The organism is Streptomyces sp. NPDC007875, assembly GCF_042868035.1.
GTDB lineage: Bacteria > Actinomycetota > Actinomycetes > Streptomycetales > Streptomycetaceae > Streptomyces > Streptomyces antimycoticus.
Window position 1 is genome coordinate 55,730 of record NZ_JBIADZ010000002.1, and the last position, 57,671, is coordinate 113,400.

Below are 57,671 nucleotides of genomic sequence, written 5' to 3' on the forward strand. Positions count from 1 at the left end.
GAACGCCAACCGGGCTGACAAGCGCCTCGGGGGCGGGGAGACCGGCCGCCGTGCCGGGCACGGCTCCAGCGCGGGCCATGCCGGTACTGGCCGAGCCGGAGGCGGCCCCCGAGGCCGAGGCAACGGCACCTATACGGCTCCGAGTGGAGCGGGCCGGAGTGGGGCCCGGTCGCTGCGCGCGTCAGGTCAGGCGGCCAAGCTCCGTGCGGCGGAAGCTGGCCGCACCTCCGGGGGCGTCAAGGGCGCGTTCGGCGCGGTCAAGGCGGCCCGTGCGGACCGTCAGGCGGCTGTCCCCACACGTGGGGAGCGGCGCCGTCAGGACACCGCTGACCGGCGGAACCTGAGCGACGCCCGGCGCGCGGCCAAGGCCGCCCGGAAAGCCGATCAGCGGGCCGCCAAAGGCAAGGGTCCCTCCTCCAGCGGCCGTATGAGGCCGGGAGGCAAGGGGCTGAAGTTGTCCAAGTCCCCGAAGTCCGGGACGGGTGGCGGTCGCGACCGGCGCGCCCGGGGCAGGGGCATCAGGGGCCTGTTGGGTTCGGCTCGGGAGCGGATGCGGCAGGCCATGCGCCGGATGCGCTCCAGGGCCCGCGCGGCCAAGGACGAGCGCACCGCGCGGCGGCTGGCCGGGATGCGGGAGCTGCGGAAACGGGCGTGGGCCCGGTGGCGGTTGTGGCGGCGGCTGACCGCCTCGGCACTGCGCTGCTACGGCCGCAAGATCGTGGCCGCCGCGATCAGCGTGCCGTTCTTCGCCATCGGGATGATCACCCACCCCATCGGGGTCCGGCTGCGCTGGCGCTGGCTGATGTGGCCCGGCCAGCGCGTCTACGCCCGGCTGGCCGCAGCAGCGAGGCGGGCCAGGGAAGACCGCGACATCACCATCCGCGCCGAGCACAAGACCACGCTCGAAAACGCCGTCGCCGACGAGGACGAGGAGCCGATCGGCTCCAGGGTCCGGCGCGCTCCCCGCAGCCATCACGCCTACGCAGGCACCAGCACAGGAGGTTCCACCACCATGTCCACCACGGCCGGGCCCGGCTTCCTGTTCAACGAGTCGGCATCCGAGATGGAAGCCGCGGCGAAGAACTACGACCCGGACGGGATGATGCACGTCCACGACACCATCAAGGGCTTCCCCGAAGCGCTGGCGAGCGTGGCCAACACCTTCGCGATCCTCGCCCAGAAGTCGGACGAGGAATTCCCGCTGGAGCCAGAAGTCGGCGCGTCCCTGGACGCGATCTACGAGGCGCTGCAACTGGCCATCGATGAGGCCGAGGACGCGTTCAGCACCTTCCGAACGGTCCACGAGCAGGACATCCGGCGCCACGAGGAGCCCCGCAACAACGCCGAAGAGGGCTGGGACACCACCAACAACCAGTAGCCCCCGCCACTCCCGTCCGGGCCCGCACACCAACCGGTGTGCGGGCCCGGCCCCTTTTCCCCGTCTGGAGTCCCCAGGTGACAGAGAAGACGATGCGCCGAGAACGCCGTACCCCCAAGGAACTCAACCTCAACAGCACCAAGAAGACCAAAACCCCGGGCGCCAGCAGCACGTTGCCGCCGCTGGACTGGGCCCGCGCCCACGGGCCCATCACCGGCGCCCTGTCCGCGACCACGGGCGCGGCGGCGGCCGCGCTGCTGGGCACCGCTACCGGCATGCCCGAGGGCTGGCCGCTGCTGATCGGCGCCGCCGGAGCCGTGGGGCACGGCATCGGCCACAGCGTCCGCCGCAAACTCACCCTCCGCACCGCCGTCGCCCGCGCCGCATCCTGGCTGGTGGCCGGAGGCTGGATCACCTGGGCCATGACCCACGGACCGCTGTCATGGGCGGCAGCCGGAACGCTAACCGCCCTCGGGGTCGGCATCGGGGCAGCCGCCTCCCACACCGCCGCCTGGGAAGAAGCCGCCGAGGAAGAGCGGTTCACCGCCGAAGCGCGGGCTGCTGCCGCTGAGATGGACGGCCGCCGCCGCACGATCGCCACCGAGTGGCAGGACCGCACCAAGCGAGTCTGTGGCGTGGACGTCAAGGTCGTGGCGGTGGAGTTCTGGGAGACCGGCGCCGGATACTCCGTCGAGGCCGAGCTGCCCGGCGGCGGGGCGACTTGGGACCGCATCAGCTCCCGCTCCCGCGCCCTGGCCGCCGACGCCCGCCTGCCGCTGGGCTGCACCGTCCACGTCGAGGAAGGCGCCGCACAAGGGCTGGTCGTCTTCGACGTGATGACGAAGAACATCATGCGGGAGGAGAAGCTCTACCCCGACGACTACAGCCCTCTGTCGATCCTCACCGGCATTCCCTGGTGCCTGCGCCCGAACGGGGAGGAGATCCGGGTCTTCCTGCGGGAGGCGTGCGCGCTGCTGCTCGGCCCGCCCGGGTCGGGCAAGTCGACGTTCATGGACGTCATCCTCGCCGGATTCGCCCGCTGCACCGACGTCCTGACCTGGGTCATCGACCTCAAGCAGGGCGCCATCGGCATCCCCTGGGTGACACCGTGGCTGGAGGCTCAGGGGCTCATCGAGCCGGACGACCCGGGCAACCCGGCCCCGGCCGGTACCCGGCCGGGGGTGGACTGGCTCGCGGCCACGCCCAAGGAAGCGATCCGGATGCTCAAGGCCGCACTGCGCATCAACAAAGCGCGCCAACTGCGGTACCAGAAGCTGATGCGGCAGCAGGACACCACCCTGCTGCCCATCTCGCCCGACCTTCCGCAGATCGAGATCGTCATCGATGAGGGTGCCGAGGCTCTGGCGCACGCCAACAACCGGCGCGAGCCGGAAAAGCGGGAGCTGGCCGAACTCATCAAGGAAGTCATGCGCACCACCCGCGCGATGGGCATCCGGAAGGTCCTCACCGCTGTGGACGGCAACCTCAACACGATCGGAGACACTGTGGTCAAGCGGTTCTCCCCGCTGTCCCTCGCGCTGACCTCCGGCGAGAACTCCGGCCACAACGTGGGCAAGCTCTTCCCCAAGGTCCGCATCGACAGCAACCAGCTCAATGAGAAGGGCGCCGGCATCATCGGCGACAGCGGCGCCAACGGCTTCGCCCCCACCGAGTTCAAAGGCTGGAAATCTCTCCCGTCCATGGTGCGCCGCGTGGTGCTCGCCACCAACGACCGCCGCCCCACCCTGGATCAGGTCTCGGTGGAAGCGGCCGGGGCGGACTACCGCGAGCGGTGGAGCCCGGCGCGGGCAGGCTGGCTCGCCACAGCGGCCGAGGCCGTCAGGACCGGCGAGACCGACGACGGCCAGGCGCCCGGCGCGGCCGGAACAGCGACCGCTGTCCTGGACAAGCCCGAACCCCCGGCGGCCGGTGACGACAGCGGGCGTCGGCACAGGTCGCTGAACCTGTCCTACCAGCGCCAGGGACAGGGGGAAGACCCGGATGAACTCGCTGCCCGGTTCCTCGCCCAGATCGATCAGACCTACGGCACCACCGAGGAACCCGACCGCACCCGCCCCTCCGACCGCACGGACCGGGAACGGCCGCGGGGCCTCAACCTCTCCTACAGCCGCACCGAACCCCCCGAGACCAGCGACACCACCGATGGTGACAAGTCCGAGCGCGTACCGCCGCTGCTTCAGCGCGCGTATGACGCGGTGACGGCCGCGGGTGGGCGGATGCACACCGCCGACCTCGCCGAGCAACTCGGCCTCGGCTCCACCGAACTGGGCACCGAGCTGGGCCGCATCCTGCGCGCGGTCGGCGTCGAACGGCCCGGCAAAGGCACCGTCCGCGTCGGCAAGAGCGAACCGCGCACCGGCTACCTCGCCGAAACCCTCGCCGAAGCCATCCACCGCTACCGCAACGCACGGTAACCGGCACCCCTCCCACACGCAGACTCCCACACCCCCCACAACGACCCCCACAGACCCTGTGGGGGTCCCACACCCTGTGGGGGCCTGTGACCTGCATGTGGGGGCTGTGGGAGTCCCACACGGCCACCCACAAATCCGCCCCTCAGACGGATTCAGGCGGTCTCAATTCGCTTCCTCGAATCCCGTGGGACCCCCACACCCGCACAGCCTCACTCGTCACGTTCAGTAAGGAGCTGCCGTGATCGTCTCCCTGTCCACCGTGCTCATGCTCGGAGCCCTCCTGGCCCTCATGCTCCGCAACCGCCACCTCGGCCCCGGCGGCGCCACCATCGCGGCCCTCTTCGGCTTCTGCCTCGCCTCCACCGGCGCCGCCCCCACGATCAACGACGCCTTGCAGTCCCTCGCGGACTCCCTCAGCCGCATCGGCTGACACGCCCCGACCACCCGCGCATCAACCGGCCCCGGAGGTAGCTATGCAACCGCCTGACCCGCACCACACCATCCCCGGGCACATCGCCCCGCACATACCCGCCGACGTCTACCAGCGCGCACAGGCCACCGGACAGCCGGTCGTCATCGTCGTCAACGACACCACCCCGACCGGCTTCCCATGGCAGCGCGTCCTGATCCCGTTCGCCATTGCCGGAGCCGTCGTCGCCGGGGGCTGGGGACTGGCCGCCGCCCTGTGCTGGCTGATGGACGTCGCCGCCCACACCGCAACGGCCATCGCCGGGGCCGTCGCCGGACCCATCGGAGTCGGCGGCATCACCCTCAAGCTCTTCCAGACCAAGAACAAGTGAGAGGAGTGCCATGTGACTGGCAAACGCCACACTCGGGCCGTCTACCGCCAGGTCTACGTCTCCGTCGACGTCGACCGACCCATCGTCATTCAGGGATGCGACGAACGGGACCCTGAGCGCTTCGTGGCCGTGCACATGACCCGTCAAGAGATGGTCGCCGCCCGCGACAGTCTCACCGAGCTCATCGACAACCCACCCGACTGGCTCACCAGTTAAATCCGCCCGGGGCGACCGCCCCATCTCGCCAAAGACACGCGGTCGCCCCGGCCCAACCAGCCCATCAACAGACCTGTTGGAGGTATCCAGCATGACCCATGAAGCACGTTCCGCGCTGCTCCGCGCGGCCTTGGACGCTGCCGAGCGCGGCTGGGCGGTCTTCCCGCTCCGCCCCGGCACCAAGCGCCCGGTCCTGCACGGTGAGGCGGCCTGCGCCCGCACTGGTGAGTGCGCCGCCGGTCACCGCAAGTGGGAACAGCGCGCCACCACCGACCCCGGCCGCATCCGCGCCGCATGGTCGCGCGCCCCATTCAACGTCGGCATCGCCACCGGTCCCTCTGGGCTGGTCGTGGTCGACCTCGACGTGCCCAAGGACAAGAGCAGTTCGGACGCGCCTTGCGGCGCGACGACCTTTGCGGCGCTCTGCGAGCGCGCCGGACAGCCCGTGCCCACCACCTACCGCACCCGGACCGCGAGCGGTGGAACGCACCTGTACTTCACCACCCCGCCCGACGTTCGGCTGACCAACACTGCGGGCACCGTCGCGCCCCTGGTCGACACCCGCGCGTGGGGCGGGTATGTAGTCGCCGCAGGCAGCGTCATCCCCGGCGGACCGTATGAGGCCACAGACGGCTCTGTGACGGCTCCGCTGCCCGCGTGGCTGCTGCGGCTGCTCCAACCGGCTCCCGCCCGTCCTGTCGGGCCGCTCAAGCTCCCGGTGGTCAACGGGAGCCGTGCAGCACGCGCCGCGCTGGAGCAGGAGTGCGCGGTCGTCGCCGCAGCGCCGGACAAGCAGCGCAACATCACCCTGAACCGGTGCGCCTTCAAGGTGGGGCGCTTCGTCGCGTGGGGCGACATCCCCCGGCATGTGGTGGAGGACGCCTTCCAAGGGGAGGGAGAGGGGCGCGGACTCACCGCTGCCGAGTGCCGCGCCACGATCCGCAGCGCTCTGGACAGCTCTATCCGCAAAGCCCGGGCCCGGGATGCGGCATGAGCCCCCGATCCCATCCCCCCTTGGAAGGCCAGCCCGACAGCCCGACGGGCCCGCGCACCGCCGAACCGGCCCCGGCCACATCCGGCAATAGTGCGCCGAAAGTCGTCGGCCGTAAGGCCGTCCCTTCTGCTCTTCGCTCTGACGAGCAGAAGGGAGATGGCCGGTACCCGGTCGCGTGGCTCCACATCACCGCGCCGCCGGACTGGCGAGCGACGCCCACCGCCACCTCGAAATGCGCGTGCGGCCGCGACCGCAGCGCGGTCGGCCGACGCCGGGTGCTCGCCCTGATCGCCGACCACGAAGCCCACAAGACCGCTTGCCCGCTCCGCACTCCCCAGGAAGGGAGGACTGCCGCATGACCCCCACCACGCCCGCGCCGTCCATCGACGGGGCCGCCCTGCTCGATGAGGTCGAGCGGCACCACCGGCGCTTCAACGTCTTCCCCAGCGAGCACGCGTACGTGGCCGTCACGCTGTGGGACGCCCACGCGCACCTCATCAGCGCCTTCGACACCACCGCCAGGATCGCGTTCCTGTCCCCTGAGCCCGGGTCGGGGAAGTCCCGGGCTCTGGAGATCGTGGAGACGCTGGTGCCCAACCGGCTCGTGGCCGCGCACGCCACGGCCAACGCCATGTACCGAGCCGTCGGCGACACCGACAACCTGCCCACGGTCCTCTTCGATGAGGTAGACACCATCTTCGGCCCCAAGGCCGGAGACAACGAGTCCCTGCGGGGCTTCATCAACGCAGGACACCGCCGGGGCGTCGGCGTCCTGCGCTGCGTCGGCGAAGGGTCCAACCAGGAAGCGCACGAGTTCCAGACCTTCTGCGCCGTGGCCATGGCCGGACTCGGCTCGCTCCCGGACACAATCCTGACCCGCTCGGTCATCATCCGCATGCGCAAGCGCGCCCCCAACGAAAAGATCCAGTCCTACCGGCAGCGCATCCACGAGAAGCAGGGCCACGCCCTGCGGGACCGGCTCGCCAAGTGGGCCGACCAGGTGCGCGACCAGGTGGAGAACGCTTGGCCGGAGCTGCCCGAGGGCATCAGCGACCGGCCCGCGGACGTATGGGAGCCCCTGCTCGCCGTCGCCGACGCAGCAGGCAGCAACTGGCCCGAACGGGCCCGCGCCGCATGCCTCGAACTGGTCGCCGCGGCCAAGGAAGGCGACAAGGCGTCCGTAGGCGTGCAACTGCTCACCGACCTGCGGGACAAGGTGTTCTGCGGCGCGGACCGCATGCCCACCGCCGCGATCCTGGAATGCCTCCACGCGATCGAGGACGCCCCGTGGGGCGACATGGACGGCAACGGCAAGGAACTCACCCCCCGCGTGCTGTCCAAGATGCTTGGCGAGTACGTCACCGCGGCCAACAAGCCCATCCGGCCCCGCTCCATCCGCACCGCCGGTGGCGTGCCCAAGGGCTACTACGCCGAAGACCTCGCCGACGCCTGGCTTCGCTACTGCCCCCCGCCCCCGGAAAACTCCGCTACAGCCGCTACAGCCGCTACACCCCAGGTCAACGGTGGTGCAGATGCAGCGGAAGAGCTGCCAGGCATCCGCTACATCCCCGCTGGAACCGCTACGACGCCCACCGCTGCCCGCAGCGCATAGCGGCAGCAATCCGCTACATCCCGCGCATCCGCTACACAAAACAGGCCCCTGACCTGCTGCGTAGCGGATGTAGCGGATGTAGCGGATCCCCAGGAAGGGGGCGGGTGACTCTGCCCCCGACGTTGCAGAGGAGAGAACACCGGTGACCACCGCTACCCGGCCCGTCGCACCCCTCCTGTACACCCCTGAGGAAGCCGCCGTGGCGCTCCGTATGGGGCGCTCCACGGTCTACGAGCTGATGGCCGACGGGACGTTGAAGTACGTCAAGCGCGGTGGGTCACGCCGTATTCGCGTGGCCGACCTCGAAACCTTTGTGGCGAGCCTCGCCACCGCCAACTGAACACTGCTCAAACCGAGGTGGGCCGGTGAATCCGGCCCACCTCTCGTTTTGGAGGACTACGTGAGCCCCCGCAAGCTGAACATGGAATCGTCCATCTACGAGGGGAGCGACGGCTGGTGGCACGGCCGCGTCACCATGGGCGTCAAGAACGACGGGAGCCCGGACCGCCGCCACCGCCGCGCCAGGACCGAGGCGGCCGTACGCCGGAAGGTCAAGGAGCTGGAGAAGCTGCGGGACGAGGGGCGCGCGCCCGTCGCCGGGCGGAAGCCGACCGTCGCGGAGTGGATGACGACCTACCTGACCACGATCGCGAGCCTGAAGCTCAAGCCCCGCTCCCTGGACGACTACTGGTCGAAGACCCGCAACGACATCATCCCGGGACTCGGACAGCACCGTCTGGACAAGCTGGCTCCGGAGCACCTGGAGACGCTGTACGCGGCCATGCTCGAAGAGGGGCACGCACCCTCCCACGTGCTCAAGGTGCACCGCATCCTGTCGCGTGCGCTGAAGATCGCGCACCGGCGCCGGATCATCGTGGAGAACGTCGCGACGCTCGTGGACCCGCCGAGCGTCGATGAGACAGAGGCGAACCCGTTCACGACCGAAGAGGCCAAGGGGTTCCTGGAGGCCGCGGCCAAGCGGCCGAACTTCATGCGGTGGGCGGTCGGTGTCGGGATGGGGTTCCGGCAAGGGGAGACGCTGGGTCTCCGGTGGCGGTACGTCGACCTGGAGAACGAGCTGTTCCACCCCAAATGGCAGCTCCAGCGCCTCACCTGGCGTCACGGCTGTAAGGACCCGCACGCCTGTGGCGCCCGGCTGCACCGCTTCGAGCCGTGCCCGCCGGACTGCACGACGCACAAGACCTACAAGCGCGGTTGCCCCGAGCCATGCACGAAGACGTGCAACGCGCACGCGAGTGCCTGCCCCGAGCGGAAGGGCGGCGGGCTGGTCTTCACCAGGCCCAAGACGAAGAAGAGCCAAAACCCCGTGCCCATCCCGCCGCCGTTCATCCCCTACCTGCTCGCGCACAAGGCGCAGCAGGAGGAGATGCGGGCCGTCGCGGGCGACGAATGGGAGGAGCACGACGCCGTGTTCACGCGGCCGGACGGACGGCCGCTCGATCCCCGGGCCGACTGGGAGGAGTTCAAGGAGCTGCTGGAGGAAGCGGGCATCAGTGACCGGCGCCTGTACGACGGGAGCCGCCACACCGCGGGCACGATCCTGAACGAGCTGGGTGTGGACATGCCCACCATCATGGAGATCTTGCGGCACACCCAGATCAGCCAGACCCGGCGGTACGTGAAGGGTCGTTCCACTCTCTCGAAGGACGCCATGCGCCGCATGGGAGATGCCTTCATGCCCCAGCAGAAAGCCGCAACTGAGACCAGAACTGAGACCACCGACAGCCGCGCGACTCGCGCACGGCGTCGCCGACGTATCCGCTGATACGAAGAACCCCAGCTCAGACTCTGTCTGAGCTGGGGTTCCAGTGGAGCCGCCTAAGGGAATCGAACCCTTGACCTACGCATTACGAGTGCGTCGCTCTGGCCGACTGAGCTAAGGCGGCATGCTGCGGAGCCAGATTGGCAGCAGCAGCGTCGCCAAGTCTACACAGTTTCGAGGGGTGCTCCGTACGGGGCCGGGTGGGGCCCAGGCGGGCCGGGGCTGGTCAGCGGCAGCGGGTGTGGGGGGCGGGTGGGCGGCCGGTGAGGAGGTAGGTGTTGATCGCGTTGTCGATGCAGCTGCTGCCGCGGCCGTAGGCCGTATGGCCGTCACCGTCGTAGGTCAGGAGGGTGGCGGAGGAGAGCTGGGCGGCCAGGGCGCGGGCCCAGGGGTAGGGAGTGGCGGGGTCGCGGGTGGTGCCGACGACGACGATGGGGGCGGCGCCCTTGGCGTGCAGGGCGTGGGGAGTGCCGGTCGGGCGGACGGGCCAGTAGGCGCAGTTCAGGGCCGCCCAGGCGAGGGCACCGCCGAAGACGGGGGATGCCTTCTCGAAGGCGGGGAGGGACTTCTTGACCTCGGCGGGAGTGCGGAAGGCAGGGGGGAGGTCGAGGCAGTTGACGGCGGGGTTGGCGTACATGAGGTTGGCGTACGAGCCGTCGGTGTCGCGCTCGTAGTAGAGGTCGGCCAGGTTGAGCAGACCGCCGCCGTGGCCGCGCATCGCGGAGCGGAGGGCGGTGCGCAGCTGGGGCCAGGCGGTCTCGTCGTACATGGCGGAGATCACGCCCATGGTGGCGAGGGGCTCGCCCAGGGCGCGGGACTCGCCGGTGGGGACCGGGTGGGAGTCGAGGCGGGTGAAGAAGGCGCTGAGCCGGTCGCGGGCGGCGGCCACGGAGCCGGTGCCGAGGGGGCAGCCGGTGCGGCGTACGCAGTCCTCGGCGAAGGCGGTGAAGGCGGTTTCGAAACCGGCGGTCTGGTCGCGGTTGATGCGCCGGGAGGACAGCGTCGGGTCGAGGGCACCGTCGAGGACGAGACGGCCGACCCGGTGGGGGTAGAGGTCGGCGTAGGTCGCGCCGAGGAAGGTGCCGTAGGAGGCGCCGACGTAATGGAGCTTCCGGTCGCCCAGCGCGGCGCGCAGCACATCCATGTCGCGGGCCGCCTCCACCGTCGAGACATGGCGGAGGATCCGGCCGGAGCGGGCCGCGCAGCCGTGGGCGAACTTCTTGTAGGCGGCGACGAGACGATCGGTCTCCCCGCGGCCGTCGGGCGTCTGGTCGGTCTGGGTGAAGGTGTCCATCTGCTTGTTGCTCAGACAGGTGACCGGCTCGCTGTCGGCCACGCCCCGCGGGTCCATCGCCACCATGTCGTAGCGGGCGCGCACCCGGGTCGGGTAGCCCACGGCCGCGAAGCTCTGCAGATAGCCGACCGCGGAGCCGCCGGGGCCGCCGGGGTTCACCAGAAGCGAACCGAGGGAGCGGCCGGGGCCGGTCGCCTTCTTACGGGAGACGGCGAGCCTCAGATCCTGGCCGGTGCCGGGTCTCGCGTAGTCGAGCGGGGCCTTGAGCATGGCGCATTCGAAGTCCGCGCCGCCGCAGGGGCGCCAGCTCAGCGACTGCTCGTAGTACGGCCTCAGGGCGGCGGGGACGGCCTTCTTCGACATCGACGCGGCGGGCGGCGCGGAGGCGTCCGCGGAGCACCCGGAGGACAGCAGGGCGGCGGAGGCGAGGGCGGCGCCGAGGGTCCGGAGCGGGCGGCTGCTGTGCGGGCTGTTCATGGGCTGATCCCTCGGTTCGCGCGGTCGAGTCGCGGGATCGCACCGGTCGGATCATCCGGATCACGTCGAGCAAGGTGATCCGGGTGGCCAGGGTCGTCAGGGTGATCACCCTGATCGCTCGGATCCTGGAGATCGGGTCCTGGACATCAAACCCTGGAGATACGGCCGGTTTGCCCCCTTACGGAGGGTATCCGCCCGGACACGCTTCATGCGCCCGGGAGCGAACCCATACGGGTGACTCAGCCCGCCCGCAGCGCCATGGTCATCGCCTCGACCGCCAGCAGCGGCGCCACATTGCTGTCCAGCGCCTGACGGCATGCCGTGATCGCCTCGATCCGGCGCAGCGTCCGCTCGGGCTTCGAGCCCGAGGCGATCCGCTCCAGCGCGTCCCGTACATCGGTGTTGGCGAGCGCCACCTGGGAGCCGAGCTGGAGGGCCAGCACATCGCGGTAGAAGGCGATCAGATCGGTGAGCGCGAGGTCGAGGGTGTCACGCTGGGTGCGGGTGGCACGGCGCTTCTGGCGGTCCTGGAGATCCTTCATGGCCCCGGCCGTGCCGCGCGGCAGCCGCCCGCCCGTACCGGCGGCGGCGCCCAGGGCGGCGCGCAGCTCCTCGGTCTCCTTGACGTCGACCTCCTCCGCCACCTGCTTGGCGTCCTCGGCCGCCGCGTCGATCAGCTCCTGGGCCGCCTTGAGGCAGCCGCCCACGTCGTCGACGCGCAGTGGGAGCTTCAGGACGGCGGCGCGGCGGGCACGGGCCCGCTCGTCGGTGGCCAGTCGGCGGGCGCGGTCGATATGGCCCTGGGTGGCGCGGGCGGCGGAGGCGGCGAGCTCGGGGTCGATGCCGTCGCGCCGGACGAGGATGTCCGCGACGGCGTCCACCGGAGGCGTGCGGAGGGTGAGGAGGCGGCAGCGGGAGCGGATCGTGGGCAGCACGTCCTCCAGCGAGGGCGTGCACAGCAGCCATACGGTGCGCGGCGCGGGCTCCTCGACGGCCTTGAGGAGAACATTGCCCGCACCCTCGGTAAGGCGGTCGGCGTCCTCCATGACGATCACCTGCCACCGGCCACCGGCGGGCGACAGCTGGGCACGGCGGACGAGTTCCCGGGTCTCCTTGACGCCGATGGTGAGCATGTCCGTACGGACCACCTCCACATCGGCATGGGTGCCGACGAGGGCGGTGTGACAACCGTCGCAGAAGCCGCAGCCGGGGGCGCCGCCGAGCGCCCGGTCCGGGCTGACGCACTGCAGCGCGGCGGCGAAGGCGCGGGCCGCGGTGGCCCGGCCGGAGCCGGGCGGGCCGGTGAACAGCCAGGCGTGGGTCATCTTGGACGACGCCATGGGCTCCTCGGCGGGGGTCGCCTCGCCCGCCGCCGCGACCAGGGCGTCCGCGTCCCGCGCGGCAGCCGTCAGCTGGGCCGCTACTCGGTCCTGCCCGACCAGGTCGTCCCACACCGCCATGGCTGCCTCCGCCGTTCGTGCTTACGGCATCCCATTGTGGGCCACCCCACCGACAGCCGGGCACGCCGTCGACGACGGCGGCCGGCTGGGCGGACCGTCAGCGGGCCCCGTCGCCCCGTCGGCGGAGCCTCCGTCAGCGGGCCTCGTCGACGCCTGCCGTCAGCGGCTGCCCGCTACCGCCCTGCCGCCGGCGTCGCAACGTGTCACCCTGCCGTCGGCGGGCTTGTCCGTGACGTCCTCGCCGAGATACGCCTCGGCGTCGCGCTCGAGCTTCCACAGCACCCGCGCGAAGATCTCCTGCGCGGTGCAGCGCTTGCCGTCGACATCGCCGGTGACGGGGTCCCGCCACCAGTCCTCGCCCACGCGGCCGTCGGCGGGCTGCCGTCAGCAGAACCGGTCAAGCGCTCCCACGTCGCCGACCTGCCGTCAGCGACCACCCCGCCGCCGGCGCCCTGCCGTCACCGGTCTGCCGTCAGCGGCGTCGGCCGTCCTCGTCGTCGCGCGGGCCGAGCAGCTCGTCGGCCAGCGACGGGAGGTCGTCCAACGGAGTCTCCTCCGCCCACTCGGGACGGCGGCGGCGCGGACGCGGCGACTCCGCACCGCCCTGCGCCTGGCCCTGGTCATACCCCTGGCCCTGGCCGTGGCCGTACTGCGGCATCTCGCGCGTGCGCTCGTTCCCCTCGCCCTGGCCCCGCTCCTGCTCCTGCCGGAACAGCCACGGCGGGACCCGGTCCGCCGGGTCGGCGGACCGCTCGTCCCGTACGGGCGGCAGCACGGCCGTCTCTTCGGCCGTGTTCGTGGGCGGCTCGGCGGGCGGCTGGGGCAGGACGGCCGTCTCCTCGGCGTCCGGGCCGCCCCGGTGCTCCGGGCCGTCCTGGGGCCGTACGGGCGGCAGCACGGCGGTGTCGCCGGCGTCCGGGCGGTTCTGGGGAGGCACGGGCGGCAGCACCGTGGTCTCGTCAGCGTCCGGCCCAGCGGCGGGACGGTCGGGGGTGGGGTAGCCAGTGGCGGGACGGCCGGAGCCGCCCTCGCCGACGTACTCGGCCCACGGGTCGAACCGCGGCGTCTGGACCGTCTTCGTCGAGTCCGGGTCGCCGGAGGCGGGGCCCGCCGCGTCCCGGGCACCGCCCGTGTCCTGGGAGCCGTCCGCGCCCCGGGGCCCGTCCGCGTCGTGGGGCGGCGGGGCCGGGGTCTCGGTCTCCACGGTCGGCGCCTCGGCTCCGGAGGAGGCCGCCGCATCCGCCGCGTCCGCCGCCAGCCGCGCCTGCTCCGCCCGCAGCAGCGCCTCCTCGGCCTTGCGCTGCTCCTCCTGGCGGCGGGCCTCGGCCTCGGCCCGCCGCAGTGCCTCCGCCTCCGCCTCCAGGCGGCGCCGCTCTTCGTCGGCGGCGCGGGCGCGGTCCTCGGCCTCGATGCGCCTACGGTCCTCCTCGGCCCTGCGGCGCGCGTCCTCGGCCCGCTGACGGGCCGCCTCCGCCTGCCGCTCGGCCTCGCGCTGGCGGGCCTCCTCCAGCTCGCGGCGCTTGCGCTCCTCCTCCTCGGCGCGTGCCTTGGCGAGCGCCTCCTGGCGCTCGCGCTCCAGCCGCTCCTCCTCGGCCTTGCGTGCGGCCTCTTCCTCGGCGCGGCGGCGGGCCTCCTCCTCGGCGGCCTTACGGGCCTCCTCCTGGGCCTTCACCTCCGCGTCGGACAGCGGCAGCATCTGGTCCAGGCGGTGGCGCACCACCGAGGTGACCGCCTCCGGCAGCTGCCCGGCGTCGACGACGAGGTAGCGGGCCGGGTCGGCGGCGGCGAGGGCCAGGAATCCGGCCCGTACCCGCTGGTGGAACTCGGCGGGCTCGGACTCGAGCCGGTCCGGGGCCTCGGTGAAGCGCTCACGGGCGGTCTCCGGCGAGACGTCCAGCAGCACCGTCAGATGCGGCACCAGGCCGTTTGTCGCCCAACGCGAGATACGGGCGATCTCGGTCGCGGCGAGGTCGCGCCCAGCGCCCTGGTAGGCCACGGACGAGTCGATGTAGCGGTCGGAGATGACGACCGCGCCGCGCTCCAGCGCCGGGCGGACCACGGTGTCGACGTGCTCGGCGCGGTCCGCCGCGTACAACAGCGCCTCGGCGCGGTGCGAGATCCCGGCGGACGAGACGTCGAGCAGGATCGAGCGGAGCCGCTTGCCGATCGCGGTCGCGCCCGGCTCACGGGTCACCACGACCTCGTGGCCCTTGGCCCTTATCCACTCGGCCAGCGCCTCCACCTGCGTGGACTTGCCCGAGCCGTCGCCGCCCTCGATGGCGATGAAGAAACCGGTGGCGGTCGGGGCCTCGTCCGCGCCCCTGCCGCCGAGCAGCGCCTCGCGCAGATCGCGCCGCAGCGGCACTCCCTGCCGGTCGTCGGTCCGGCCGAGGACCAGCGCGGCGACGGGCAGCAGCAGCGCGCCCACCAGCATCAGGGTGAAGGCCGCGCCGCCGTGGGCGAAGACGAAATCGCCGCTGCCGAGCCGGTGCGGTCCGATGACGGCGGCGAGCAGCGGCGCGACGACCGCGCCGAATCCGACGCTGACACGGACGACGGCCTGCAGATGCGCGGTCATCCGGGGCCGGCGGGTCTCCTCGGACTCCTGGTCCAGGAGGGCGTGGCCGGTGTGGGCGGCGATCCCGGCCAGCACGCCCGCGACCAGGGCGATCAGCACGACGGTGGTCGTGTCGTGCACCAGGCCCACCGTGAGCAGCGCGAGCCCGGTCAGCGCGACCGACAGCGCCAGCAGCCTGCGCCGCGACAGACCCGGGAGGAACTTCGGGGCCCAGCGGATGCCCAGGGCCGGACCACCGGCCAGCACGAGGGCGAGCAGCGCGAAGGCGACCGGCCCGCCACCGAGGTCCATGGCCTGCAACGGGGCGACGCCCACCGCCGCGGCGATCGCGCCTGCCACCCCGGCGCAGGCGAGCACCAGCAGCGGAACGGCACCGGTGCGGCCCTTGTCGGCGCCGGTACCGGAGGTGGCACGGGGCCGGCGCAGCCCCTCCAGGGGGGAGCGGGTGCGGCTGGTCTGCGCGCCGGGCAGTTCGAGGAAGATAAGGATCGAGATCGACGCGGCGAAGAGTCCGGCGCCGACGTACGAGCCGAGGGCGGCCTGGTGGGTGTGGAACCACTCCACGCCGGTGCCCAGCAGCCTGCCGATGAGGGTGACGACGAGCAGCCCGGCGGCGGCGATCGGCAGCGTCAGGAAGTTCGTACGGAGCGAGAGCCGGCGCAGCGCGTCCAGGTGGTCGGGCAGCGGGCGCACGGCCGCGCCCTCGGCGGGCGGTGCCGGGAGCAGCGAGGGCGCCGCGCCGTCCTTGGCGACGGTCCAGAAGCGTTCCGCGACGCCGACGACGAAGGTCGTGATGAGCAGCCAGGCGACGGCGTCGGCCGGGGCCCAGTCGATCCACAGCGGCGCGATGAGGAGCAACACCAGCCGCAGACCGTCCGCACCGACCATGGTCCAGCGGCGGTCCAGCGGACCGGAGGGGCCGATCAGCGCGGCGAGCGGCCCGAGCAGCACCGCGCCGAACAGCACGGTCGCCAGGAGCCGTATGCCCAGCACCACCGCGACCGCGAAGGCCGCGCCGCGATACCCGCCGCCGAAGGAGTCGGCGGCCACGGACGCCTGCAGCGTCAGCAGCACCAGCACCAGCACGGCGAGCGCGTCCCCCGCGCCGCCGACGAGTTGGGCGCTCCAGAGCCGTCGCAGCGGCTGATAGCGCAGCAGGGCTCGTACGGCCCGCTCGCGGGAGTCCGCGGCAAGGGCACCGGAAGTGGCGGTCACGTCCGTTGGCTGCTCTCGCGTCATCCCGCCAGCCTATCCGGATCACATGAATCCACGGCCCCCCGGCCGAACAAACGGACGGTGAGCCGTGGATGGCGCGGGGATTGCTCCGCCTTGCTCCGCTTTCCTACTCGGCGTTGGCCGACGACTTCTTGGCCGCTGCCGTCTTCTTGGCGGCGGTCTTCGCGGTCGTCTTCTTGGCGGCCGTCTTCTTCGTCGCGGTCTTCTTGGCGGCCGTCTTGGTCGCCGTCGTCTTCTTGGCCGCGGTCTTCTTCGCCGCCGTCTTCTTGGCGGTCTTCTTCGCCGGGCCCTTGGCGCGCTTCTCGGCGAGCAGCTCGAAGCCGCGCTCGGGCGTGATGGTCTCCACGTCGTCGTCGCGGCGCAGCGTCGCGTTGGTCTCGCCGTCCGTGACGTACGGGCCGAAGCGGCCGTCCTTCACCACCACGGGCCGCTCGCTGACCGGGTCGGTGCCCAGCTCCTTCAGCGGCGGCTTGGCCGCGGCCCGGCCACGCTGCTTGGGCTGGGCGTAGATCGCCAGCGCCTGCTCGAGCGTGATGGTGAAGAGCTGCTCCTCGCTCTCCAGCGACCGCGAGTCCGTGCCCTTCTTCAGGTACGGGCCGTAGCGGCCGTTCTGCGCGGTGATCTCCACACCCTCGGGGTCGGCGCCGACCACCCGCGGCAGCGACATCAGCTTGAGCGCGTCCTCCAGGGTCACCGTGTCCAGGGACATCGACTTGAGGAGGGACGCGGTGCGCGGCTTGACGGCGTTCTTACCGCTCTTGGGGGTGTCCTCGGGGAGCACCTCGGTGACATACGGGCCGTAGCGGCCGTCCTTGGCCACGATCATGCGACCGGTCTCGGGGTCGGGGCCCAGCTCGAACTCACCGCTCGGCTTGGCGAGCAGTTCCTCCGCGTACTCCACGGTCAGCTCGTCCGGCGGCATGTCGTCGGGGACGTCGGCGCGCCGGCCGGTGCCGCCCTCGATCTCCGTCGGGCGCTCGACGTACGGCCCGTAGCGGCCGACGCGCAGCACGATGCCGTCGCCCACGGGGAAGGACGAGATCTCCCGGGCGTCGATCGCACCCAGGTCGGTGACCAGCTCCTTGAGGCCGCCGAGGTGATCGCCGTCGCCGTTCCCGGCCTCGGCGGCGCCGGCCTGCGCGCCCTCGCCGAAGTAGAAGCGCTTCAGCCACGGCACGGCCTCGGCCTCGCCGCGCGCGATGCGGTCGAGATCGTCCTCCATCTTGGCGGTGAAGTCGTAGTCGACCAGCCGGCCGAAGTGCTTCTCCAGCAGGTTGACCACGGCGAAGCTCAGGAAGGAGGGCACGAGCGCGGTGCCCTTCTTGAAGACATAGCCGCGGTCGAGGATGGTGCCCAGGATCGTGGCGTAGGTCGAGGGGCGGCCGATCTCGCGCTCTTCGAGCTCCTTGACCAGCGACGCCTCGGTGTAGCGGGCCGGGGGCTTGGTCGCGTGGCCGTCGGCGGTGATCTCCTCGGCGGAGAGCCGGTCGCCCTCGGTGACCTGCGGCAGCCGGCGCTCGCGGTCGTCGAGCTCGGCGTTCGGGTCGTCGGCGCCCTCCACGTATGCCTTCATGAAGCCGTGGAAGGTGATCGTCTTACCGGAGGCGGAGAACTCGGCGTCCCGGCCGTCGCTCGCCTGCCCGGCGATCTTGACGGTGACCGAGTTGCCGATCGCGTCCTTCATCTGGGAGGCGACGGTCCGCTTCCAGATCAGCTCGTAGAGCCGGAACTGGTCGCCCGTAAGGCCGGTCTCCGCCGGGGTGCGGAAACGGTCTCCCGAGGGGCGGATGGCCTCGTGCGCCTCCTGGGCGTTCTTGACCTTGCCCGCGTAGGTGCGCGGCTTGTCGGGCAGGTAGTCGGCGCCGTACAACTGCGTGACCTGCGCCCGGGCCGCCGTGACCGCCGTGTCCGACAGGACGGTGGAGTCCGTACGCATATAGGTGATGTAGCCGTTCTCATACAGCTTCTGCGCGACCTGCATGGTGGCCTTGGCCCCGAAGCCCAGCTTGCGGCTGGCCTCCTGCTGCAGGGTCGTCGTGCGGAAGGGCGCGTACGGCGAGCGTCGGTACGGCTTGGACTCGACCGAGCGCACCGTGAAGGCGGTGTCGGCGAGGGCCGTGGCCAGGGAGCGGGCGCCGGCCTCGTCCAGGTGCAGGACGTTGACGCCGTCCTTGAGCTGCCCGAGCGAGGTGAAATCGCGCCCCTGGGCGACCCGGAGGCCGTCGACGGCCGTAAGGCGGGCACCAAAGGTGCCGGGGTCGCTGACGTCACCGGCCCGGCCGGTGGCGAAGGTGCCGGTGAGGTCCCAGTACTCGGCGGAGCGGAAGGCGATGCGCTCGCGCTCCCGCTCGACGACGAGACGGGTGGCGACGGACTGGACCCGGCCCGCGGACAGGCCGCGCATGACCTTCTTCCACAGGACCGGCGAGACCTCGTAGCCGTAGAGGCGGTCGAGGATGCGGCGGGTCTCCTGGGCGTCCACCAGGCGCTGGTTCAGCTCGCGCGGGTTGGCCACGGCGGCCCGGATGGCGTCCTTGGTGATCTCGTGGAAGACCATCCGGCGCACCGGGACCTTGGGCTTGAGGACCTCCTGGAGGTGCCAGGCGATGGCCTCGCCCTCGCGGTCCTCATCGGTGGCCAGGAAGAGCTCGTCGGAGTCGGCGAGCAGCTCCTTGAGCTTCTTGACCTGGCTCTTCTTGTCGGAGTTGACCACATAGACGGGCTGGAAGTCGTGCTCGACGTCCACGCCGAGCCGCCGGACCTCGCCGGTGTACTTGTCGGGGACCTCGGCCGCACCGTTCGGCAGGTCCCGGATGTGCCCGACGCTGGCCTCGACCACGTAGCCCGGGCCGAGGTAGCCCTTAATCGTCTTCGCCTTGGCAGGCGACTCGACGATGACGAGTCGGCGGCCGCCCTGTGCGGTCTCGCTGGTGGTCGGGGACAACTTGGCTCTTCTCTCCGGTCGACGCTCGGTGAACGGGCAGTGCCGTGTGGGTAACGCTCACACGGCCTCCCTCTACGGTGACGCTGCGGAGTGTGACGGTACATCCCGCCCCCGTGTCAAACGGAAAAAGCCCGCAACGCCACTCGAACGGTAACCCGACAACCGACCTGTCTGCCGCCCGGACCGGCACGAGGCAGCACGGAAGGCCCTGTCAGGCGTAACCGAGGCAGGTGATTCCGCCGCCGAGCGCGGCGACGCCGAAGAGAAGGGAGAGCGCCGCGGAAGCGACAGGACTCACACCATGGGCCACCGGTGCGCGCAGCCTCAGCCGCGCCGCCGTCCACAGCAGCAGCGCGGCGCCGAACAACACGAATGCCGTTCCGGCGAAGATCGCAGGTCCGCTCTCCATGACGGGAGCGTGGCACGCACGGGAGGCGTGAGCGCGAACCCCGGGTGAACGGCGCGCGTCGCCTCGTACGGCCCGTCTGGGCCCATCTCCTCGTCCCCGCCCGTCCGCGCCGGTCCGCGTCCGCCAGCGCCCCTCCGTGCCTGTCCGTACCCGTCCGCGCCTGTCCCGGGCGGCCTCTGCACCTGTCCCGGGCGGCCCCTGCAGCTGTCCGGGCGGCCCCTGCAGCTGTCCGGGCGGCCCCTGCAGCAGCTTCCTGCCATACGGGGGCGCGGGGGAGGGTGCTGTACCACCGGCGTACGCCCCCAGCGCCCGGACGGACGTGCTCTGCCGCGCCTCTACGCCCTCATCGCGCCTCTATGCCGTCGTCGCCGACCGGCCGCAGAAATCCCTGCTCGACCAGGTGCCGGATGGACTGCGGGGTGCGGTCGCGCAGCACCACCTGGTCCTCCCCGAGCAGCTGGGCGATGGCGTCCAGGATCCGGCCCGCGCTCAGTGTGCCGTCGCACACACCCGCGAAGCCGGCCCCGACCGTGTCCACCGTCGTCGCGCGCCGCATCCCCCGGTACTGCCTGAGCACCACGTGCTCGGGGTCCTCGGCCCCGGGCGGGCCCACCTGTTCCTGGACGACCTCGTCCGCCAGCCGGAAGCTGGCGGTCAGCAGCGCCGCGTCGTCATGCGTGCGCAGGAAGTCCTGCCGGTCGAAATGGGCCATGGCCTCGCCCCCCAGCGGCTGCTCGACCGGATGGGGCCACTCCTCCACGGTCACCGAGGGCCGGTCGGCGCCGGACTTGCGCAGGGTGATCCAGCCGAAGCCGACGGCCTTGGTCTTCCGCGCCTCGAATTCGTCCAGCCACGCGTCGTAGCGCGCCGCGTACGCCTCGGGGCCGGCCAGATGCTCACCGGCGTCGCGCAGCCACAGCTCGGTGTACTGGGTGACGTCCTGCACCTCGCGCTGCACGATCCACGCGTCACAGCCGGACGGGACCCAGGAGGCCACCCGCTCGCGCCAGTCCTCCCCCTCGATGTGCTGCCAGTTCGCCAGCAGCTGACACCAGCCGCCGTCGGTGAGGTGCCCCGCGGACTGCTGGACGAGCGTGCGGCACAGGTCGTCCCCGGACATCCCGCCCTCCCGGTAGACCAGCTCGCTGCCCTCCGGGGAGCGGGGGGAGATCACAAAGGGCGGGTTGGAGACGATCAGGTCGTACGTCTCGTCCCCGACCGGCTCGAACAGCGACCCCTCCCGCAGATCCGGCTCCGGCGCCCCGGACAGGGCAAGGGTCAGCCGGGCGATCGCCAGGGCGCGCGGATTGCGGTCCGTGGCGGTGACGCGGGTGGCGTGGCGGCCCGCGTGCAGCGCCTGGATACCGGAGCCGGTGCCGAGGTCCAGGACCCGGCCCACGGGCGCGGGCACGGTGAGACCGGCGAGCGTGGTGGACGCGCCGCCCACCCCGAGGACGAGCCGGGAGCGGTCCTCACGGCCGCGCGCGCCGCCCGGGCCGCCGATCCCTCCGGCGCCGCCGACCGCGCAGCCCAGGTCGGAGACGATCCACCACTCCTGGCCCTCGGGGCCGCCGTAAGGCCGCACATCCACGCTCGCGCGCACCTCGTCGCCCTCGCGCACCACCCAGCCGTCGGCGAGGCAGTCCTCGGCCGGCAGGGCCGCGGCCGCCCGCCCGTACGCCACGGGGCGCTGCAGCAGAAAGAGCCGCACCAGGGTCTCCAGCGGGCCGCTCTCGCCCCGGGTGACGCGCAGCGCCGGGACGGTCTCGCCGCGCGCCAGGGCCGCGTAGGCGGACGAGCCGAGCAGATCCAGCAGACCATCGGCGGTGAAGGAGGCGGCCGACAGCGCCTCACGAAGGCGGGCGGTGCGCTCGGGGTCGGCGACGGGGAGGCGGAACGGAGGCTGGTGCGTACTCACACCCCCATTGTCGGGGCAACCACCGACAGCGGGCGACGACAGTCGGCATCGGGACGACATCGCCCGCGTCGGCCAGGCTGACGAGCCGACAAAGGGATCGCGAGGCGGCGGCGTTGGCCTCTGGCGGCAGAACCGGGGCGGTTCCTGGGCGGCCCTGGGCAGCCCGTCAGGACTGCGCCGTGGCGCCGCCGGTCGTCTTCGGCTTCTGGCAGCCGGACTGCTTGGCCATCGCCGAGCCGACCTTTCCTTCCTGCAGCTTCTGCAGGGCCTGGTCACCCGACTTGCTGAGCTTGTCGAGCTCGTCGGCGACGCCCTTCAGCCCCTGGGCGAACTTGGACTTGTCCGAGGTGTCCAGCTTGTCGACGGACGTCTTCAGCTTCGTGTACGCCCCCGAGGTGGCGTTGAGCTCCTTGACCGCCAGCTGCTGGGTCTTGTCGCCGTTGTCGACGGGCGGGGGGCCCGCCTTGTCCACGGCCTTGGCGAGTGCCGCGTAGGACTCGGAGATCTCCTGGAACGCCTTGGAGTCCGTCTGCTGCAGCTTCTTGGAGTCCTGCTCGTCGGCGGCACCCTGGATCGCGGTGTTGGCGCCCTGAATCTTCTTCAGCTGAGGCTGCACCTCGTCACAGACCGACTTGGCCCAGTCGTTGACCTTCTTGTCCTCGTCGCCGCCCCCGCAGCCGGTCAGCGCCAGTACGAGTGCCGCACCGCCGGACAGTGCAGCCACAAGCTTCTTGTTCACCGGATTGGTCCCTTCCATGGCTCTCGGCCCCGGAACATACACGTCCATCCGGCGAGGCCCACTCAGCGAGCGCCCCGTATGGATCCTTTTGCAGTCATTTGCACCCCGCCCGTTGTGGACATGGCCTCATCGAGCGGACGGGACACCCCGGACAGGGACACGGGCGGACGATGTGCTGTCGCACATCGCCCGCCCGCATGTCGCAGGGGCTTTCCCGGCCCCCTGGCCCCTTCCGGGGCTAGGACACCACCGCCGCGTCGGCTGACTTCGCCACGCGCTCGGAGTTGTCTTCGTCACCTACGACGATTCCGCGCCGCTTGGAGATGTAGACCGCAGCCACGATGATCGCGACGGCGAGCCCGGCGACGACCGCACGCAGCCCAGGGCTGGCGTTGCCCCCGTAGGAGAACTTCACCACCGCGGGGGCGATCAGCAGTGCCACCAGGTTCATCACCTTCAGCAGCGGGTTGATCGCGGGGCCCGCGGTGTCCTTGAAGGGATCGCCGATCGTGTCGCCGATCACCGTCGCGGCATGCGCCTCGCTCCCCTTACCGCCGTGATGACCGTCCTCGACCAACTTCTTGGCGTTGTCCCAGGCACCGCCGGAGTTGGCGAGGAAGACGGCCATCAGTGTGCCGGTGCCGATCGCGCCCGCCAGGAAGGAGCCGAGCGCGCCGACCCCGAAGGTGAAGCCGACGGCGATCGGCGCCAGGACGGCGAGCAGACCCGGTGTGGCCAGCTCGCGCAGCGCGTCCTTGGTGCAGATGTCGACGACCCGGCCATATTCGGGCTTCTCGCTGTAGTTCATGATCCCGGGCTTCTCGCGGAACTGCCGCCGCACCTCGAAGACCACCGCTCCGGCCGATCGCGACACCGCGTTGATCGCCAGCCCGGAGAAGAGGAAGACGACGGCGGCGCCGAGGACGAGGCCCACGAGGTTGTTGGGCTGCGAGATGTCCAGGCTCAGATTCATCTCCCCGGCCACGGAGGTGTGCACATCGCTCACGGCCTCCGCGATGGCGTCGCGGTACGAGCCGAAGAGCGCGGCCGCGGCGAGCACCGCCGTCGCGATGGCGATGCCCTTGGTGATCGCCTTGGTGGTGTTGCCGACCGCGTCGAGGTCGGTGAGCACCTGCGCGCCCGCGCCCTCGACATCGCCGGACATCTCCGCGATGCCCTGGGCGTTGTCGGAGACCGGACCGAAGGTGTCCATGGCGACGATCACACCGACCGTGGTGAGCAGGCCGGTACCGGCGAGCGCGACGGCGAACAGCGCCAGCATGATCGAGGTGCCGCCGAGCAGGAAGGCACCGTAGACGCTCAGCCCGATCAGCACCGCCGAGTAGACGGCCGACTCCAGACCGAGCGAGATGCCGGAGAGCACGACCGTGGCCGGGCCGGTCAGCGAGGTCTTGCCGACGTCCCGCACGGGACGCCGGGTGGTCTCGGTGAAGTAGCCCGTGAGCTGCTGGATGAGCGCGGCCAGCACGATGCCGATGGCGACGGCGACGAGCGCGAGGACCCGCGGGTCACCGCTGTGGCCGAGGATCTCGCGGTTGGTGACGCCGTCGAGATCCGCGTAGCTGGACGGCAGATAGATGAAGACCGCGACCGCCACCAGTGCCATCGAGATCAGGGCGGAGATGAAGAAGCCGCGGTTGATAGCGCTCATTCCGCTGCGGTCGGCGCGGCGCGGGGACACGGCGAAGATCCCGATCATGGCGGTGACCACGCCGATGGCCGGAACGAGCAGCGGAAAGACGAGCCCGGCGTCGCCGAAGGCCGCCTTGCCGAGGATCAGCGCGGCGACCAGGGTGACGGCGTACGACTCGAAGAGGTCGGCGGCCATACCGGCGCAGTCACCGACGTTGTCGCCAACGTTGTCCGCGATGGTGGCGGCGTTGCGCGGGTCGTCCTCGGGGATGCCCTTCTCGACCTTGCCGACGAGGTCGGCGCCGACGTCGGCGGCCTTGGTGAAGATGCCACCGCCGACCCTCATGAACATCGCGATCAGCGCGGCGCCGAGCCCGAAGCCTTCCAGCACCTTGGGCGCGTCGGCCGCGTAGACCAGCACCACGCAGGAGGCGCCCAGCAGTCCGAGGCCCACGGTGAACATGCCCACCACACCGCCGGTACGGAAAGCGATCTTCATCGCCTTGTGCGAGACGGCCGTGAGATCCACGCTCGGCTTACCGGGTGCGGAAGCGGCCGAATCGCCATTGACGGGTGTGGTGGGGGGCTCGGGGGTGGCCTCACGGGCGGCGGCGGCGACGCGCACATTGCTGCGCACCGCGAGCCACATCCCGATATAGCCGGTGGCGGCCGAGAATGCCGCACCGATCAGAAAGAACACCGAACGCCCGATGCGCTGCGGCCAGTCGTCCGCCGGCAACAGCATGAGCAGGAAGAACACCACCACGGCGAATCCACCGAGGGTGCGCAGCTGCCGGGCCAGATAGGCATTGGCGCCTTCCTGAACGGCCTCGGCGATCTTCTTCATACTGTCCGTGCCCTCGCCCGCCGCGAGGACTTGTCGTACCAGCACCACCGCGACCGCGAGCGCCGCGACCGCGACGGCGGCGATCACCAGCACGATCACACGGTTGTCGTCGGTCAGCTCTGCGGCGGCCAGGGTTGGGGTGAGGTCCAGCTGATGAGGGGTGAGAGGCCCCGCCATTCGTCCTCCTTGACGTTTGGCACATGGGCGCGCAGCAGTTCTGCGACCGCAGAAGAGCCGCCGCGCTCAGGCGTCCTGAGCTCGAGATGTGGACGGATTGTAGGGAGCGTCACACGATCAAAACAGGGCGCCGGAATGGGAATTCGCCCGCACCAGCGAAGATCAATTGGTTTGGCGGTATGAATTCCTTCGGAAGAAGGAAGGTCGACAATTTACTGACGGATGTAAAATGATCTCTATAAATGATCTATATAAATGATCTGACGGCAGTCTTGCGTCGCCGGTAAAAGCGCTGTTCAGAGCCTAAGCCAGAGATCGAAAAAGCGCGCGCCGAGAGGTGCGCCGGGGCCATGCCGCCAACCGGGCGCGGGCATGCCAAAAGCCAGACCGGCGATCATGAGACGGCCGGTCCGGAGGGTTCCAGCGGGCCTTGCGGGTCGGGAGAGGGATGACGGACAGATGACCCTCACGAGGGACCCAGTTCGGCGATCAGGACGAGCGAGGCCACTCCCGGCCCCGAGCCGGGGTTGAGAGGGCGTGCCCGGCGCAAGCAGGACGCAGCCTGTGCGAACAGAACTCAATCCGGCGCGAGCGGAGCCCGAACCGAAGAGCACGACGCAGCCGGACGTGGCAGGACCCGAACCGGCTGGGGCAAGAACCAGCCCACTGCGAGCAGGACCGACCAACGGGAGCAGGACACAACCCACCGCGAGCAGAACACAGCCCACTGCGAGCAGTACCCGGCACGCTGGGGCAGGGCCCGGCGCGGTGGGGGCTTAGGACACCAGAGGCTGGGGTGACGTCGGCCAGCTCATCCGGATCACTCCACCGGATTCGCTGGTCGTCACCTCGACATCGTCGACGAGCCCGCTGATGACGGCGAGACCCATCTCGTCCTCGCCCTCGGCCTCGTCGTCCATCTCCGGATGGGAGCCGGACGCCAGGGCCGCCGAGGTCGGGGATTCGTCACCGACCTCGATGGAGAACTTCTTCTCCTCCTCGGTCAGCGACACCCGCACCGGTGCCTCCACCCCATTGCTCAGGTGGAGCCCGACCGCACGCGTGCACGCCTCGCCGACCGCGAGCCGCACCTCGTCGAGCACGGCCTCATCCACCCCCGCCCGACGCGCCACGGCGGCCGCGACAAGACGAGCGGTCCTGACGTGCTCAGGCAGCGCGCTGAAGCGGAGTTCGACGGTGGCCATGCCATCCCCCTCGGGCGTATGGGCGTGCTTGTCGGGAGGGCCGGGCGTACACCGCCCGGAACCCCCTTCTGTATCTTCCTTCGGCGATCTTGTCAGTCGGTCGCCGCGACAGCGTCCTCGACCGAGGTGTGAATCGGGAACACCTTGGTCAGGCCGGTGATGCGGAAGATCTTCAGAATGCGCTCCTGGTTGCAAACCAGGCGCAGCGAGCCCTCGTGGGCCCGCACTCGCTTGAGCCCGCCGACGAGCACGCCGAGTCCGGTGGAGTCGAGAAAGTCGACGCCCTCCATGTCGACGACCAGGTGGTAGTTGCCGTCGTTGACAAGCTCGACCAGCTGCTCGCGCAGCTTGGGCGCGGTGTATACATCAATCTCGCCACCGACCTCGACGACCGTGCGGTCGTCGACGGTCCGAGTCGACAGGGACAGGTCCACGGATCCTCCAGCACCTTGCATCGAGCGGTCGCCCCCCATGGATCGGCAGCCGCGATGGCATTCAATCACTTACCAGCAGGCGTGCACGACGCCTTGAGACCATTGTCCGTCAGACCAGTGACACACTCGGTGTCGATGGCCCACGACCAAATCCCGCGGCAGGCGGGCATACGCCCCTCACCCCGGGCCGTCCTCGGTCGGCTGAGCACCGGGGCGGGCCGGGGCGCGCGCATCACTCATACGGAGCACTTGCCCCCGCGTCCGGGAACCCATGCCGACTGGCCCTCGGCGATCCGGCCGGAGGTGATCAACGCCATTCGCGCGGCCGGCATCGATCGCCCGTGGGCCCACCAGGCGCGTACGGCCGAACACGCGCTGCGCGGGGATTCCGTGGTCGTGGCCACCGGAACCGCCTCCGGCAAGTCCCTCGCCTATCTGGCCCCCGTCCTCAGCACCCTGCTGGATGGCTCGGAGGAGCCCAACGGGCGGGGGACGACCGCCCTGTACCTCTCCCCCACCAAGGCGCTGGCCGCCGACCAGCGCCGCGCGGTGGCCGGCCTCACCGCCCCGCTGGGCACCGGCGTCCGGGCGGCGGTCTACGACGGCGACACGCCCGTGGAGGAGCGCGAGTGGGTACGCCAGTACGCGAACTATGTGCTCACCAACCCCGACATGCTCCACCGCGGCATCCTGCCCGGCCATCCCAGATGGTCCTCCTTCCTGCGCGCGCTGCGCTATGTGGTGATCGACGAATGCCACACCTACCGGGGTGTCTTCGGCTCCCATGTGGCCCAGGTGCTGCGCAGGCTGCGCCGCGTCTGCGCGCGCTACGGCTCCTCGCCCGTGTTCCTGCTCGCCTCGGCCACCGCCTCCGATCCGGCGGTCGCCGCGAGCCGGCTGACCGGCGTGCCCGTCGTGGAGATCACCGAGGACGGCTCGCCCCGCGGCGAGGTCGTCTTCGCCCTCTGGGAGCCGCCGCTGACCGAACTCCACGGCGAGCAGGGCGCCCCTGTGCGCCGCACGGCCACGGCCGAGTCCGCGGACCTGCTCACCGACCTGGCCGTCCAGGGCGTCCGTACGGTCACCTTCGTGCGCTCCCGGCGGGGCGCGGAGCTCATCGCGCTCATCGCCCAGGAGCGGCTCGCCGAGGTGGACCGCTCGCTGCCGGACCGGATCGCCGCCTATCGCGGCGGCTATCTCCCCGAGGAGCGCCGCGCCCTGGAGAGGGCCCTGCACTCCGGTGAGCTGCTGGGGCTCGCCGCCACCACCGCCCTGGAACTGGGGATGGACATCGCCGGGCTGGACGCCGTGGTCGTGGCGGGCTACCCCGGCACCCGCGCCTCCCTGTGGCAGCAGGCGGGGCGGGCCGGGCGCACCGGCGAAGGGGCCCTGGCGATCCTGGTCGCCCGGGACGACCCGCTGGACACCTATCTCGTCCACCATCCGGACGCCCTCTTCCGGCAGCCGGTGGAGTCCACCGTCCTGGACCCGGACAACCCCTACGTCCTCGCGCCGCATCTGTGCGCGGCCGCGGCGGAGCTTCCGCTCACCGAGTCGGACCTGGAGCTCTTCGGCCCCGCCACCGAGGAGCTGATGCCGCAGCTGGAGCAGCGCAAGCTGCTGCGGCGCCGGGCGACCGCCTGGCACTGGACCCGCCGTGAGCGTGCCGCCGACCTCACCGACATCCGCGGGGCGGGTGGCAGCCCGGTCCAGGTCGTGGAGGCGGCCACCGGGCGACTGCTGGGCACTGTGGACGCCGCGGCGGCCCACACCACCGTCCACGAGGGCGCCGTCCACCTCCATCAGGGCCGGAGCTATCTCGTCAGACAGCTCGACCTCGACGACTCGGTCGCCCTGGTGGAGGAGGCCGCTCCGCCCTACTCGACCACGGCCCGCGACACCACGGCGATCTCCATCCTGGAGACCACCACCGAGATCCCCTGGGGGGACGCGCGGCTGTGCTTCGGCTCGGTCGAGGTCACCAACCAGGTCGTCTCCTTTCTGCGCCGCAAGCTGATCACCGGTGAGGTCCTCGGCGAGTCCAAGCTCGATCTTCCGCCGCGCACCCTGCGCACCCGGGCCGTGTGGTGGACGGTTACCGACGACCAGCTCGAGGAGGCCCGGGTGCACCCCCAGGCCCTCGGCGGCGCCCTGCACGCCGCCGAGCACGCCTCGATCGGCATCCTGCCGCTCTTCGCCACCTGTGACCGCTGGGACATCGGCGGGGTGTCCATCCCGCTGCACCCCGACACGCTGCTGCCGACCGTCTTCGTGTACGACGGGCATCCGGGTGGCGCGGGCTTCGCCGAGCGTGCCTTCCACACGGCCGCCCGCTGGCTGGCGGCCACCCGCGAGGCGATCGCCGCCTGCGAGTGCGAGGCGGGATGCCCGTCCTGCATCCAGTCGCCCAAGTGCGGCAACGGCAACGACCCGCTGGACAAGAAGGCCGCCATCCGCCTGCTGACGACCCTGCTCGCCGGGGCCCCGGAGCAGCCGCCGGCCGCCGAATGAGCGCTCCCCACCTCCCGGCACCGACGGCGGGCTGGTGACGGGGGTGCCCGCGGGCCCCGCCCGCGCCCTGGCCCGGTGGGTGAACGGGCCGGTGCGCACCTCCGCCGTGAGATCCGCGATCTCACCACTCAGGGCGCATCGCACCACGCGCGCCCCCTGGGCGGAGGCCACCCGTCGGGCGAGACCGCAAGCCGTACGAGCCCCCTCCAGACCGTGGTCCGCCGCCGCGAGCGCCGCCAGATCGGCGGCTCCGCCCGCCCGATGGCGCGCCATCATGGCCTGCCCGGCCGCCAGTACGGCCGCGAACACCGCGCACAGGGCCGTCGCGGCCAGCGCCGCCCAGACCGTGGCCGACCCTCGGTCGTCCGCCCTTCTCACGGGACCGCCTCCCGGGCCGCACCGCCCGCATCCACCGCGCCCACCGCGTCCTCGGCGAGCGCTGCCGCCTCGCCGCGCAGATTCACCGCCAGCGGACCGGGACCGGCGGCGTGGGTCCGGACCCGCACCCGCACCAGGTCTCCCTCCTGCCACAGCTCGACCCGCGCTCCATCGGGTGCGGCCGAGCGGGCGGCGGCCATCGCGTCCGCCCTCGGCTCCGAACGCGCCGCCGCCCTCGCCCCGGCCCTGGCCGCGTCCACGCACTGAAGCTGCGCGGCCGCGGCCATCAGCCCCCAGATCAACATCAGGGCGAACAGCGCCAGCACCGGCAGCCCGACGGCCGCCTCCGCCGTGACGAAGCCGCTGTCCCGCCCCGTGCGCTGGGTTCTTGGAACACCCCGGCGTCCTAGGACGTCTCGGGCCCTGGGGACGCCCTGGACCCTCTGGAGGTTCGGGGTCCTCGCGACGCCCCGGAGCCTTGGGAGCCCCCCGAGCCCTGGGACGCCCCGCGCGCCGCTCCTGGCGCGCGGGCCCGTCCGCTCCGCCGTCCCCGGCGCCTCAGAACTGCGCATCGAGCGCCCGTCCGATGACCGACTGCAGCGCGCCGCTGACGGTCCCGCTGGTCACCACCTTGTAGAGCACCGCGGCGAAACCGCATGCCGCGATCGTTCCCATCGCGTACTCGGCGGTGGCCATGCCCGTATCGGCCTTCGCACGCGCCGCCGCGTACCGCCGTACCCACCACTGCTTCACCATGTCGGCCCCCTTGTCCCTGTTCGCGGTGTCACTGACCGCGGTTCGTCATTCGTCGTTCTGTTGTCGTGCCGCTGTCGTTCGCTGAGGTGGTTGGTGCTGGTGTGATTGGTGGTCTCGCCGGTGTTCATGGGCCGTCCCCCGTCAGGCCGCGGGCCAGCCCGATCATCACCGGGGTCAGGCCGACCAGCAGGAACGCGGGGAGGAAGCAGCCCGCGAGCGGTGCGTTGACCAGCACACCGGTGCGGTCGGCCCGTCTCGTCGCCTCCCGCGCCTGCGCGGACCGGCATTCGGCCGCCAACCGGGACACCGGCTCCACCGCCGGAGCGCCCGTTGTCCCGGCGCGTTCCAGGGCGCGCGCCAGCCTCTGCGCTCCAGGCAGAGCCCCGATGCGCCCCCAGGCGTGAGCGGGTTCGCCTCCCAGCCGCAGCTCCGCCGCGGTCTGGGCAAGCCGCTCGCCGACCGGACCGCCGAGCGAACCTCCCACCGCCTCCGCCGCCTTCTGCGGGCCCGCTCCGGCCGCCAGGCAAGCGGTCAGCAGATCGGCGGCCAGCGGGATTTGGCGCGCGGTGAGGGCCTCGAGGTGCCGGTCACGGCCGGAGCGCCCGACCGTCGCGCGGCGGTGCCGCTGCCACCGCCAAAGGCCCCAGGCCGCGGCGAGGCCCAGCACCCACCCCGGTGGCCCTCCGACGAGGACGACGGCGATCGTCACAGCGCCACCCGGCGCGGCCCAGAGGGGCAGCGCGCCCGCAGTGCCCCCGGCGCGCCGGCGCCGCCACGGCCGGGCCCTCCTCGGCCGCCGGCCCTCCGCGCCCGGAAGCACCGCCGCCAGCCGTCGTCGGGCGCCTCGCCCCCGATGGGCCTCGACCATCGCCATCAGCGTGCACACGGCCGCCGCCAGGAAGGACAGCAAAATCCCCAGGCTGTGGACAACTTCAGCGCTCATCGGCCACCGGCCGCCCCGGCTCACGCGCCACCCGCACCATCCGGCCGGTCCACACCAGGCCCGCCCACTCCAGCAGGCCGCCCACCAGCAGACAGCTCAGCCCGGTCGGGGTGTGCAGCAGCTCATGCAGTGGATTGGAGCCCAGCAGCCCGCCCAGCACCAGCCCGACGACGGGCAGCACCGCCAGCGCCACGGCGGTGGCCTTGGCCCCCGCCAGCTTGGCGTCCAGGCTCTCCCGCTGGTCCCGCTCGGCACGCAGCGCCGCTGCCACCCGGTCGAGACCGGCCGCCAGCCCCGCTCCCTCGTCGACCGCCACCTGCCAGCAGGCCGCGACCCCGGTCAGCCCCTCGGCACCTGGCAGCCGGGCCACCCTCCGCAGCGCGTCCGGCACTTCACCGCCGAATCGGGCCGCGGCCGTCACCAGCCCCCAACGCTCCCTCAGGTGCCCCGGGTCCACCGCCAGCAGCGCCTCGCCGGGATGCCGCCCGGCCCGCAGCTCGCCCGCCACGGTGGCACAGAGGTCGATCACCCCGGCGGCGCGCCGCACACGGTCCCGCTCGCGCCGCCGGGACCGCAGCCACCGGCCGACGACCGGAGTGGCCACCACCGCCCCGAGCAGCGGCAGAACCGACGCGCCCAGCAGCGCGATCACACATCCGACCGGCAGACACAGCAGCTCACGCCCCATCCGCCCGCCGTACCCGACTCGCCATCGCTCCCGCAGCCAGGCGGCCGTCTCGGAGAGCCGCCGCACCGGGTCGGGTCCCGTCGGCTCGACGGGTCCGCCGCCCGCGAACAGCACCCTTACCCGGCGCAGCTCCCGGTCCCGCCCGGCGAGCAGCCAGGCGGCCGCCACCGCGCACAGCATCGCGGCGCACAGCGTCAGCGCCCCCTGGTCCGCTCCCGCGCCCCTCATGCCGCGCCTCCGGTCCGTGCGCACAGCCGCTGGAGCCGCTGCCAGCCCGCCGCCCGTTCGAAGCCCTCCGGGCTCCAGACAGCCGCGGGGACGGTCGTGACGAAGCCCGCCCGGTCCCGGTCCAGCACATGCAGCTCGGCGATCCTGCGCCGCCCGCCGCGGTCCCGCACCAGATGGACCAGGACCGACAGGGCCGCCGCCAACTGGCTGTGCAGCGCGGCCCGGTCCAGACCCGCGGTCGAGCCGAGCGCCTCCAGCCGCGCGGGAACGTCGGCCGCCGTATTGGCGTGGACAGTGCCGCAGCCACCCTCATGGCCGGTGTTCAAGGCCCCCAGCAGATCGGTGACCTCGGCGCCTCTCACCTCCCCGACCACCAGCCGGTCGGGGCGCATCCGCAGCGCCTGCCGCACCAGATCCCGCAGGGTGACCTGGCCTCGGCCCTCCTGGTTGGCCGGGCGGGTCTCCAGCCGGACCACATGCGGGTGGTCGGGCCGCAGCTCTGCCGAGTCCTCGGCGAGGACGATCCGCTCCTGCGGGCCGACCAGCCCCAACAGGGTGCTCAGCAGCGTTGTCTTGCCCGAGCCCGTGCCGCCGCTGATCAGGTAGGACAGCCGGGCGTCCAGCATGGCCCGCAGCAGATGCGCGCCGCCCGCCGGCACCGTACCGGCCGCCTCCAACTCCGCGAGGGAGAACGCCCGGGGGCGCACCACCCGCAGCGACAGACAGGTCGAGCCGACCGAGACCGGAGGGAGCACCGCATGCAGCCGTGTCCCATCCGGCAGCCGGGCGTCCACCCACGGCCGGGCGTCGTCCAGCCGCCGCCCGGCCACCGCGGCGAGCCGCTGCGCGAGCCTGCGCACGGCGGCCGCGTCCGCGAAGGCGACGGTCGTACGCTCCAGCCCCGAACCCCGGTCCACCCACACCTCGTCGGGGGCGGTGACCAGGACGTCCGTGACATCGGGGGCGGCCAGCAGCGGCTCCAGGGGCCCGGTGCCGACCAGCTCCGAGCGCAGCGCCTCCACCACCCCGAGCACCTCGGTGTCGCCGAGCAGCCGCCCCTGCTCACGCAGGGCCGCCGCCACCCGGGCGGGCGTGGGCTCCGCGCCGCTCCCGGCGAGCCGCAGCCGCACCGCGTCCAGCAGATCCGGCGATACGACGCTCATGCGGTGACACCCCCCTCGTCGGCGAGCGCACGCGCCCAGAACTCTGCGCAGAACCGGCCGAGCGGTCCGCGGGGGCTGCCGCCCGGGGGCTCCCCGCCCTCGAACGCGTCCGCCAGACCGGGCTCCGGTGGCAGCTGTCCGGCCAGCGGCAGCCCGAGCAGCCCCGCGATCTCCTCGTCGCCGAGCTCCGGCCCGCACGGGCCCCGCACGACCGCGCGCAGGTCCCGCAGCACCATGCCCACCGTGGACGCCACCCGGTGGGCGGCCGCGACCGCTCGCAGCTCCGCCGGGACGACCAGCAGTCCGAGGTCGATCTGGGCCAGGGCCTCGGCCGCCGCGTCGTCGACGCGGCGCGGCAGATCCACCACGACGACCCCGCCGCGCCGCCTGGCCGCGGCCAGCACCGCCCGCATCGCGGAGGGCGGGATGACGACCGAATCGCCGCGGTCCCAGCTGAGCACCCGCAGCGCGTGCAGCTCGGGCAGCGACTCCTCCAGAGCGCTTCCGGCGACCCGCCCCCGCGACTCGGCGAAGGCGGGCCATCTCAGCCCCTGGGCGCCCTCGCCGCCGAGCAGCACATCGAGCCCGCCGCCCAGCGGATCGCCGTCGATCAGCATGGTCCGCCGACCGGAGCGGGCCGCGGTGACCGCCAGAGCGCAGGCGAGGGTGGAGGCGCCCGCGCCGCCGCGGCCGCCGATGACCCCGATGGTCAGGGCCTGCCGGCCCACACCCTCGGCGACATCGGCGATCCGGTCCACCAGCCAGGTCTCGGCATCGGGCAGGAACGCCACGTTGTCCGCGCCGAGCGCCACCGCCCGCCGCCAGATGCCGTGGTCGTCCAGATCGCGCCCGATGAGCAGCACCCCTTCTCTGCGGGCCCGGTCGCACAGCCGGGCGGCCGAGTCGTCGCCGACCAGAATCAGCGGAGCGGCCTCCCAACTGCCCCGGCGAGTGAGCGTGCCATGTGCCACTTCCGGTTCGGCTCCGGCCGCCGCGCACAGCCGCAGCAGATCGTCGAGAAGCTCCTCGTCCTCGGTGACGATGAGCGGTCTGCCCCGTTGTCCTTCGGCCGCCGAAGGGCGTTCCGGTGTGATGGATGCGGTCACGATCCCCTCCCATATCCGTTACGCGCTCTCACTCCCGCGAACAGCGAGTGCGAGCACCGCGGAGAATCACCGTGCTGCGATCCAGAAAATCTTGGGGATCTTGGTCCAAAACTGTGGACAACTCATCACTTGTGAATATCCCAGTCACCTAAAGCAGTGACTTCCGGAGAGCAGCCTAGCGATTACGTACGGTTACCGCTCAAGCTGTGGAGAGGCGGGGCCACACCGGCCCGAGAGAGGGGAGCAAGATCCCGTGAGAACGCCGAAAATGCGTCCGGACATGCGACGACCCCCGCCGGGGGGGAGAGCGGGGGTCGTCCCCACGGCCGACTCGGGGGGGGAGGAGTCGGGCCGGGTTAGCACGGTCGCGAACGATCCGTGACTTCCATGGTGTACCCGAGAGCCTTCTCAGGCAAACCCACGCGCCTGAGCTTACGCCGAATGGTGGGCCCTATGCTCGGCGTCGTGGAAAACCACTCCTTGCCCCGGACAGCCGCCTTCTTTGACCTGGACAAGACGGTCATTGCGAAGTCAAGCGTGTTCACCTTCAGCAAGTCCTTCTACCAGGGTGGTCTGATCAACCGCCGCGCTGTACTGCGTACCGCCTATGCGCAGTTCGTCTTCCTCGCCGGCGGCGCCGATCACGACCAGATGGAGCGGATGCGCGCATACCTATCGGCGCTGTGCCGCGGATGGAATGTCCAGCAGGTGAAGGAGATCGTCGCCGAGACCTTGCACGATCTGATCGACCCCATCATCTACGACGAGGCCGCCTCGCTCATCGAGGAGCACCACATCGCCGGCCGCGATGTGGTGATCGTCAGCACCTCCGGGGCGGAGGTGGTCGAGCCGATCGGCGAGCTTCTGGGCGCGGACCGGGTGGTGGCCACCCGCTTGGTCGTCGAGGACGGAGTGTTCACCGGAGAGGTGGAGTACTACGCCTATGGCCCGACCAAGGCGGAGGCGATCGCCGAACTGGCGGAGTCGGAAGGCTACGACTTGTCACGCTGTTACGCCTACAGCGATTCGGCGACCGACCTCCCGATGCTGGAGGCGGTCGGCCACCCCCATGCGGTCAACCCGGACCGGGCGCTGCGGCGCGAGGCGGCGGCCCGCGGCTGGCCGGTGCTCTCCTTCAACCGCCCGGTCCGGCTGAAGCAGCGCAGGCCCTCACTCTCCATGCCACCTCGCCCGGTGCTCGCCGTGGCTGCGGCCGTCGGCGCGGCCGCCGCCACCGCCGGGCTGGTGTGGTACACCAATCGACGCCGCGCCCTTTATGCCCGCATTTAGGGGTGCAGCAAAGATCTGCGGTGAGGGGTTCCGCTTGGCCTCTCGCAGGAGTACAAAGGAATCGACGGCCCGCGAGACCAGGGGTATCCGGGAGGAAACCCTCAGACGCCAAGGCCCCACGGACCGAGCACAGATGCTGAGCACCCACGCGACGTCGACCCGTCGAATACGGGCCAGCCGCACCAGGTGACGGGCAGAAGTTCCCGACCTGATGGGCGAATCAGATTGCACGCATGGTAACCCGGTAGCTGTGCCAGCGGCGGTGCCCACGGGTACCGCCGCAACTCTTGTCGGGCGTCAGGCTGCTCTCGTCCAGCCTCAGACCGCCCCTCCGGCCTCAGACCCGCCCTTCCGGCATCGGCCCGCTCCACCGTCACGCCGCCCCTCGCTGCAGGGCCTCGCAGACCGCCGTGGACTCCCGCACCCCGAGTTCAACCGCCCGTCCGCAGTGTGCGATCCACACCGCCATGCCCTCCGGCGTTCCGGACGCATAGCCCTCCAGCGCCGCCATGTACGGCGCGACGCCCAGCTCCGCGTACCCCACCTCGGCCGGGCAGATCGACTTCGGATCGAGACCGCTGCCGACCAGCACGATCCGTTCGGCCGCGCGAGCCACCAGACCATTGCGGGAGACAAAGGGCCGCAGGGCGAGCAGTTCGCCATGCACCACCGCCGCCGTCACCAGCGCCGGAGCCTCGCTGCCCGTGAGCAGCAGCCGGGCCAGCCCATCGAGCCGCCCCGCCACCTCGTCCGCGTCCGGCAGCGGCAGATCGGACCCGATCAGCGGCTCATCCACCGGCTCACCCGACTGCCGGGGGCGTCCGACCCCCTTATCTCCCTCCGCCCCGCCCGCCGCGACCAGATGCAGCCGGGCCAGAACGCGCAGCGGCGACTGACGCCAGATGCTCAGCAACTGCCCCGCCTCGGCGGTCAGCCGCAGCGCCGCCCCCACCGTGCGCGGCTCGCCCTCGGCCCCGAAGTCCGTACGGCGGCGCACCTCTTCCAGCGCCCAGTCCGCACCGGCCAGCGCGGCGGAGCCCCGTGCCCCGCGCAACGCCGCCTCGGAGGTGACCTCATTACTGCGGCGGCGCATCACCCGGTGTCCGTAGACCCGGTCCACCGCGTTCCGTACGGCGTTCACGGACTCGGCCACACCGGGCAGCGCGGCCAGGGCGGCGAGCGGATCAGCTGACGTACTCATGAGTACGACACTACGCACACCGCACCGGGCGCCCCTCGTTGGAGTGGTGTTCTTCACGTAAATCCCGCATGGTCCGCGATCACTCACCTACGCTAGGTGAACATGAAGATCGCTTTCGTAGGCAAGGGTGGAAGCGGCAAGACCACGCTGTCGTCGCTGTTCATCCGCCACCTCGCCGCCGCTCACGCCCCTGTCGTCGCCGTCGACGCCGATATCAACCAGCATCTGGGCGTGGCGCTCGGACTCGACGAGGCGGAGGCCGCCGCGCTGCCCGCCATGGGCGCCCATCTCACGCTGATCAAGGACTACTTGCGCGGCACGAACCCCCGCATCGCCTCCACCGAGACCATGATCAAGACCACTCCGCCGGGCGAGGGGTCGCGACTGCTGCGGATCGGCGAGGACAACCCCATCTACCAGGCATGCGCCCGCACCCTGCGGCTCGACGACGGGGCGGTGCGGCTGATGGCGACCGGCCCCTTCACCGAATCCGATCTCGGTGTTGCCTGCTACCACTCCAAGGTCGGCGCGATCGAGCTGTGCCTGAACCATCTCGTCGACGGGCCCGGCGAGTTCATCGTCGTCGACATGACGGCGGGCAGCGACTCCTTCGCCTCCGGCCTCTTCACCCGCTTCGACATGACGTTCCTGGTGGCCGAGCCCACACGTAAGGGCGTCTCCGTCTACCGCCAGTACAAGGAGTACGCCCGCGACTTCGATGTGGCACTCCGGGTGGTCGGCAACAAGGTCCAGGGCCCGGACGACCTGGACTTCCTCCGTGCGGAGGTGGGCGATGACCTCCTGGTCGCGTTCGGTCACTCCGATTGGGTCCGGGCGATGGAGAAGGGCCGTGCGCCCCGGTTCGAGGAGCTTGAGGGTACGAACCGCGACGCGCTGCGGACTCTACGGGACGCGGTGGATGCCTCGTACGAGCGGCGCGACTGGCAGCGGTACACCCGTCAGATGGTGCACTTCCACCTCAAGAACGCGCAGAGCTGGGGAAACGCGAAGACGGGTGCCGATCTGGCCGCCCAGGTCGACCCCGCCTTCGCGCTGCGGGAGTTCGCGCCGGAGGAGGGTTCGGCGGCTACTCCCGCTCCCGCTTAGGACACGCCCGGCTCGGGGGCCAGGTAGCTCTTCCAGCCGCCCGGCGGCCGCATCCCGACGTCCAGCACCCGCAGCTTCTCGAGGATGTCGGGGTTCTGCGCGTCCAGCCAGTCGGCCAGCTGCTTGAAGGAGACACAGCGCACTCCCTTGCGCGGGCACACCTCCTTGATGACGTCCTCCACGGCGCGCATATACGTTCCGCCGTTCCAGGACTCGAAGTGGTTGCCGATGAACAGCGGCGCCCGGTTGCCCTCGTACGCCCGGTCGAAGGCGGCGAGCAGACCGTCGCGCATCGGACGGCCCCAGGTGGAGCGCTTGGGTCGCTTGCCCGCCTTCTTACGCGGCTTGTTGGCGAGGAAGTTGTAGTCCATGGAGAGCGTCTCGAACGAGCGGCCCGGTACGGGGATCTGCTGCAGCGGGAAGTCCCAGATGCCGTGGATCTTGCGAGGCCAGATCTGCAGCCCGCCGGGCGAGCTCGCGTCATAGCGCCATCCCAGCTTCGCGGCCGCCCGGATCAGCCTCTTCTGCCCCTCCAGACAGGGCGCACGGCCGCCGATGAGTTCCTTGCCGTAGTCGAAGGGGAGCGGTTTCTCGTGCTCCAGACCGGAGTTGGTCTTCCAGTTCTCGACGAACGACTCGGCCTGCTGGATCTCGCTGGTCCACTGCCCTGCCGACCAGGTGCCGACTCCGCGCTTGCGTCCGCAGAAGTGGCCGTTGAAGTGGGTGCCGATCTCATTGCCGTCCAGCCAGGCGCCGCGGAGCTGCTCCACCGTGGCCTTGATGCCCTCGACGTCGTTGAAGCCGATGGACGAGGCGCCGCGCCGATGACTGGGGGGATCGTAGAGGTACCGCTTCTCCGCGGGCAGCAGGTACACACCGCTGAGGAAGTACGTCATCGTCGCCCCGTACTTCCTGCCGACCGCGCGGAAGTGGGAGAACAGCTTGCGTTTGTCCTGACCGGCGCCGTCCCAGGAGAAGACGACGAACTGCGGTGGTCTCTCGCCCGGTTCAAGCCGCTCGGCCTTCGGCTGATAAGGCTGCGGGCCGGTGTCGGAGGTCGATCCGTCGCCGATGAGCCGTACCGCCTTGGGGGCCTTGTCAGGGTGGTTCGGCGCCCCCGGACCCTTCTGAGGGCCGTCCCTGTCGTGGCGCGGGCCCGCGGTGCCGCCCGGTCCATGGGTCTGGGCGGAGTCCCCCGAGCAGCCGACCGGCATGGAGAGCGCCACCACCGTGGCCAGCAGTGCAGTGACGTTTCTTCTGGCCCGCATACCGCCACCTCGTCCCTCGTGTCGCGCTGTGTCCAGGAGATCCGGCCGGATGGGAGCCAACCTCGCACGGACCGAGGAAAGGACAGAGGATGACAAGGCGTTTTAAATGACTATTCACCCCATAGGGCGAATAGCGACCCACTTCCACCCAAAAGACTTCCCAGCGACTTTACTCAGCATTACTATTCATTTACCAACGCTTGGGATTCAGTACCGCAGTACGCCGTGACCCACGGCCGCGCCCCTATCCGCGACCGAAGCCCCGGAGGAGACGGGAATGTTGAAGCTCTTGGACCGGACCCGCCGGGTCTCCCGTCGCAGACACGGAGATCACTCCGCCTCGGCCGTCCTCTTCCTGTTCGCCACTCCCCTCTCACTGGTCGTCGCCCCGGCCTCACTGGGCATCGCATTGGCCTGCGGCGCCTCGCTCCGAACCGGTCTCATGGTCGCCGCCGCGGTCCTTACGGTCGCCCTCCTCGCGGTCGCTCTGCTCACGGTGCTCCGCCGGCCCTCGGGCTCCGGGCGGGCGGCGGCCGATGGCCGGTCGGTACGACGGCTCGCGGAGGCCGGCGGCGTCCGGGCCTGCCGGCCATGGACATCTTGGCGTGATCACCACTGCACCCGTCCCGCCCCGACGGCCGCGGGCGTCGACGGGCACGCAGGCGGTCAGCTGCTCGGCGGGGTGAGCGCGTTCCAGCGCCATACGGCACCGCTGGTCCGCGACGAGCTGGCCCGGCTGGCACGGGAGGGGCAGCGGCCCAGCCAGCTGTTCCTCACCTGCGCCGACTCCCGCCTGGTGACGAGCATGATCACTTCCAGCGGCCCCGGCGACCTGTTCACCGTGCGCAATGTCGGCAATCTGGTGCCGCCATCGGGCGCCGATGGCTCCTGCGACTCGGTGGGCGCGGCGATCGACTATGCGGTGGAGGTGCTGAAGGTCAGCAGCATCACGGTGTGCGGGCACTCCGGATGCGGTGCGATGCATGCGCTGCTCGCCTCATCGGCGCCGACCCGAACACCGTCCCAGCCCGGGGCCGGGGCATCCGCCGGCGGGGCCCCGACGCCACTGGAGCGCTCGCCGCTGGAGCGCTCGCCGCTGGAGCGCTGGCTGCGCCACGGCGGGCCGGCGCTGGCGCGGATGGAGCGGATCGGTCGACTGGGGCGCGGCGAGGTCGCCCTGTCGAGCCGGCCGATCGTCGACGATGTGGAGCGGCTGGCGCTGGTCAATGTGAGACAGCAGCTCGACCATCTGATGGACCACGCCTGTGTGGCACGGCGGGTGGCGGAGGGCGGGCTGGCACTGCATGGAATGTATTTCCACGTGGCGGAGGCGCAGGCGTACGTCCTGGACACGGGCTCGGGGAGATTCCTGCCCGTCCGTCCGGACCATGGCGCGCCCATGCCCACCTGCCTCGCCACCCCGTCCCCCGCCCACGCCGGAAGCGGTCATTCCGCCGTCGCGGAGCGGGGAGGCTACCCCGTCCAGGGGGCCCTGGAGCTGGGGCGGTGACGTAGACCATGACAGGTCTAAACCAATTTTCGGCGACAGCCCTTGTCAGGGTGTGCCGTTGGCTGATGAGCTATGGCCTGGGACACAACGGACACCCTGGGAATGGGAGATGTCGTGAGTAACGAGAGCCTGGCCAACCTTCTTCGGGAGGAGCGTCGCTTCGCGCCGCCCGCCGAGCTGACCGCGAACGCCAATGTCACGGCCGAGGCGTATGAGCGGGCGAAGGCGGACCGCCTGGGCTTCTGGGCCGAGCAGGCCCGTCGGCTGTCATGGGCGACCGCGCCGACCGAGACACTCGACTGGTCGAACCCGCCGTTCGCGAAGTGGTTCGCCGACGGCAAGCTCAATGTGGCGTACAACTGCGTCGACCGGCATGTCGAGAACGGTCTGGGCGACCGGGTGGCGCTCCACTTCGAGGGCGAGCCCGGCGACACCCGCTCCCTCACCTATGCCGAGCTGCAGCGGGAAGTTTCCCAAGCGGCCCACGCTCTGACCGAGTTGGGCGTCCAGTCGGGCGACCGGGTCGCCATCTACATGCCGATGATCCCGGAGACCGTGGTCGCGATGCTGGCCTGCGCCCGTGTCGGCGCCCCGCATTCGGTGGTCTTCGGCGGCTTCTCGGCCGACGCTCTCGCCACCCGTATCCAGGACGCCGACGCCCGCGTCATCATCACCTCGGACGGCGGCTACCGACGCGGCAAGGCTTCCGCGCTCAAGCCCGCCGTCGACGAGGCGCTCACCCGGCCCGGCACCGAGAACGTGCGCAGTGTGCTGGTCGTCCGCCGCACCGGCCAGGAGGTGGACTGGCACGAGGGCCGCGATGTCTGGTGGCACGAGATCGTGGAGCGCCAGCCGGAGCAGCACACCCCCGAGGCGTTCGACGCCGAGCACCCGCTGTTCATCCTCTACACCTCGGGTACGACCGGAAAGCCCAAGGGCATCCTGCACACCTCCGGCGGCTACCTCACCCAGGTCTCCTACACTCACCACGCCGTCTTCGACCTCAAGCCGGAGACCGACGTCTTCTGGTGCACGGCGGACGTCGGCTGGGTCACCGGCCACTCGTACATCGTCTACGGCCCGCTCTCCAACGGCGCCACCGAGGTGCTCTACGAGGGCACCCCGGACACCCCGCACCAGGGCCGCTGGTGGGAGATCGTCCAGAAGTACGGGGTCACCCTCCTGTACACCGCCCCGACCGCGATCCGCGCCTGCATGAAGTGGGGCGACGACGTCCCGGCCAAGTTCGACCTCTCCTCGCTGCGCATCCTCGGTTCCGTCGGCGAGCCCATCAACCCCGAGGCGTGGGTCTGGTACCGCAAGCACATCGGCGCGGACACCACACCCGTCGTCGACACCTGGTGGCAGACCGAGACCGGCGGCATCATGATCAGCCCCCTGCCGGGCGTCACCGCGACCAAGCCCGGTTCGGCCCAGGTCCCGCTGCCGGGCATCGCCGCCACCGTCGTGGACGACGAGGCCAATGAGGTGGCGAACGGCCATGGCGGCTATCTGGTGCTCACCGAGCCGTGGCCGTCCATGCTCCGCACCATCTGGGGCGATGACCAGCGCTACCTGGACACCTACTGGTCCCGCTTCGACAAGCGCTACTTCGCGGGCGACGGCGCCAAGAAGGACGACGACGGCGACATCTGGCTGCTCGGCCGGGTCGACGATGTGATGCTGGTGTCCGGCCACAACATCTCCACGACCGAGGTCGAATCGGCGCTCGTCTCGCACCCCAAGGTCGCCGAGGCGGCGGTCGTCGGCGCCACCGACCCGCAGACCACCCAGGCCATCTGCGCCTTCGTCATCCTGCGCGGCGGCGCGGCCGAGGATGATGGCCTGGTCGAGGAGTTGCGGGCGCATGTCGCCAAGCAGCTCGGCCCGATCGCCAAGCCCAAGCGGATCCTGCCGGTGGCCGAGCTGCCCAAGACCCGCTCCGGCAAGATCATGCGCCGCCTGCTGCGCGATGTCGCCGAGAACCGCGCGCTGGGCGATGTCACCACGCTCACCGACTCCTCCGTCATGGAGCTGATCCAGAGCAAGCTGCCCTCCGCCCCCAGCGAGGACTGATCCGGCCCACTCCAGGGTCGGCACACCACAGGCGCCACAGACCCAAAGGCACTAAAAGCGCCACATCAGCACCAGGCACCACATGAGCGAGGGGCGTTCCCGCCAGGCGGGAGCGCCCCTCGCCGTGATGGCCGCAGGTGGCTGTCGCGTGGAAATTACGACAAGATGAGGGGCGGGAGCGCCGGGAAGTCTGGTCGGCATACGCCATACGTGTATCCGCACCACCGACCCACCCAGGAGGCCCGCCTGTGGCCGCGCCCACCAGCCGCAAGTTCCTCGGACGCCTGTCGCTGCCCGAGCGAACGTTCGTCACCGACGCGCTGCGCACCGAGACCGTCGGCGGTGTGATCCTCCTCGTGGCCGCCATCGTGGCGCTGATCCTTGCCAACACCCCGCTCAGCGGCCTCTACGGCGACATCAAGGACTTCTCCTTCGGCCCCCGGGCGCTGCATCTGCACCTCTCGGTCGCCTCCTGGGCCACCGACGGCCTGCTCACGATCTTCTTCTTCGTCGCCGGTATCGAGCTCAAGCGCGAGCTGGTCGCGGGCGAGCTGCGCGACCCCAAGGCGGCCGCGCTGCCCGTGATCGCCGCCGTCTGCGGCATGGCCGTGCCCGCGCTCGTCTATGTCGCCGTCAGCGCGAGCGGCGGCGGCAGCCTCAGGGGCTGGGCCGTGCCGACCGCCACCGATATCGCCTTCGCGCTCGCCGTCCTCGCCGTGCTCGGCACCGCCCTGCCCGCCGCGCTGCGCGCCTTCCTGCTCACCCTCGCGGTCGTCGACGACCTCGGCGCCATCCTGATCATCGCGATCTTCTTCACCCAGCACATCAACTTCATCGCCCTGGGCCTGTCCGTCGCCGCGCTCGGCCTCGTCTGGCTGCTGCACCGCAAGGGCGTCCGGACGGCCTGGATCCATCTCCCGCTCGCCATGGTGGTCTGGGCCCTGATGCACGCCAGCGGTGTGCATGCCACCATCGCCGGCGTCGCGATGGGCCTGATGCTGCGCTGCACCGTACGGGAGGGCGAGGAGCGCTCCCCCGCCGAACGAGTCGAGCACCGGCTGCGCCCTGTGTCGGCGGGCGTGGCGGTGCCGCTGTTCGCCCTGTTCGCGGCCGGGGTGCCGCTCTCCGGTGGCGCCGTGGCGGATGTCTTCACCCGCCCGGAGACCCTCGGCGTCGTCCTCGGCCTCGTCGTGGGCAAGGCCGTCGGCGTCTTCGGCGGCTCCTGGTGCGCCGCCCGCTTCACCAGGGCCGAGCTGAACGAGGATCTGGCCTGGGCCGATGTCTTCGCCATGGCCGCCCTCGCCGGAATCGGCTTCACCGTCTCCCTTCTCATCGGCGAACTCGCCTTCCCCGCCGATCCCACGCTCGCCGGGGAAATCAAGGCGGCGGTCCTCATCGGCTCGCTGAGCGCCGCCCTGTTCGCCGGCATCCTCCTCAAGCTGCGCAACACCAGGTACCAGCGGCTGTGTCAGGAGGAGGAGCGGGACGAGGACATGGACGGCATCCCGGATGTCTATGAGCTGGACACCCCCGGATACCACCTGCGGATGGCCGCCATTCACGAGGCAAAGGCCGCCGAGCACCGGCGGCTTGCCGAAGTGGCCGCCGCGAACGACTCCGGCGACGATGGTCCGGCATGATCTGAGAGGCTTGACGCCCGCAGAAATGCGCAGAAGACGTAGCAAGCACAGACGACGTACCAAGCGAGACGTACCAAGCGCGGACGGCGCAGCACGAGCGAAGACGCACAAGAGCAGAGGGAGATGGCGATGAGCGCAGCCGACGACGGCGGCAACCGCAGCCTCGGCCAGCTGGTGGCGACGGCGACCACCGAGCTGTCGGCGCTGATGCACGACGAGATCGCGCTGGCCAAGGCCGAGCTCCGAGTGGGGGCCAAGAAAGCCGCGGTCGGCAGCGGCGCGGGGATGGCGGCCGGGGTGCTGCTGCTGTTCTCGCTGCCGGTGCTGAGCTTCGCCCTCGCCTACGGCATGCGCGCCTGGACCGGCCTCGGCCTCGCCTGGTGCTTTCTGATCGTGGGCGGTATCTACTGGCTGTTCGCCGGGATCCTGGGGCTGCTGGCGCTGTTGAAGTTCAAGAAGGTCAAGGCCCCGAAGCGGTCGATCGCCTCGTCCAAGGAGAGCGCCGCCGTACTGGGGAGCGTCAAGCCGCATCCGCGGGCCGAGAGCAATGGCGGACGCTCTGTGCGGGATATGACACGCTCGTCGGCATGACCGTCCCTGATACCTCCGCGTCGGTCGTACGGCTCGACGGCCCCTGGACCCACCGGGATGTCGCGGCCAACGGCGCGCGCTTCCACATCGCCGAACTGGGTGACGGCCCGCTGGTGCTGCTGCTGCACGGCTTTCCGCAGTTCTGGTGGACCTGGCGGCACCAGCTGCCCGCGCTCGCCGACGCCGGCTACCGCGCGGTAGCGATGGATCTGCGCGGGGTGGGCGGCAGCGACCGTACGCCCAGGGGCTACGACCCGGCCAACCTCGCCCTCGACATCACCGGCGTGATCCGTTCGCTGGGTGAGCCGGACGCCGCGCTCGTCGGCCATGACCTGGGCGGATATCTGGCGTGGACGGCCGCGGTGATGCGGCCGAAGCTGGTGCGGCGGCTCGCGGTGGCCTCGATGCCGCACCCCCGCCGCTGGCGCTCGGCGATGCTGGCGGACGTCAAGCAGAGCGCGGCCAGCGCCCATGTGTGGGGCTTCCAGCGACCCTGGCTGCCCGAGCGCCAGCTGGTCGCGGACGACGCGGCGGCCGTGGGGCGGTTGATCCGGGAGTGGTCCGGGCCTCGACTGCCCGATGACGAGGCCGTGGAGGTCTACCGGCGGGCGATGCGCATCCCCTCGACCGCGCACTGCTCGATCGAGCCGTACCGCTGGATGGTGCGATCGCTGGCACGGCCGGACGGTTTCCAGTTCAACCGGCGAATGAAGCGGCCGGTGCAGGTCCCGACCCTGCATCTGCACGGGTCACTCGACCCGGTGATGCGGACCCGCAGCGCGGCGGGCTCCGGGGAGTATGTCGAGGCCCCCTACCGCTGGCGGCTCTTCGACGGGCTCGGTCACTTCCCGCACGAGGAGGACCCCCGGGCCTTCACCTCCGAGCTGATCAACTGGCTCAAGGACCCCGAACCCGACCGCTGAGCGGCGTCGGCCATACGCATTCCGACCGCGCGACGACGGTCGGGCGAACATCTGTTTTTCGAACAGCCAATTGCCTGGAGCATAGGCCAATTGCCGCAGCCACCGGCGATTACGGACCTTGGGTCAGGGGCAGACACCGAGGTATGGGCTGGACGCACGACTACCGTGACGCACCAAACAGCCGCGGCCCCCAGGCCGCCGCTACTGCCAATGCCGCGCTGAGTGTTTCCGAGCGGGGCGGCTCCGGGCCTACCCAAGGCCATGACCCGAACCTCGGGATTCCCCGCATCATCCGCCGCCGGGCCCGGTGGGTCTCGGCGCGGTTGCGCCATCCACGCAGCCGCTAGCAGTACCTCCGGCGCGGCCCGGGGCCCCGGCGACACCGGAAACCCCTGGTAGCACGCTCGGCACCACCGGATCACCCCGTTTTGGAGGGCCTCTCCGCTCTGGCTCCGCTCCGGAGGGCCACATTCCGCCGGGCGCATCCGCTCCGGAGGGCATATCCCTCGGCCACCGCGCTAGAGGGCACACCCCTGGCTGTCCACCGGCTGGTCGGCCGTACGCCCCTTCTCGATGTCCTGGCTCACCTCGTCCGCCGTCAGCGCGTACCCGGTGTTCGCATCGTCGAGGGACTTGGCGAAGACCACGCCGTACACCCGCCCCTGCGGGGTGAGCAGCGGGCCGCCGGAGTTGCCCTGCCGCACCGTCGCGTACAGCGAGTACACATCGCGGTGCACGGTGGAGCGGCGGTAGATGTCGGGGCCGTTGGCCTCGATACGGCCGCGGACGCGAGCGGCGCGCACATCGAAGGCGCCGTTCTCCGGGAAGCCGGCGACGATCGCGCCGTCACCGGAGCGCGCGTCGTCCTGGGCGAACTGGAGCGCCGGGGCCTGCAGCGAGGGCACATCGAGGACCGCGATATCGCGCTTCCAGTCGTAGAGCACGACCTTGGCGTCGTACAGCCGGCCCTCGCCGCCTATCTGTACGGTCGGGTCGCTGACGCCGCCGACGACATGGGCGTTGGTCATGACCCGGTTCGGTGCGAAGACGAAGCCGCTGCCCTCGAGGACCTTGCCGCAGCTGGGGGCGGTCCCGACGACCTTGACGATGCTCTCCTGCGCCCGCGTGGCCACCGGGGACTGGGCGAGCGCGGGATCGGGCTGCGGCACCGAGGTGATCGGCTCGTTGGCGAAGGGCGAGAAGACCTGCGGGAAGCCGTTCTGCGCGAGCACGGACGAGAAGTCGGTGAACCAGGTGTTCGCCTCGTCCGGAACGACGCGGGAGACCCCGAGCAGCACCTTGGAGTCACGGACCTCCCGGCCCAGGGTGGGGAGCGAGGTCTGGGCCACCAGGGAGCCGATCAGCCAGGACACCAGCAGCATCGCCAGGACGTTCACCAGCGCGCCGCCGGTCGCGTCCAGGGCGCGCGCCGGTGACCAGGTGATGTACCGCCGCAGCTTGTTCCCCAGGTGCGTGGTGGCGGCCTGGCCGACCGAGGCACACACGATCACCAGGACGATCGCCACCACGGCACCGACCGTGCCGGGGGATGTCTTGTCGGTCGTGCCGTCCCATATGAGCGGCAGCAGATAGACCGCGATCAGCCCACCCCCGATGAACCCCGTCACCGACAGCACACCGACGACGAAGCCCTGGCGGTAGCCGACGACCGCGAACCATACGGCGGCGAGCAGCAGCAGGATGTCCAGCACATTCACCGGAACACCGTCTCACGCGCGCCAGTCGAGTGAGACGTGCTTGGCGCGGTCCCACGGCCGCTCCCACCCCGCGAAATGCAGGATGCGATCGATCACTCCGGCGGTGAAGCCCCAGACCAGAGCGGATCCCACCAGGAAGGCGGGCCCCCGGTGGCCGCTGGGGTGGACGGTCGTGGCCCGGTTCGCCGGGTCCGTGAGATCCGCCACGGGAACCGTGAAGACCCGAGCCGTCTCGGCCGGGTCCACGGCCCCGACCGGGCTGGGCCGACGCCACCAGCCGAGCACCGGGGTGACGACGAAGCCGCTCACCGGGATGTAGAGCCGCGGCAGCACGGCGAAGACCTGCACCCCCGAGGGGTCGAGCCCCGTCTCCTCCTCGGCCTCCCGCAGCGCCGCGCGCAGCGGGCCCTCCTCGTCCGGATCCCCGTCCTCCGGGTCGAGGGCGCCGCCGGGGAAGGAGGGCTGGCCTGCGTGCGAGCGCAGCGATCCGGAGCGCTCCATGAGGAGCAGCTCCGGGCCGTCGGCGCCCTCGCCGAAGAGCACCAACACGGCGGAGGGGCGGCCGCCGCCCTGTGGGGGCGGCAGGAACCGGCTCAGCTGACGCGGCTCGATCGTCTCGGCCACCCGCGCCACCGGCAGCAACCACTCGGGCAGCCCATGGGCGCTGACCTCCACGTCCCCGCCGTACGTACTCGTCACTCAGCGGCTCCCAGGGGGGCGGCGGGACGGCCGGGGTAGTCGGACGGCGGGCGCAGGCGCTGGCCCGGCTGGCCGCCCATCTCGTACTTCAGCAGCTTCTTCGCCTTGTCCGGGTCGGTCTCGCCCTCCCCGTACGCCGGGCAGAGCGGGGCGATCGGGCAGGCGCCGCACGCGGGCTTGCGGGCGTGGCAGACGCGGCGGCCGTGGAAGATGATGCGGTGCGAGAGCATCGTCCACTCGCTCTTGGGGAAGAGCGCGGCGATCTCCGCCTCGACCTTCTCGGGGTCCTCCTGGGCGGTCCACTTCCAGCGCCGCACCAGCCTCCCGAAGTGGGTGTCCACGGTCAGGCCCGGCACCCCGAAGGCATTGCCGAGCACCACATTGGCCGTCTTACGGCCGACACCGGGCAGGGTGACCAGATCCTCGAGCCGGCCCGGGACCTCGCCGCCGAAGCGGTCACGCAGGGCGGCGGACAGGCCCAGCAGCGATTTGGCCTTGGCGCGGAAGAAGCCGGTCGGCCGGATCAGCTGCTCCAGGGCCTCCGGGTCGGCTGCCGCCATGTCCTCGGGCGTCGGATAGGCGGCGAAGAGGGCGGGGGTGGTCTGGTTGACCCGCAGATCGGTGGTCTGGGCGGACAGGACCGTGGCCACCAGCAGCTGGAAAGGGCTCTCGAAGTCCAGCTCGGGATGGGCGTACGGATACACCTCGGCGAGCTCACGGTTGATGCGCCGGGCACGGCGGACGAGGGCGAGCCGGGACTCGGGGCGGGCGCCCTTCGAGCCCTTGACCGATTTATGCGGCTTCGCGGCTTCTGTCGACTCGGCGGACTCTTGTTCGCCCACAGCGGAATTACGAGGTGCGGTCACCCGTCCGGCCCCCTTGCCCTGTGCTCTCACCGGCGTATTGGACACCCGGCCAGCCTAAGCCCACCCACTGACATCCGCCCCGGCCACCGCGAAGAGGTCCCCAATCGGACCCCTGCCGCACAGCTCGGCAGGCCAGTGCGTCAAACTTGTGATTGATCGCACTGTTTTACCGTCCGGCATCATGGGGACGTCGGTCCCCTGTGCATGTCGACAAGGAGAGACTCGTGGACGACGTTCTGCGGCGCGCCCCGCTCTTCGCGGCGCTCGATGACGAGCAGGCCGCTGAGCTGCGCGCCTCCATGGGAGAGGTCACCCTCGCGCGGGGTGACGCGCTCTTCCACGAAGGGGACCCCGGCGATCGCCTGTACGTGGTCACCGAGGGCAAGGTGAAGCTCCACCGCACCTCTCCCGACGGCCGCGAGAACATGCTCGCCGTGCTCGGCCCCGGCGAGCTGATCGGCGAACTGTCGCTTTTCGACCCCGGCCCGCGTACCGCCACCGCCACCGCCCTTACCGAGGTCAAGCTGCTCGGCCTCGGCCACGGCGATCTGCAGCCGTGGCTGAACGCCCGGCCCGAGGTCGCCTCCGCGCTGCTGCGCGCGGTCGCCCGGCGCCTGCGCAAGACCAACGACCAGATGTCCGACCTGGTCTTCTCCGACGTTCCCGGCCGCGTCGCCAGGGCCCTGCTGGACCTGTCGCGCCGCTTCGGCGTGCAGTCGGAGGAGGGCATCCACGTCGTCCACGACCTGACCCAGGAGGAGTTGGCCCAGCTGGTCGGCGCCTCCCGCGAGACCGTCAACAAGGCGCTCGCCGACTTCGCGGGCCGCGGCTGGCTGCGGCTGGAGGCGCGCGCGGTGATCCTGCTGGACGTCGAGCGGCTGGCCAAGCGCTCCCGCTGACGCCGGACGGAACCGCCGCACGGAGCGGATACGCGAAAACGGAGCGTAAGGGCCTCGCCGGGATTCCGGCGGGGCCCTTACGGCGCTCCTGAGCGGCGGACCACGGGCTGTGCAGCCACGGGCTGTGGAGGCCACGGGCTCCAGGAAGAGCGGGCTCAGATCAGCCCGTGCTCGCGCAGATAGTCCAGCTGGGCCCGTACCGACAGCTCCGCCGCCGGCCACAGAGACCGGTCCACATCCGCGTACACACGCGCCACGACCTCCGAGGGCGTCCGGTGACCGTCCTCGACGGCCGTCTCCACCTGCGCGAGCCGGTTGGCGCGATGCGCGAGGTAGTACTCCACGACACCCCGGGCGTCGCTCAGCACCGGCCCGTGGCCCGGCAGGACGGTGTCCACCCCGTCGTCCACCGTCAGCGAGCGCAGCCGCCGCAGCGAGTCCAGATAGTCGCCGAGCCGCCCGTCCGGATGCGCGACGACGGTCGTGCCCCGCCCGAGCACCGTGTCGCCCGTAAGGACCGCGCCATCGGCCGGAAGGTGGAAGGACAGCGAGTCGGCGGTGTGGCCGGGCGTGGGCACCACCCGTAGCTCCAGACCGCCGGTGGTTATGACGTCCCCCAGTCCCAGCCCTTCGTCCCCCAGCCGCAGCGCCGGATCCAGGGCCCTTACGGACGTCCGCGTCAGCTCGGCGAAGCGCGCCGCGCCCTCCGCGTGGTCCGGGTGGCCATGGGTGAGCAGCGTCAGCGCGACCCGCCTGCCCGCCCGCTCGGCGGTGGCGATGACGTCCTTGAGGTGTGCGTCGTCCAGCGGCCCGGGGTCGATGACGACGGCGAGGTCGGAGCCGGGCTCGGCGACGATCCAGGTGTTGGTGCCGTCCAGCGTCATGGGCGAGGCGTTCGGCGCCAGGACGCAGAAGGCCCGGTCGGTGGCCGGGCCGCCGATGGTGCCCCCACGCGGCTGGCCGGGCAGAGCGGATGCGTACGTCATGCGGAGAGTCCCCCCGTGGCTCCCGGGATGTGCTTGGTGAACTCATCATGACCCGGCCAGCTCAACACCAGTTCCCCGTTTTCCACCCGCGCCTGGGCCAGCACCGGCGTCAGATCCCGGTCCGCCGCCGCGGCAAGTACGTCGGCGACCGAGCCATGGGCCGCGAGCTGGCGCAGCGTCGCGATCGTGGGCGGCATCATCAGCAGCTCGCCCCGGTCGTAGCCGTCGGCCGCGTCGTCCGGACGGATCCAGACGGTCCGGTCCGCCTCCGTGGAGGCATTACGGGTGCGCTGCCCCCGCGGCAGCGCAGCCACGAAGAACCAGGTGTCGTAGCGGCGCGGTTCGAACTCCGGGGTGATCCAGCGGGCCCAGCAGCCCAGCAGATCCGAGCGGAGCACAAGCCCCCGGCGGTCCAGGAACTCCGCGAACGACAGATCCCGGGCGACCAGCGCCGCGCGGTCCGTCTCCCAGTCGTCCCCCGTCGTGTCCGCGACCACGGTGTGCGGCGTCGGGCCCGCGAGCAGGACCCCCGCCTCCTCGAAGGTCTCGCGGACCGCCGCGCACACGATGGCCTGAGCCTGCGTCGCCTCGCTCGGGTCCAGGCCCAGCCGCCTCGCCCACTGCGCCCGCGAGGGGCCGGCCCAGGTGACCATCCGCTCGTCGCGCGGGTCCACGGAACCGCCCGGATAGGCGTACGCGCCTCCGGCGAAGGCCATGGAGGCGCGTCTGCGCAGCATGTATACGGCGAGCCCGTCGGCCCCTCCGGCCGCGTTCCGCAGGCCCTCTGGGGGCGTTTCAGGGCCTTCCGGAGCCTCCGCGGGCCCCGGCACCGTGTCGAGCCACTCCGGTGCGTCGAGCTCGTCCGGTGAGTGCTCCCCGTCCCTGCCCTGTGCGTCCTGTGCGTCCTGTGGTGTGTCCTGTCCGTCCGTTCCGTCCGGTCCGTCTCGCAGCAGCAGCACGGTGGCGGCCCGGCGCGGTGTCACCGGTGTGAGCTCGCCCGCCGACAAGAGGCGGATCCGCTCTGGCCACTCGGGTGGATACCACTGGCCATTCGTAGTGGACATGGCCGGATGCTATGCGCTTACGGGCTGATGTTCGAGTGGCACCGGCGGCGCCACGCCGGTGCCGGCCCGCGCACCGGCGGTCACACCGGTCCGCGCCCACCGGCCCACCGGCCCACCGGCACGGCCCGCCCACGAGTCCGGCTCCCCAGTCCGCGACTTCGACGCCCGCCGGTCGGCGACCTCGACGCTCGCTAGTCGGCGACCTCGACCTGGATCTCGACCTCGACCGGCGCGTCCAGCGGCAGCACCGCCACGCCCACCGCGCTGCGCGCGTGCACGCCCGCGTCACCCAGGGCCTCGCCCAGCAGCTCGCTCGCACCGTTGACGACACCCGGCTGGCCGGTGAAGTCCGGTGCCGAGGCGACGAAACCGACGACCTTCACGACGCGCACGACCCGGTCGAGGTCGCCGACGACCGACTTCACGGCGGCCAGGGCGTTCAGCGCACAGGTGCGCGCCAGCTCCTTGGCCTCCTCCGGGGTCACCTCCGCGCCGACCTTGCCCGTCACGCCCAGCTTCCCCTCGACCAGCGGCAGCTGGCCCGAGGTGTAGACGTACGGACCGGTGCGCAGCGCGGGCACATACGAGGCCAGGGGCGCCGCGACCTCGGGCAGCGTCAGGCCGAGCCCGGCGAGCCTGCCCTCGACGGTGCCGCCCGCCATCAGCCCTTCTCCCGCTTCAGGTAGGCCACCAGCTGCTCAGGGTTGGGCCCGGGGACGACCTGGACCAGCTCCCAGCCGTCCTCGCCCCAGGTGTCCAGAATCTGCTTCGTGGCGTGTACGAGCAGCGGTACGGTCGCATATTCCCACTTGGTCATGGGGCCGACTGTAATGCCTCTCCGCCGGGCCCTGGTGCGTAGGGCGAGGGGCGACTGGTTAGGCTCCCCAGTGTGAGCAGGCTCCATGTCGTCAGCGGTAAGGGCGGAACCGGCAAGACCACGGTCGCCGCCGCACTCGCGCTGGCCCTCGCGGCCGAGGGCAGGCGCACCCTGCTGGTCGAGGTCGAAGGCCGTCAGGGCATCGCACAACTCTTCGAAACGGAGCCGCTGCCTTACGAGGAGCGGAAGATCGCCACCGCGCCGGGCGGCGGGGAGGTGCACGCTCTGGCGATCGACCCGGAGTTCGCACTTCTGGACTACCTCCATATGTTCTACAAGCTGGGCTCGGCCGGGCGCGCCCTCAAGAAGCTCGGCGCGATCGACTTCGCGACCACCATCGCCCCGGGGCTGCGGGACGTCCTGCTGACCGGCAAGGCGTGCGAGGCGGTGCGCCGCAAGGGCAAGGACGGCCGCTTCGTCTACGACTCCGTGGTCATGGACGCGCCGCCCACCGGCCGCATCACCCGCTTCCTGAACGTCAACGACGAGGTGGCGGGGCTGGCCCGGACCGGCCCGATACACAACCAGGCACAGGCCGTCATGCGCGTCCTGAAGTCGCCCCAGACGGCGGTCCACATGGTGACCCTCCTGGAGGAGATGCCGGTCCAGGAGACCGCGGACGGCATCTCCGAACTGCGCGCCGACGGCCTCCCTACGGGCGGCGTCATCATCAACATGGTGCGGCCCGCGGTCCTCGACCACGAGGCCGTCGAGGCCGTCGCCAACGGGCAGCGCACGGCCGTCGCCAAGGCGCTCTCCCAGGCGGGCCTGGGTGGTGCGCGCCGCGGCGGCATGGCCGAGCGGCTGGTCGACCCGCTGCTGGAGCAGGCACGGGAGCACGCCGAGCGGGTGGCGCTGGAGCGGGCGCAGCGCGCCGAGCTGACCGGCCTGGGGCTGCCGCTGCACGAGCTGGAGCTCCTTACGGACGGCATCGACCTGGCGGGGCTCTACCGGCTCGCGGCGGATCTGCGCAAGCAGTGGCCGACGTGAGCGGCGCCCCCCGTAAGGGCGCCACGGACAACGAGTCGTACGCAGGAGGCGGCATGGGCATGGACGTGGCACCCCGGCTGGACATCGACGTCCTGCTGGACGATCCGCAGACCCGCATCGTGGTGTGCTGCGGCTCGGGCGGCGTCGGCAAGACCACCACCGCCGCCGCCCTGGGCGTACGGGCCGCCGAGCGCGGCCGCAAGGTCGTCGTCCTCACCATCGACCCGGCCCGCCGGCTCGCCCAGTCCATGGGCATCGACGCGCTCGACAACATCCCGCGCCGGGTGGAGGGCATCGGCGACGGGAACGGCGGCGAACTGCACGCCATGATGCTGGACATGAAGCGGACGTTCGACGAGTTCGTCGAGGCGCACGCCGACCCCGAGCGCGCCCGGGCGATCCTCGCGAACCCCTTCTACCAGTCGCTGTCGGCCGGTTTCGCGGGCACGCAGGAGTACATGGCCATGGAGAAGCTCGGCCAGCTCCGGGCCCGCGACGAATGGGACCTGATCATCGTCGACACCCCGCCCAGCCGGTCGGCGCTGGATTTCCTGGACGCGCCGAAACGTCTCGGCTCCTTCCTGGACGGGAAGTTCATCAAGGTGCTGATGGCGCCGGCGAAGGTGGGCGGCAAGGCCGGGATGAAGTTCCTGAACGTGGGCGTGTCGATGATGACGGGCACGGTCAGCAAGGTGCTCGGCGGGCAGCTGCTGCGCGACGTTCAGACGTTTGCTGCCGCGATGGACACCATGTTCGGCGGATTCCGTACTCGCGCGGAGGCCACCTACCGGCTACTGCAGGCTCCCGGTACGGCCTTCCTCGTGGTGGCCGCGCCCGAGCGGGATGCCCTGCGGGAGGCCGCGTACTTCGTCGAACGCCTGGCCGCGGACCAGATGCCGCTGGCCGGGCTGGTGCTGAACCGGGTGCACGGCAGCGGGGCCGAACAACTGTCGGCGGAACGGGCGTTGGCCGCCGCCGAGATCCTTTCCCTGACGGGCGACCCCGCGGATCCGGCGGATCCGGCGGATCCGGACGATGCGCTCGCGAACGCGGCGGAGGAAAGTGATCCGGCCAAGAACGGTGCCGGGACAGAAAATCTTGCCGACGGCGGATTTGTCGATCCCCCCTCAGGGAATGCTCAAGCGCGGAACCCCTCGGCAGCGGACCCCGACGTCTCCCCCACGTCGGCGGACACGTCGGCGGAGCGGCTCGCCGCGGGCCTGCTTCGGCTGCACGCGGAGCGTATGCAGGTGCTCGGACGCGAGCAGCGCACACACGACCGCTTCACGGCTCTCCACCCCGAGGTTCCGGTGGCCCAAGTGGCCGCACTCCCTGGCGACGTACACGACTTGGCAGGGCTGCGAGCGATCGGCGATCGCCTCGCGGTCCCACTGGAACGGACCAAACGCGCGGGCTGAGTCGGTGCCCGCGCGGCGGTCGGCGGCGCGGGCACGAAGGAGACGTACGACAGGCAGCACGCATAACGGACAGCGGTGACGGGCCGTGACGGACGGCGGTGTCGGACCTCGCTGATCGGCCTCGGTGGCCATCGCCGATGCAGGCAGACGCCGAGGCAAGCCGAGACAGACAGAGGCGCGGGCGCGTATAGCGGGCCCTGGCGGACACGGCGCCCCAGCAAGCGGCTCACGACACCCCGCGCACACACGGGCACACGGGCACGCACGGACACACGGGCACACGGGCACACGGGCACACGGGCACACGGGCACACGGGCACACGACAGGCCACAGTCACCGACCGCGCAGAGAGTCACCAGTGGCTCAGGTGGCGGCAGATCAATCGCCGCCTCCCTCACAGACCAGCCACAGACCAACCCCCGGCCCGCACCGACCCGTTAGCCCTCGTCACCCATGTCACTCGCGCCCCCACGGCCGACCGCGGCCCTGGCCGCGGTCGTGCTCGGAGGCGTGCGCGTACCCGTACCCGCCCCTGACGAGGCGCGCCGTACTCGCACCCCCACTCGTGCCGATGACGAGAGGTGGGTGAGGTGATGATGAGGCGAGACGCTCACACCGGCAGGCCGTCAGCCGACCGCCGGCGCACCGCCGTCCGGTCTATCCGACCGCGGCGAAGCGCTCGTAGTCCTCGTCGTCGAAGGGCAGAATCCCCGCGCTGCGCTCGTACTCGACGCGCGCGGTTTCCAGGAGCCTGCGCCAGGAGGTCACCGTCGGCCGGCGGCGCAGCAGTGCTCGCCGCTCGCGCTCGGTCATCCCTCCCCACACGCCGAACTCCACGCGGTTGTCCAAGGCATCCGCAAGGCACTCGGTGCGCACCGGGCATCCGGTGCAGACCGCTTTGGCCCTGTTCTGTGCCGCGCCCTGGACGAACAGTTCATCTGGATCAGTAGTGCGGCAGGCGGCCTGCGCACTCCAGTCGGTTACCCAGCCCATGCTGGCGCCGTCCTCTCCCGAATCGGAGCTCCCCCACGGCGACAAACGGCATATTCACCGTCGCCAGTTGAGGACGTTACGGAAGCGAGACAAGGCGCAACACCCCCTGCAGGCCCAATCTTGGATGGTCCGAACGGACTATGGGTACGCGGCAGATCACCCAACGGAGTGAGCTGGCGGCATTTGCGATTACTAGTGCAAATAGGGGCAGTTCACCCGCCGAACAACGGGCAGCTCGGGACGGAGGCCGCAATCCGGGCAGGCCTCATCACTCACTTGAGTGAGGGTGGGGGTGTGGCTCAGCCACTCACCTGTGACTGGCGTGAAACAGCGTATGCGAACACCCGGTCCCCTGTCCGGCGATTCGAGACGTAGGCTGCGTCCTATGGGAAACACGCGCTCGAGCGGCGGGCTGTCCACCGCTCAACAGGCCGCCAAGTTCCTCGGCGTCAGCGCGCTGGCCGGTGCCGTGATGGCCGGGCTCGCGCTTCCCGCCGTGGGGGCGCTCGGCCTCGCAGCCAAGGGAACGGTCGAGGAGTTCGACGGAATTCCGGCCAATCTCAAGACACCGCCGCTCAGCCAGCGGACGACGATCCTGGACGCCGAGGGCGGGGAGATCGCGAAGGTCTACTCCCGTGACCGGACGATCGTCAAGCTGAACGACATCTCCCCGTATATGCGACAGGCGATCGTCGCGATCGAGGACGCCCGCTTCTACGAGCACGGGGCGGTCGACCTCAAGGGCGTGCTGCGCGCGGTCAACACCAACGCGCAGGACGGTGGGGTCTCCCAGGGCGCCTCCACGCTGACCCAGCAGTATGTGAAGAACGTGTTCGTCGAGGAGGCGGGCGACGACAAAGAGAAGGTCGCCCAGGCCACCCGGCAGTCCATAGGCCGCAAGATCAAGGAACTGAAGTACGCGATCAAGGTCGAGAAGGAACTGGGCAAGAAGCGGATCCTCGAGAACTACCTGAACATCACCTTCTTCGGGCAGCAGGCGTACGGCATCGAGGCCGCGGCCCAGCGCTACTTCAGCAAGTCCGCCAAGGACCTGAAGCTGGAGCAGGCGGCGCTGCTGGCCGGTCTCGTCCAGTCGCCCAGCCGCTACGACCCGGTCAGCGCCCCGAAGTCCGCCAAGGAACGCCGTGACACGGTTCTGCGGCGCATGGCCCAGGTCAAGGACATCACTCCG

The 57,671-nt window shown here is 71.2% G+C and carries 48 protein-coding genes, 1 tRNA gene and 2 pseudogenes (2 of these 51 running past the window's edge); 22 read left to right on the forward strand and 29 right to left on the reverse strand.

Translation table 11 applies throughout. The annotated features are described in order from the left end of the window. The 9 genes from ACFYOY_RS03960 to ACFYOY_RS04000 form a co-directional block, all read left to right on the forward strand. On the forward strand, positions 1 to 1,378 hold the 3' portion of the coding sequence (locus ACFYOY_RS03960; protein ID WP_351882032.1) for a hypothetical protein. The gene continues 302 nt to the left of window position 1, outside the view; only the last 1,378 of its 1,680 coding nucleotides appear in the window; its start codon lies off the left edge, out of view; its stop codon occupies positions 1,376 to 1,378. Positions 1,379 to 1,455: 77 nt separating this feature from the next. After that, on the forward strand, positions 1,456 to 3,813 hold the full coding sequence (locus tag ACFYOY_RS03965; protein ID WP_388584660.1) for a hypothetical protein: 2,358 nt from the start codon (positions 1,456 to 1,458) through the stop codon (positions 3,811 to 3,813). A 238-nt stretch (positions 3,814 to 4,051) separates the two neighbouring features. Continuing rightward, on the forward strand, positions 4,052 to 4,243 hold the full coding sequence (locus ACFYOY_RS03970; RefSeq protein WP_351882036.1) for a hypothetical protein: 192 nt from the start codon (positions 4,052 to 4,054) through the stop codon (positions 4,241 to 4,243). A 43-nt stretch (positions 4,244 to 4,286) separates the two neighbouring features. Further along, entirely contained in the window at positions 4,287 to 4,613 is a 327-nt protein-coding gene (locus tag ACFYOY_RS03975) for a hypothetical protein (protein WP_351882038.1), read from the forward strand. Between the two features lie 12 nt (positions 4,614 to 4,625). Further along, positions 4,626 to 4,829: a hypothetical protein gene (locus tag ACFYOY_RS03980; protein ID WP_351882040.1), complete on the forward strand. Its 204-nt coding sequence runs from the start codon at positions 4,626 to 4,628 to the stop codon at positions 4,827 to 4,829. Positions 4,830 to 4,920: 91 nt separating this feature from the next. After that, the gene (locus ACFYOY_RS03985; RefSeq protein ID WP_351882042.1) at positions 4,921 to 5,823 is read left to right on the forward strand and encodes a bifunctional DNA primase/polymerase; all 903 of its coding nucleotides are present in this window, start codon (positions 4,921 to 4,923) and stop codon (positions 5,821 to 5,823) included. A gap of 355 nt (positions 5,824 to 6,178) precedes the next feature. Then, positions 6,179 to 7,435 (forward strand): DUF3631 domain-containing protein, encoded by a 1,257-nt coding sequence (locus ACFYOY_RS03990; RefSeq protein WP_351882044.1) that lies wholly within the window; start codon positions 6,179 to 6,181, stop codon positions 7,433 to 7,435. Positions 7,436 to 7,577: 142 nt separating this feature from the next. Then, complete coding sequence (locus ACFYOY_RS03995) at positions 7,578 to 7,775, forward strand: helix-turn-helix domain-containing protein (RefSeq protein ID WP_351882046.1); 198 nt, start codon at positions 7,578 to 7,580, stop codon at positions 7,773 to 7,775. Between the two features lie 60 nt (positions 7,776 to 7,835). Then, the gene (locus ACFYOY_RS04000) at positions 7,836 to 9,221 is read left to right on the forward strand and encodes a tyrosine-type recombinase/integrase (protein WP_351882048.1); all 1,386 of its coding nucleotides are present in this window, start codon (positions 7,836 to 7,838) and stop codon (positions 9,219 to 9,221) included. A gap of 44 nt (positions 9,222 to 9,265) precedes the next feature. Here ACFYOY_RS04000 and ACFYOY_RS04005 read toward each other — a convergent pair. The 12 genes from ACFYOY_RS04005 to bldG all read right to left on the reverse strand — a co-directional run bounded on the left by ACFYOY_RS04005 (position 9,266) and on the right by bldG (position 26,589). Continuing rightward, positions 9,266 to 9,342 (reverse strand) — tRNA-Thr (locus ACFYOY_RS04005). Positions 9,343 to 9,444: 102 nt separating this feature from the next. Continuing rightward, positions 9,445 to 10,989: an alpha/beta hydrolase gene (locus ACFYOY_RS04010; RefSeq protein WP_388584667.1), complete on the reverse strand. Its 1,545-nt coding sequence runs from the start codon at positions 10,987 to 10,989 to the stop codon at positions 9,445 to 9,447. Positions 10,990 to 11,228: 239 nt separating this feature from the next. Further along, positions 11,229 to 12,449 carry a DNA polymerase III subunit delta' gene (locus ACFYOY_RS04015; protein ID WP_351882052.1) on the reverse strand — a complete coding sequence of 407 codons (1,221 nt, stop codon included), beginning with the start codon at positions 12,447 to 12,449 and terminating at the stop codon, positions 11,229 to 11,231. Positions 12,450 to 12,608: 159 nt separating this feature from the next. After that, complete coding sequence (locus tag ACFYOY_RS04020) at positions 12,609 to 12,812, reverse strand: hypothetical protein (RefSeq protein ID WP_388585313.1); 204 nt, start codon at positions 12,810 to 12,812, stop codon at positions 12,609 to 12,611. 109 nt (positions 12,813 to 12,921) lie between these two features. After that, on the reverse strand, positions 12,922 to 16,266 hold the full coding sequence (gene tmk, locus ACFYOY_RS04025; RefSeq protein ID WP_388584670.1) for a dTMP kinase: 3,345 nt from the start codon (positions 16,264 to 16,266) through the stop codon (positions 12,922 to 12,924). A gap of 103 nt (positions 16,267 to 16,369) precedes the next feature. Next, entirely contained in the window at positions 16,370 to 19,207 is a 2,838-nt protein-coding gene (gene topA, locus ACFYOY_RS04030; protein WP_351882056.1) for a type I DNA topoisomerase, read from the reverse strand. Positions 19,208 to 19,418: 211 nt separating this feature from the next. Further along, on the reverse strand, positions 19,419 to 19,616 hold the full coding sequence (locus ACFYOY_RS04035) for a hypothetical protein (protein WP_351882058.1): 198 nt from the start codon (positions 19,614 to 19,616) through the stop codon (positions 19,419 to 19,421). Positions 19,617 to 19,959: 343 nt separating this feature from the next. Continuing rightward, positions 19,960 to 21,534: a methyltransferase gene (locus ACFYOY_RS04040; protein WP_388584674.1), complete on the reverse strand. Its 1,575-nt coding sequence runs from the start codon at positions 21,532 to 21,534 to the stop codon at positions 19,960 to 19,962. A 166-nt stretch (positions 21,535 to 21,700) separates the two neighbouring features. Next, entirely contained in the window at positions 21,701 to 22,273 is a 573-nt protein-coding gene (locus ACFYOY_RS04045; RefSeq protein ID WP_351882062.1) for a small secreted protein, read from the reverse strand. A gap of 238 nt (positions 22,274 to 22,511) precedes the next feature. Beyond that, entirely contained in the window at positions 22,512 to 24,950 is a 2,439-nt protein-coding gene (locus ACFYOY_RS04050) for a sodium-translocating pyrophosphatase (protein ID WP_351882064.1), read from the reverse strand. 776 nt (positions 24,951 to 25,726) lie between these two features. Then, complete coding sequence (locus ACFYOY_RS04055) at positions 25,727 to 26,155, reverse strand: ATP-binding protein (protein WP_093462922.1); 429 nt, start codon at positions 26,153 to 26,155, stop codon at positions 25,727 to 25,729. A gap of 92 nt (positions 26,156 to 26,247) precedes the next feature. Beyond that, positions 26,248 to 26,589: an anti-sigma factor antagonist BldG gene (bldG, locus tag ACFYOY_RS04060; RefSeq protein WP_014061729.1), complete on the reverse strand. Its 342-nt coding sequence runs from the start codon at positions 26,587 to 26,589 to the stop codon at positions 26,248 to 26,250. A 54-nt stretch (positions 26,590 to 26,643) separates the two neighbouring features. Between bldG and ACFYOY_RS04065 the strand changes: the two genes are divergently transcribed. Beyond that, positions 26,644 to 29,100 (forward strand): DEAD/DEAH box helicase, encoded by a 2,457-nt coding sequence (locus ACFYOY_RS04065; RefSeq protein ID WP_351882066.1) that lies wholly within the window; start codon positions 26,644 to 26,646, stop codon positions 29,098 to 29,100. 111 nt (positions 29,101 to 29,211) lie between these two features. On the opposite strand, the pseudogene ACFYOY_RS04070 reads toward ACFYOY_RS04065, so the two are convergent. The 7 genes and pseudogenes from ACFYOY_RS04070 to ssd form a co-directional block, all read right to left on the reverse strand. Beyond that, positions 29,212 to 29,478 (reverse strand): annotated as a pseudogene (locus ACFYOY_RS04070) (Rv3654c family TadE-like protein); the annotation flags it as partial. Beyond that, the gene (locus tag ACFYOY_RS04075; protein ID WP_351882272.1) at positions 29,475 to 29,810 is read right to left on the reverse strand and encodes a TadE family type IV pilus minor pilin; all 336 of its coding nucleotides are present in this window, start codon (positions 29,808 to 29,810) and stop codon (positions 29,475 to 29,477) included. The gene ACFYOY_RS04075 and the pseudogene ACFYOY_RS04070, both read right to left, overlap by 4 nt. A 226-nt stretch (positions 29,811 to 30,036) precedes the next feature. Next, entirely contained in the window at positions 30,037 to 30,234 is a 198-nt protein-coding gene (locus tag ACFYOY_RS04080; protein WP_351882068.1) for a DUF4244 domain-containing protein, read from the reverse strand. A gap of 124 nt (positions 30,235 to 30,358) precedes the next feature. Next, a complete protein-coding gene (locus ACFYOY_RS04085; RefSeq protein WP_388584679.1) occupies positions 30,359 to 31,177 on the reverse strand; it encodes a type II secretion system F family protein in 819 nt (272 codons plus the stop codon). Next, a complete protein-coding gene (locus tag ACFYOY_RS04090) occupies positions 31,167 to 32,093 on the reverse strand; it encodes a type II secretion system F family protein (protein WP_388584682.1) in 927 nt (308 codons plus the stop codon). Before ACFYOY_RS04090 ends, ACFYOY_RS04085 begins: the two co-directional genes overlap by 11 nt. Next, a complete protein-coding gene (locus tag ACFYOY_RS04095) occupies positions 32,090 to 33,256 on the reverse strand; it encodes a TadA family conjugal transfer-associated ATPase (protein ID WP_388584685.1) in 1,167 nt (388 codons plus the stop codon). The genes ACFYOY_RS04090 and ACFYOY_RS04095 overlap by 4 nt, the downstream gene beginning before the upstream one ends. Beyond that, positions 33,253 to 34,362, reverse strand: coding sequence for a septum site-determining protein Ssd (ssd, locus tag ACFYOY_RS04100; RefSeq protein ID WP_351882076.1), 1,110 nt, complete (start codon positions 34,360 to 34,362; stop codon positions 33,253 to 33,255). Before ssd ends, ACFYOY_RS04095 begins: the two co-directional genes overlap by 4 nt. A 453-nt stretch (positions 34,363 to 34,815) precedes the next feature. Between ssd and ACFYOY_RS04105 the strand changes: the two genes are divergently transcribed. Next, positions 34,816 to 35,652, forward strand: a complete 837-nt coding sequence (locus ACFYOY_RS04105) for an HAD family hydrolase (RefSeq protein ID WP_351882078.1) — start codon at positions 34,816 to 34,818, stop codon at positions 35,650 to 35,652. Between the two features lie 373 nt (positions 35,653 to 36,025). On the opposite strand, the gene ACFYOY_RS04110 is transcribed toward ACFYOY_RS04105, so the two are convergent. After that, entirely contained in the window at positions 36,026 to 36,853 is an 828-nt protein-coding gene (locus tag ACFYOY_RS04110) for an oxidoreductase (protein WP_351882080.1), read from the reverse strand. 102 nt (positions 36,854 to 36,955) lie between these two features. Here ACFYOY_RS04110 and ACFYOY_RS04115 point away from each other — a divergent pair, with 102 nt between their 5' ends. Beyond that, a complete protein-coding gene (locus ACFYOY_RS04115; RefSeq protein WP_388584690.1) occupies positions 36,956 to 37,960 on the forward strand; it encodes an ATP-binding protein in 1,005 nt (334 codons plus the stop codon). On the opposite strand, the gene ACFYOY_RS04120 is transcribed toward ACFYOY_RS04115, so the two are convergent. After that, on the reverse strand, positions 37,957 to 39,228 hold the full coding sequence (locus ACFYOY_RS04120) for a hypothetical protein (protein ID WP_351882084.1): 1,272 nt from the start codon (positions 39,226 to 39,228) through the stop codon (positions 37,957 to 37,959). The two genes, ACFYOY_RS04115 and ACFYOY_RS04120, sit on opposite strands and share 4 nt — an antisense overlap. A gap of 520 nt (positions 39,229 to 39,748) precedes the next feature. Here ACFYOY_RS04120 and ACFYOY_RS04125 point away from each other — a divergent pair. The 6 genes and pseudogenes from ACFYOY_RS04125 to ACFYOY_RS04150 form a co-directional block, all read left to right on the forward strand. Further along, positions 39,749 to 40,738, forward strand: a pseudogene (locus tag ACFYOY_RS04125) (carbonic anhydrase); the annotation flags it as partial. Between the two features lie 114 nt (positions 40,739 to 40,852). Further along, complete coding sequence (gene acs, locus ACFYOY_RS04130) at positions 40,853 to 42,814, forward strand: acetate--CoA ligase (RefSeq protein WP_388584693.1); 1,962 nt, start codon at positions 40,853 to 40,855, stop codon at positions 42,812 to 42,814. A 248-nt stretch (positions 42,815 to 43,062) separates the two neighbouring features. Next, entirely contained in the window at positions 43,063 to 44,454 is a 1,392-nt protein-coding gene (nhaA, locus tag ACFYOY_RS04135) for a Na+/H+ antiporter NhaA (protein ID WP_351882088.1), read from the forward strand. Between the two features lie 129 nt (positions 44,455 to 44,583). Next, the gene (locus ACFYOY_RS04140) at positions 44,584 to 45,045 is read left to right on the forward strand and encodes a phage holin family protein (RefSeq protein WP_059142389.1); all 462 of its coding nucleotides are present in this window, start codon (positions 44,584 to 44,586) and stop codon (positions 45,043 to 45,045) included. Continuing rightward, complete coding sequence (locus tag ACFYOY_RS04145) at positions 45,042 to 45,968, forward strand: alpha/beta hydrolase (protein WP_351882090.1); 927 nt, start codon at positions 45,042 to 45,044, stop codon at positions 45,966 to 45,968. Before ACFYOY_RS04140 ends, ACFYOY_RS04145 begins: the two co-directional genes overlap by 4 nt. A 143-nt stretch (positions 45,969 to 46,111) precedes the next feature. After that, on the forward strand, positions 46,112 to 46,315 hold the full coding sequence (locus ACFYOY_RS04150; protein ID WP_078642266.1) for a hypothetical protein: 204 nt from the start codon (positions 46,112 to 46,114) through the stop codon (positions 46,313 to 46,315). 171 nt (positions 46,316 to 46,486) lie between these two features. On the opposite strand, the gene ACFYOY_RS04155 is transcribed toward ACFYOY_RS04150, so the two are convergent. From ACFYOY_RS04155 to nth, 3 genes are read right to left on the reverse strand one after another with little or no spacing between them, the layout of a single operon-like run. Further along, the gene (locus ACFYOY_RS04155; RefSeq protein WP_351882092.1) at positions 46,487 to 47,686 is read right to left on the reverse strand and encodes a MarP family serine protease; all 1,200 of its coding nucleotides are present in this window, start codon (positions 47,684 to 47,686) and stop codon (positions 46,487 to 46,489) included. A 12-nt stretch (positions 47,687 to 47,698) separates the two neighbouring features. Then, entirely contained in the window at positions 47,699 to 48,385 is a 687-nt protein-coding gene (locus ACFYOY_RS04160; RefSeq protein ID WP_351882094.1) for a CoA pyrophosphatase, read from the reverse strand. Beyond that, positions 48,382 to 49,227: an endonuclease III gene (nth, locus tag ACFYOY_RS04165; protein WP_388584699.1), complete on the reverse strand. Its 846-nt coding sequence runs from the start codon at positions 49,225 to 49,227 to the stop codon at positions 48,382 to 48,384. The genes ACFYOY_RS04160 and nth overlap by 4 nt, the downstream gene beginning before the upstream one ends. Before the next feature lie 248 nt (positions 49,228 to 49,475). Between nth and ACFYOY_RS04170 the strand changes: the two genes are divergently transcribed. Then, on the forward strand, positions 49,476 to 50,150 hold the full coding sequence (locus ACFYOY_RS04170; protein ID WP_014061749.1) for a Crp/Fnr family transcriptional regulator: 675 nt from the start codon (positions 49,476 to 49,478) through the stop codon (positions 50,148 to 50,150). A gap of 155 nt (positions 50,151 to 50,305) precedes the next feature. Here the strand turns inward: ACFYOY_RS04170 and ACFYOY_RS04175 are convergent, their stop codons facing one another. The 4 genes from ACFYOY_RS04175 to ACFYOY_RS04190 all read right to left on the reverse strand — a co-directional run bounded on the left by ACFYOY_RS04175 (position 50,306) and on the right by ACFYOY_RS04190 (position 53,017). Beyond that, complete coding sequence (locus ACFYOY_RS04175; RefSeq protein ID WP_351882097.1) at positions 50,306 to 51,136, reverse strand: MBL fold metallo-hydrolase; 831 nt, start codon at positions 51,134 to 51,136, stop codon at positions 50,306 to 50,308. Then, positions 51,133 to 52,200, reverse strand: coding sequence for an NUDIX hydrolase (locus tag ACFYOY_RS04180; RefSeq protein WP_351882099.1), 1,068 nt, complete (start codon positions 52,198 to 52,200; stop codon positions 51,133 to 51,135). Before ACFYOY_RS04180 ends, ACFYOY_RS04175 begins: the two co-directional genes overlap by 4 nt. 191 nt (positions 52,201 to 52,391) lie before the next feature. Then, entirely contained in the window at positions 52,392 to 52,862 is a 471-nt protein-coding gene (locus tag ACFYOY_RS04185; protein WP_388584702.1) for a RidA family protein, read from the reverse strand. Next, positions 52,862 to 53,017 carry a DUF4177 domain-containing protein gene (locus ACFYOY_RS04190; RefSeq protein ID WP_020870215.1) on the reverse strand — a complete coding sequence of 52 codons (156 nt, stop codon included), beginning with the start codon at positions 53,015 to 53,017 and terminating at the stop codon, positions 52,862 to 52,864. The genes ACFYOY_RS04185 and ACFYOY_RS04190 overlap by 1 nt, the downstream gene beginning before the upstream one ends. A gap of 72 nt (positions 53,018 to 53,089) precedes the next feature. Between ACFYOY_RS04190 and ACFYOY_RS04195 the strand changes: the two genes are divergently transcribed. Together ACFYOY_RS04195 and ACFYOY_RS04200 are read left to right on the forward strand one after the other, a co-directional pair. Next, positions 53,090 to 54,067 (forward strand): ArsA-related P-loop ATPase, encoded by a 978-nt coding sequence (locus ACFYOY_RS04195; RefSeq protein WP_351882103.1) that lies wholly within the window; start codon positions 53,090 to 53,092, stop codon positions 54,065 to 54,067. Positions 54,068 to 54,120: 53 nt separating this feature from the next. Further along, positions 54,121 to 55,485 carry an ArsA family ATPase gene (locus ACFYOY_RS04200; RefSeq protein WP_388585279.1) on the forward strand — a complete coding sequence of 455 codons (1,365 nt, stop codon included), beginning with the start codon at positions 54,121 to 54,123 and terminating at the stop codon, positions 55,483 to 55,485. A 658-nt stretch (positions 55,486 to 56,143) separates the two neighbouring features. On the opposite strand, the gene ACFYOY_RS04205 is transcribed toward ACFYOY_RS04200, so the two are convergent. Beyond that, entirely contained in the window at positions 56,144 to 56,479 is a 336-nt protein-coding gene (locus tag ACFYOY_RS04205) for a WhiB family transcriptional regulator (RefSeq protein ID WP_014061756.1), read from the reverse strand. Positions 56,480 to 56,864: 385 nt separating this feature from the next. Between ACFYOY_RS04205 and ACFYOY_RS04210 the strand changes: the two genes are divergently transcribed. After that, on the forward strand, positions 56,865 to 57,671 hold the beginning of the coding sequence (locus ACFYOY_RS04210) for a transglycosylase domain-containing protein (protein WP_388584707.1). 1,464 nt of this gene lie beyond the right edge of the window; only the first 807 of its 2,271 coding nucleotides appear in the window; the start codon lies at positions 56,865 to 56,867; its stop codon lies beyond the right edge, outside the window.

Excerpts from the sequence above, each read along its gene's own strand:
- ACFYOY_RS04055 (WP_093462922.1), bottom strand. The coding sequence starts at position 26,155 with ATGGCCACCGTCGAACTCCGCTTCAGCGCGCTGCCTGAGCACGTCAGG.
- ACFYOY_RS04085 (WP_388584679.1), bottom strand. The coding sequence starts at position 31,177 with ATGAGCGCTGAAGTTGTCCACAGCCTGGGGATTTTGCTGTCCTTCCTG.
- ACFYOY_RS04050 (WP_351882064.1), bottom strand. The coding sequence starts at position 24,950 with ATGGCGGGGCCTCTCACCCCTCATCAGCTGGACCTCACCCCAACCCTG.
- ACFYOY_RS04095 (WP_388584685.1), bottom strand. The coding sequence starts at position 33,256 with ATGAGCGTCGTATCGCCGGATCTGCTGGACGCGGTGCGGCTGCGGCTC.
- ACFYOY_RS04140 (WP_059142389.1), top strand. The coding sequence starts at position 44,584 with ATGAGCGCAGCCGACGACGGCGGCAACCGCAGCCTCGGCCAGCTGGTG.
- ACFYOY_RS04120 (WP_351882084.1), bottom strand. The coding sequence starts at position 39,228 with ATGCGGGCCAGAAGAAACGTCACTGCACTGCTGGCCACGGTGGTGGCG.
- ACFYOY_RS04110 (WP_351882080.1), bottom strand. The coding sequence starts at position 36,853 with ATGAGTACGTCAGCTGATCCGCTCGCCGCCCTGGCCGCGCTGCCCGGT.
- ACFYOY_RS04180 (WP_351882099.1), bottom strand. The coding sequence starts at position 52,200 with ATGTCCACTACGAATGGCCAGTGGTATCCACCCGAGTGGCCAGAGCGG.
- ACFYOY_RS04185 (WP_388584702.1), bottom strand. The coding sequence starts at position 52,862 with ATGGCGGGCGGCACCGTCGAGGGCAGGCTCGCCGGGCTCGGCCTGACG.
- ACFYOY_RS04105 (WP_351882078.1), top strand. The coding sequence starts at position 34,816 with ATGCTCGGCGTCGTGGAAAACCACTCCTTGCCCCGGACAGCCGCCTTC.
- ACFYOY_RS03985 (WP_351882042.1), top strand. The coding sequence starts at position 4,921 with ATGACCCATGAAGCACGTTCCGCGCTGCTCCGCGCGGCCTTGGACGCT.
- ACFYOY_RS04080 (WP_351882068.1), bottom strand. The coding sequence starts at position 30,234 with ATGGTGAAGCAGTGGTGGGTACGGCGGTACGCGGCGGCGCGTGCGAAG.
- tmk (WP_388584670.1), bottom strand. The coding sequence starts at position 16,266 with ATGACGCGAGAGCAGCCAACGGACGTGACCGCCACTTCCGGTGCCCTT.
- ACFYOY_RS04145 (WP_351882090.1), top strand. The coding sequence starts at position 45,042 with ATGACCGTCCCTGATACCTCCGCGTCGGTCGTACGGCTCGACGGCCCC.
- ACFYOY_RS04035 (WP_351882058.1), bottom strand. The coding sequence starts at position 19,616 with ATGGAGAGCGGACCTGCGATCTTCGCCGGAACGGCATTCGTGTTGTTC.
- ACFYOY_RS03975 (WP_351882038.1), top strand. The coding sequence starts at position 4,287 with ATGCAACCGCCTGACCCGCACCACACCATCCCCGGGCACATCGCCCCG.
- ACFYOY_RS04015 (WP_351882052.1), bottom strand. The coding sequence starts at position 12,449 with ATGGCGGTGTGGGACGACCTGGTCGGGCAGGACCGAGTAGCGGCCCAG.
- ACFYOY_RS04175 (WP_351882097.1), bottom strand. The coding sequence starts at position 51,136 with ATGACGTACGCATCCGCTCTGCCCGGCCAGCCGCGTGGGGGCACCATC.
- ACFYOY_RS04190 (WP_020870215.1), bottom strand. The coding sequence starts at position 53,017 with ATGACCAAGTGGGAATATGCGACCGTACCGCTGCTCGTACACGCCACG.
- ACFYOY_RS04065 (WP_351882066.1), top strand. The coding sequence starts at position 26,644 with ATGGCATTCAATCACTTACCAGCAGGCGTGCACGACGCCTTGAGACCA.
- ACFYOY_RS04115 (WP_388584690.1), top strand. The coding sequence starts at position 36,956 with ATGAAGATCGCTTTCGTAGGCAAGGGTGGAAGCGGCAAGACCACGCTG.
- ACFYOY_RS04090 (WP_388584682.1), bottom strand. The coding sequence starts at position 32,093 with ATGAGGGGCGCGGGAGCGGACCAGGGGGCGCTGACGCTGTGCGCCGCG.
- ACFYOY_RS04200 (WP_388585279.1), top strand. The coding sequence starts at position 54,121 with ATGGGCATGGACGTGGCACCCCGGCTGGACATCGACGTCCTGCTGGAC.
- ACFYOY_RS04010 (WP_388584667.1), bottom strand. The coding sequence starts at position 10,989 with ATGAACAGCCCGCACAGCAGCCGCCCGCTCCGGACCCTCGGCGCCGCC.
- ACFYOY_RS03990 (WP_351882044.1), top strand. The coding sequence starts at position 6,179 with ATGACCCCCACCACGCCCGCGCCGTCCATCGACGGGGCCGCCCTGCTC.
- ACFYOY_RS04150 (WP_078642266.1), top strand. The coding sequence starts at position 46,112 with ATGGGCTGGACGCACGACTACCGTGACGCACCAAACAGCCGCGGCCCC.
- ACFYOY_RS04205 (WP_014061756.1), bottom strand. The coding sequence starts at position 56,479 with ATGGGCTGGGTAACCGACTGGAGTGCGCAGGCCGCCTGCCGCACTACT.